Here is a 56,164-nt window from a genome sequence, read left to right on the forward strand (position 1 = left end):
GCGCGGCGTTGTTCTCGGCAATCATCTTGCCGGACGGACTGCTGACGACGAGTCGCTGAAGGTCGCCTGATTTCAAACCGATGACACGGACAAAAGCGACAATTGCTGCCGATGTCGCCGATGGCAATTCCGCATCCATTCTTCCATCCTCGATGAATTCCATCGTCACCGGGGCACTCGCAAAACCCGTGTTCAGGACGGCCCGTTCTTGATAGCGGAGCCGCGCCTGTAGTGCGGGATCCCAGAGCATCTCTCCTCCACCGCACGACTCCGCGCTCGAGCCGTAAGCGAAAGGATCTATGATCGAACCGTTGTGCCGGACCGTGAAGTGGAGGTGAGGATATTCGGTCAAACCCGATAGACCTACTCGACCGAGCGGCTGCCCTCGTGTGACGGAATCGCCGGGCTTCACCCGAAGACTGCCCGTTGCCAGATGACAATATTGCGTCTCCCAATGGTCTTCGTGTTCGATCAAAGCGCCATTGCCACATTCGACATCACGAACAGCCTCGCGCGCGGACTTGTGAAACGCACCGTCCGGCAGATTTTCCCGCGTTCGAACAACGCGTCCGCTTGCGGAGGCGAGAACGTCAACGCCAATCCGTTGGGCCTGCAGCGAGGGGAGCCGAAAGTCAGTTCCGTTGTGCCCATCGTATGTCAGCGTGCCACACTTGTAGTCCCTTGCTGCCGGAGATGAGTCCCGATCCGTATAATTCTGAATGTAGCACGTCCTGCCGGGCTCGCAGGCGATCGGCATCCCCAGTTGGATGCTTTCGGCAAGGGCATTTCCAGGGACTGCGAGCACAAGGACCACAATCACAGGCGAAAGAAGAAAAGAGATTGCTGCGAGCGGACAGGTTGGTTTCATCATGAACGCTTCGAACATCGATCTTGAAGTCGTCGATAAGGCCTCTCCAAGTATTGCACCTATCCGCTCAACCGAGAGGCGGACCCAAGACCGCGGACCGACTTCTCGCGCAGGCCCGAGCCGAACGGCGATTGCGTGAGATGATGAAGCACAAAGAACTCGGATTGCCGGTTGATTCCCAATTTGAGCATTATGCGCTTGGTGTAGGTTCTCACAGTTGCTTCGGTTAGCCGGAGGTCAGCACCGATCTTTCGCGGACACTTGCCTTGAAGGATCCGAGTGACAATCCGCTCTTCCGCGCAATTCAAACCAAAAGCTTCGGCAATCCGGCGCGCTCCCGATACCTCGTCGAATTGCGGCACGATGACAAGCGCTTTTCGGGGATCAAAAGGCGGCGGCGCAGCTCCGATTCTGGCAAAGGCAAACCGCTCGCGCTCGGTTGAAAGAGCCACGGTTGTATCCAGCCACTCCCGATCGGCGCGCGAACTCAATGATTCGCGTATCGCCTCCCTCAAAGCGGCCGTCACCGAACTGTTATGCCCGGCCAACTTGTCTCCATTCACCTTGAGGAGTTCGCCCTTGGCCATCAGCGATTGCGCGCTGCCGTTGATTTCGTGAACGCGAAGCCCTTCGTCAACGATGAGGGCAGGAAATGCCAAGACTCCAAGCCAGGCCGCCGCATCTTGTTGGCGTTGCTGCGATCGCGCAAGATCGTGCGCAGTCTCCCAGATCGCACGCACCGCGCGCACCAGGCATGGAACCTCAGCCCGGGTGAGTCCCGCTTGACGCCATCCCGCCACAAAGACGACGGTTACGCCGTCGCAAGCGGCGAACCTCCCTATCACAGAATGACCTTTCAAATCCGGCTCGGGTCCGATCAGCTTTCGCACGAAAGTCGTACGCATATGGACGGGTTCGAGCAGCGTACAACCTGTACTAGCGCCCTTGCGAGCAATTCGCGCTACCATGGCCGCACACGAATGATCGATGGTCGCTTGCCCGATCCGCGCCTGTAGCAGTTGTTGACCGGAAGCTCGATGCGTCGCCGCTGCAACATAGCAGCTGCGGCATTCGAGGAGCTTTGCAATCCCCCGACCAAAATACTCCATCGTAAGGTGGCCGACGCTCTGGTCGGCAGGCTTCGCAAATTGCTCGACCAGACCCTCGGCATCGATCGTCGAGCGTGTGCTGTCGATCCGGTAGAAACTAACTTTGTTCTGCCAATGGGGCAGTACCTTGCCATCCTCGTGCAAGCACTCCTCCCGCAATATCGATGCAGCCGGCTTTACGCCAGCAGCCTAACTCTCTCTGAAAGCGCGGTGGATGCGCAGCACCATAGGCTGCAGCAAATACTCCGCAAAGGTTCTTTCTCCCGTCTCGACGAACACCTCGACGGGCATTCCGGGCAATAACGACGAAAGGTAGTGTGCTGTCTGCGTTGTGGTACCTAGCTCGAGTTCCGCCATATAGGTGGCCGCGCCCGTCTTCGGGTCATTCAGAGCATCTGCGGCAACTGCAACGACCTTCGCATCCAGCATCGGTATTCGCCGGATGTTCAACGCGAGGACGCGCACACGTGCGCTCTGCCCCACGTAAACCTCTTGCCGATCCGTCGGCTTCAGCGTTGCCTCGATGACAAGCCGATCTTGGAGGGGGACGATTTCCAGAAGAGTTTCTCTAGGTGCAAGCACGGCACTGAGGTCCCTGCTGTTGAGGCCGACGACTTTTCCACTTTCGGGTGCACGCAACTCGGATCGAACAAGCTGATCGCGCAACGCGGCAATTCGATGTCGAAGATCGCCAATCTCTTCGCTGGTGGCATGCAACTGCTTGGCGACGTCCTGCTTCTGATTCAACTCCAACTGCCGACGCCTATCGTCCAATTCGGCGATCTTTGTTCGTGCCTGCGAGATTGATGCTGCATTGCGGGCCATTTGCCCTTCCGTTTCAGCCTGACTTCGTTGCAGAGCCAGTAAACGCGGCTTGCGCGCGAGGCCCTTCGCGAGCAAGGCGCTCGTGTCCGCGATTTCTTCCTTCAGAAGGGCAAGTTGCTGCTCTGCCCCATTCGTGTCGCCCTGCAGGCCACGAATAGTATCCTCCGATTGCAACATCTGCTGATCGATCTGCTTTCGCTCACCCTCGATCGCGGTCAACCGCGCCGCAAATTCCGCTTGCTGGGTTTGGACGGCAACGCCCGCGGCCGCAGCAGAGCTCGTTCGCAGTTCGTCCGGAAATCGTATTGCTTTTCTGCCGGCCTGTTCAGCGGTCAATCGCGCTTCCATCGCCAGGTCCGCGAATAATTTCGTTTCAAGCGAGCCGAGCATCGCCTCGATCTGCGTGGTGTCGAGCCGCGCAATAACTTGACCAGCCTGGACATGATCATTTTCTCTGACCAGGATGGACTTTATGATACCTCCCTCGAGATGCTGCACAGCTTTGCGCTTCGAGTGCACTTTGATGAAGCCGGACGCCACGACGGCGCTGCGGAGCGGAACGGTGGTCGCCCAGACGCCGATGCAGCAGAACTGCAGAATGAGCAACACACACCCCCACGTCACGATGCGCCGCATGTCGGAGCGTGGTTCGCTGAATGCTGCCCACCGATCGCCGGTCACCACTTGGCGGGGCATTACGATGTTGCGACCATGGTCTTGCGACGTCATCGGCCTGCTCCTCCGGTTCGAAGCACGCGGGACTCTGCTTCGCGGTGGAGGTCGTTCGGCTTTGGGATCGGTGTGACGTCAGATAGACGGAGCGGCAGAACCGTGCCGGGCGGACCAAACGCGAGCTGCATGCCATCTCTGAGCAGCAGTACGGCATCGGCGATCGTCAGGAGGCGGGGCCTGTGCGTCACGATGACCAGCGTTGCGCCTCGCGCCTTGACTTGCAAAGCCGCAGAGCAGAGCGCTTCCTCGCCCTCCGGGTCGAGGTTGGCATTCGGCTCGTCCAGCAGCATCAACTTGCGGTCGCCGTAGAAGGCTCGCGCAAGACCAATCCGCTGGCGCTGGCCACCTGAGAGCTTGCTGCCGTCGCGCCCGATCTCGGTCTGATAGCCAGATTGCAGGGACAGGATCATGTCATGCGCTTGCGCGAGCATCGCTGCCGCGGTGATGTCTTCGTCGCGCGCGCTTTCGTCGAATCCGGCGATCGCTTCTGCCACGGTGCCGCCAACGAGCTGCACGTCCTGGGGAAGATATCCGACGAACTTGCCGAGTTGATCGGAATCCCAATTGTGGAGTGCGGCGCGATCCAGTCGGATTGTGCCGCTACTCGGCGGCTCGAGAGCCGCCATCAGCCGCAGCAGGGTCGATTTTCCAGCACCCGTTGGACCTATGACAACCACAATTTGTGAGGGTCGGCACTCAAAGCTTATACCTGCGAGAATGGGGCGTTTGGCTCCAGCGGGCCGGTAAGCCACGCGATCGATGACCAGCCAGCCGGACGGCATCGGAAGCAAGGTCTTTCTGTTCCGCGCCAACACCGGCGCGGCGGCGGCCTGGACCTGCGTCCAAGCCTCCTGCGCGGATGCGAGCGCGCGCCATGCCGAGATCAGGCTTTCCATGGGCTGGAGAGTGCGTGCGACCAGGAGTGAACTGGCAATCAGGCTGCCCGACAGCACCTCATTTTGAAGCACCAGCCAAGCGCCCGCTCCGATCGCGGCAATCTGCAGGACCGTTCTGACCATGCGCGCGGCAGCGCCAATCGCATAGACACGTTCACTGGCTCGTACAACGGGCGACAGTGCGTGATCGTTGAGCCGCATGAATTCGCGAACTGCGCCGAGAGTCCACCCCATCGCGCGCACGAGACTGGCATTTCGGACGATCCCATCCAGGGTGGCCTGCGTCCGCAAGGCGGCGCCCGAGGCGTCGGCCATTTCAGTGCGCGCGATCCGCCAGCTGATGATGCCCATCACCAGCAGAATTGCCGTCCCGACCAGAGCGATGGCGCCGTACCAGGCGTGGAGGAAGAATAGAATGAGAATGAAAGCAGGGAGGAAAGGCGCATCGATGAGCGTTGTAACGGTGCCGCTTGACAGAAAGTTCCTTAGCTCGCGGACCTTGACAAGATCGTGCGTCTTCCCGTCGCCGCGACTTGCCGAGTCCACGATGGTGCCTTCGAGAACAATTGGTGCGACGCACCGCTCGAAGCCAACTGCGAACCGACTGAGGAGTCGGTTACGCAAGATATCGAAAGCGGCGCTAAAGACGAGAGCCACTGCAGCGATCATCGTAAGACCGACGAGCGTTTCAACGCTACCGCTGCTGATCACTCGATCGAACACCTCGATCGAATAGAACGGAACGACCAGAAGAAGCAGGTTCACCGAGATGCTGAAGGCCACGACCCACACGATTGCGGACCGCCCCGGAATCAATCCGAGCAGCGATCTCTTACCCGTCGCGGGGCTCTCAGGCGGACGCAAATACATGACCGGCAGGCAATGTTACCGACTGACTAATACAGATTGCAGAAATGCAACGGGCGGGGCGGACCGGTAGCCGCCCCGCCGAACGCGCCTCACACCACTTCGATGACCGTGGCTCCCGCAGCCACATTGATGTCGTCGATCGTCGTGAACGGCGTAGCGCCTCCCGTGACGCCGTCGAGTTGAATCGTTCCGAAGCCGAAGTCGAGCACGGTATTGGTGCCATCGTCGTCGACGACGATCGAGTTCGGATCGAATCCCGGTGCAGCATCAACTTGTATCAGGTCACCATCGGTGAGACTGAGATCCGTTATCTCGTCATTGCCGAAGTTGGTGGCGGTGTTGTCACCGAAATTATAGGTATCGGCGCCCGCACCACCTGTCAGCACGTCGTCTCCCGTACCCCCGTTGAGGACGTCGTTGCCGTTACCGCCATTCAGCTCGTCATCGCCTGCGCCGCCGGCGAGCGTATCGTTGCCATTTCCGCCCGCGAGCGTGTCGGCTCCGTCTCCGCCGTTTAGCGTATCGTTGTTGTCGCCGCCGGCAAGCGTATCGTCGCCCGCGTCGCCGTTCAGCGTATCATTGCCCGTGCCGCCGCTGAGCTCGTCCGCGCCGTCACCACCATTCACAGTGTCATCCCCGGCTCCGCCCGACATGGTGTCGTCTCCGGCGTCGCCGAACATCGTGTCGTTACCGGCACCGCCATCCATAAGGTCGGCTCCGGCGTTTCCATGCATGGTGTCGTTGCCAGCATCGCCGTTCAGCGTGTCATTGCCAGCGCCTCCATTCAAGACGTCGTCATCTGCGCCGCCGTTCAGCGTGTCGTTTCCGAGGCCGCCGTTCAGCGTGTCATTGCCCTCGTTGCCGTTGAGGACATCGTCGCCGATACCTCCGTTCAACGTGTCGTTTCCGAGACCGCCGTTCAGGGTGTCATTGCCGGCATCGCCACTCAGCGTGTCATTGCCCGCGTCTCCCGAAAGGGTGTCGGCTCCAGCGCCGCCGTGGATGGCATCATCGCCATCTCCGCCGCTTATGGAATCGTCGCCTGCGTCGCCAAAGAGCTGATCGTTGCCCAGGCCACCATCAATCGTGTCATTGCCTGCGTTGCCGTGGATCGTGTCGAGGCCAGCATTGCCCGAAAGATTGTCGTCTCCGGCACCGCCGCTGATGGTATCGTCACCGTCGCCACCGGTGATCGTATCCACACCAGCGTTGCCATTCAGAGTATCGTTGCCAGCGCCGCCATCGATGTTGTCGTCACCCGCGCCTCCGCTCACGAGGTCGTTGCCGTCCAACCCTGTGATCGTATCGTTGCCTGCCAGCCCGTTGATTTCGTCGTCAGCTGCTGTTCCAGGAATAATGTCGTCGCCTGCCGTTCCGTTGATGAGTGCCATGACTTCCGCTCCTTGATTCAAGGTTTTCGTGATGCGGGGTAGGCTGATCTCCGATGAGGGACGTGGTGCCTTGCTTGGGCTGACCTCCCATCGTCCCTGTTGTACAGTTCAAGCAAAGCAACCTTGAATGAAGATTGGGCAGCGTCGCAATCCCCATTTGGGGACAAAAGAATCGTTGCGAAGATGCTGAGTGATTGGCGCCACGGGGCAGGTGCAAGGCGAATCTCCCCTTCAGGCAAGGTCCTGGAACCGCTCGGCAGCACCCGGCGGGGATTTGCCCCGCCGCCGATCTCGCCACAATTTGGCGAGCCGGCGGCTCAGGCGAGGACGGTCGCTGATCAGGTGCCTACACTAACGAGTAGCAGATGACCGCGGCGTTCCCTTTTACGACGGCTGCGGGCCGTCATAGCCTTCGATGATGATGAGGTCGGCGACCGAGTGCGGCTGGCGCACCTTGATGTTCGCCTGGTACTCCGGCGAGTTGTAGCACGCGAGCGCGGTCTCGTAGTCCGGAAATTCGATCACGACGTTGCGGGTGCGGCTGGCGCCTTCGACGGTGGTGAACTTCCCGGCGCGAACGACGAAGCGGCCGCCCCATTTCTTGAAGATCGGACCGTTGGCGACGGCGTAGGGCTTGTAGCCCTCGTCACTGCTCACATCGACACGCCCGATCCAGTAGCCCTTTGCCATTGTTCTCTCCCTTGTTGATTAGCTGAGCGCTTGCACGATCTCGGCCTGGATTGCATCGGCCGCCGCCTTGGGATCGGACGCATCGAGTATCGGCCGTCCGACGACGAGATAGTCGGCGCCCGCAGCGATCGCACGCGCCGGCGTCATGACGCGCTTCTGGTCGCCGGTCGGTGCGCCCGCCGGACGGATCCCAGGCGTGACGATGCTCATCTGATGGCCGACGATCTTGCGCAAGGCACCCACCTCTTCCGGCGAGCAGACGAGTCCATCGATGCCGAGCACCTGGGCCTGCTGCGCGCGCGCTTCGACCAGCTCGGAAACGCCGAGCCGATACCCGGCCGCGTGCAGATCGTCGTCGTTGTACGAGGTCAGCACTGTGACCGCGAGAATCTTCAAGCTCGATCCGCCACGCCCTATGACCGCCGCCTTCATGGTCTGCGGATAAGCGTGGACGGTGAGGAAAGTCGCCCCGAGCTTGGCGACACTCTCGACACCGCGCATCACGGTGTTGCCGATGTCGTGCATCTTGAGATCAGCAAACACCTTCTTGCCCCTGTCGGCGAGCTTGCCGATCAGCGGCAGGCCGCCGGCATAGGCGAGCTGATAGCCGATCTTGTAGAACGTGACGCTGTCCCCGAGCCTTGCGACCATCGCCTCCGCAGCCTCCGGGCTCGAAACATCGAGCGGAACGATCAGGCGGTCCTTGGGGGCGATCTCGGCTGGCGTCATGTCACCTCACATCATGCGTTGGGAAACGTCGATCAACTGCGCTACCAGCTCCTTCAACGCGGCGGTATCGCCCTCATTCTTCAGTCTGTCCATATCGTCATAGGCCTGGTCGGCAAAGGCGAGCGTGAGCTGGCTGGCAATCACATTGGCGTGGCAGGAGGCGAGAATCAGCCGCAAGGCCTGGAGCGCCCGGGCCGCGCCAAGGCGGCTCTGCGAAGCGCCGGCGAGCGCGAAGACGCGATTGCGGAACACCTGCCCGCGCGCTTCGTGCAGCTCGTGCACGCGGCTGACCCAGTCGATCGCGTTCTTGAGCAGCGGCGGCACCGAGGCGTTGTATTCGGGCGAGACGATGAGCACGCCGTGATGGGCGCCGATCATGCGCTTGAGATTGATGGCGTGCTTGGGCACTCCGGATTTGGCCTGGAGATCGCCGTCGTAGATCGGCAGCGGAAAATCGCCGAGCGAGATGCGGGTGACGTCCACGCCGGCCCGGGCGAATTCATACGCGGCGACGGCTGCCAGCTTCGCATTGTGCGAGCCGGTGCGCAGCGAGCCGGGGATGATCAGGATTTTGGGCGCGGACATCCAATCCCATGCGTTCGGCGAAACGGGCCCGCCGCGCAAAAGGAAGAGCCGGCGGAATTAGTCCTTGCGATACACCCAGACGCGGGCCGGCGGAAGGTTCATCCAGATCCGTTCCGAAGCCTCTGTGGACACGCCGGGCAGCGATTTCGGGATCGGCGGCACAACCGCATAGGTGAACTGGATGAACGGCGCACCGGGCGCGAGCGCGTTGAAGGCGTCACGGATGAGCCGCAGCCGCGTCAGCATCGGTTTTGTGACGAGCGGCAGGCCCGAGACGACTGCGCTGGCCGGCGCGCTCAAGACATTCCAGAGCGTGTCGCGAAGGCGATAGGCATCGCCCTGCACCACCTTGGCTTGTGGGTAGCGGTCGCGCAGCAGCGCGCAGAATCCGGGATTGTATTCAACGAGGACGAGACGCTTCTGATCCACGCCGCGCTCGATCAAGGCCGAGGTGATGGCGCCGGTCCCGGGCCCGAGCTCGACCACTGGCGCGTCCGAATCGACATCGACGTAATGGGCCATGGTCCGGGCCAGCAGCTTGCCCGACGGCATCACAGCGCCCATGTGCAGCGGCTTTTCGATCCACGATCTGAGAAAGCGCACCTCGTCGTCAAGACGAGGCTTCTTCAACGCGCGCGCGGACGATGGCAATGGCATGTCGGGACCGGACGGGACCGCGGGAGCGGCGTGTCAGAAAATGGTCATAAAGACGTATAGGCCGAAGGCGGCACGGTCAAGCCGAGTCAACTCGCCCGATTACCGAAGAAATCCTTGACCTTGGCGAAGAAGCCATCGGATTCCGGCTGGGTGTTGCCGGAGGAAAGCTTTTCAAACTCGGCCAACAATTCCTGCTGCTTCTTGGTGAGATTCTGCGGCGTCTCGACCACGACCTGGACATACATGTCGCCGGTCTGGCGGGAGCGCAGCACCGGCATGCCTTTTGATGCAATGCGAAATCGGCGGCCCGACTGGGTTCCGGCCGGCACCTTCACCTTGGCCTTGCTCTTCTCGATCGTCGGCACCTCGAATTCGCCTCCGAGAGCGGCGGTGACCATCGAGATCGGCACACGGCAATGCAGATCGGCACCGTCGCGCTGGAAGAACTGATGCTGGGCCAGCGAGAGGAAGATGTAGAGGTCGCCGGGCGGGCCGCCGCGGACCCCGGCCTCTCCCTCGCCGGCGAGCCTGATCCGTGTGCCATCCTCGACGCCTTGCGGAATGTTGACTGACAGCGTGCGCTCGCGGGTGACCCGGCCCTGGCCAGCGCAGGCCGGGCAGGCGTCCTCGATCATCTGACCGCGCCCCTGGCAGCCGGGACAGGTCCGCTCCAGCGTGAAGAAGCCCTGCGACTGCCGCACGCGGCCGGCGCCGCCGCAGGTCGAGCAGGTCTTCGGCTTGGTGCCGGCCTTGGCACCGATGCCCGAACAGGCCTCGCAGGTGACCGAGACCGGAATCTCGATCTGCGCGGTCTTTCCGCCGAACGCTTCCTCGAGGGTGATTTCCATGTTGTAGCGCAGGTCGGCCCCACGCTCGCGGCCGCCGCGACCGCGCTGGCCGGCCATGCCGAACAGGTCTTCGAAAATGTCGGAGAACGAGGAGGCGAAGCCCGCGCCGAAACCGGCACCGCCGCCGAAACCGCCGCCCTGCTCGAAGGCGGCGTGGCCGTAACGGTCATAGGCGGCGCGCTTGTCCTTGTCCTTCAGGACCTCGTAGGCCTCGTTGATTTCCTTGAACTTGACTTCGCTGGTCTCATCCCCGGGATTGCGATCGGGATGGAATTTCATCGCCAGCTTGCGGAACGACGATTTCAGCTTGCCTTCGTCGGCGTCGCGTTCGACTTCCAGGGTCTCGTAGTAGCAGCGCTTGGTGGACGTGGACATGATGAGCTCGGTCTATCCAATCGCGATTCAAGTTGGCGCGAAACAACGCTGACACATGGCGATATAGGCGCCCCTCGACCTTGCGGCAGAGGACAGCATGGCAGCGCTGAGAATAACGGCTGGGAATTGATCGATCGTAGCGGGAGCGTGCCCCGGCGACCTCGACACGACAGCCTCCCCCGCGAAGGGGGAGGCCGAAGAAGCGTGTGGGGTCCAAGCCGCCCGCATCATCACCCTCTCGGGGTTCAGGCGGACTTCTTGTTGTTCTTGTCGTCGTCGACCTCGGTGAACTCCGCATCGACGACGTCGTCCTTGGCCGCATCCTTCTTGGCGTCGGCCTCGGCCTGCTGCTTGTACATGGCCTCGCCGAGCTTCATCGAAGCCTGCGCCAGCGTCTGCGTCTTGGCCTTGATCGCCTCGGCATCGTCGCCCTTCAGCGCTTCCTTGAGGTCGCTGACGGCATCCTCGATGGCGCGGCGCTCGCTCTCGGCGACCTTCGAACCGTGCTCCGCCAGCGCCTTCTCGGTCGAATGCACCAGGCCATCGGCCTCGTTCTTGGCGGTCACGGCCTCGCGGCGCTTCTTGTCCGCCTCGGCATTGGCCTCGGCGTCCTTGACCATCTTCTCGATGTCGGCTTCCGACAGACCACCCGAGGCCTGGATCCGGATCTGCTGCTCCTTGCCCGTGGCCTTGTCCTTGGCCGAGACGTTGACGATGCCGTTGGCGTCGATGTCGAAGGTCACCTCGATCTGCGGCATGCCGCGCGGAGCCGGCGGGATGCCCATCAGGTCGAACTGGCCGAGCATCTTGTTGTCGGCCGCCATTTCACGCTCGCCCTGGAAGACGCGGATGGTGACGGCATTCTGATTGTCTTCAGCCGTCGAGAACACCTGGCTCTTCTTGGTCGGGATCGTGGTGTTGCGGTCGATGATGCGGGTGAACACGCCGCCCAGCGTCTCGATGCCCAGCGACAGCGGGGTCACGTCGAGCAGCAGCACGTCCTTGACGTCGCCCTGGAGCACGCCGGCCTGGATCGCGGCGCCGATCGCCACGACTTCGTCCGGGTTGACGCCCTTGTGCGGCTCCTTGCCGAACAGCTGCTTCACGACTTCCTGGACCTTCGGCATGCGCGACATGCCGCCGACCAGAACGACTTCGCCGATTTCACCGGCGGTGACGCCGGCATCCTTCAGCGCCTTGCGGCAGGGCTCGACGGTCTTCTGGATGAGGTCGTCGACCAGCGCCTCGAACTTGGCGCGGGTGAGCTTCATCGTCAGATGCTTCGGACCGGTCTGGTCCGCGGTGATAAACGGCAGGTTGATCTCGGTCTGCGTCGTCGAGGACAGTTCGATCTTGGCCTTTTCAGCGGCTTCCTTCAGGCGCTGCAACGCGAGCTTGTCGTTGCGCAGGTTGATGCCCTGCTCCTTCTGGAACTCATCGGCCAGATAACCCACGAGGCGCATGTCGAAGTCTTCGCCGCCGAGGAAGGTGTCGCCGTTGGTCGACTTCACCTCGAACACGCCGTCGCCGATCTCGAGAATGGAGATATCGAAGGTGCCGCCGCCGAGGTCGTACACGGCGATGGTGCCGGCCTTGGTCTTGTCGAGGCCATAGGCGAGCGCGGCCGCGGTCGGCTCGTTGATGATGCGCAGCACTTCGAGGCCCGCAATCTTGCCGGCGTCCTTGGTCGCCTGGCGCTGAGCGTCGTTGAAGTAGGCGGGAACGGTGATGACGGCCTGATCGACCTTATGGCCGAGATGGGCTTCCGCGGTCTCCTTCATCTTCTGCAAGATGAACGCCGAGACCTGCGAGGGCGAATAGGTCTGGCCGTCGGCCTCGACCCAGGCGTCGCCGTTGGAGGCTTTCACGATCTTGTACGGGACGAGCTTCTTGTCCTTCTCGACCATCGGGTCGTCGTAGCGGCGGCCGATGAGGCGCTTCACTGCGAAGAAGGTGCGCTCGGGATTGGTGACGGCCTGGCGCTTGGCCGGCTGGCCGACGAGGCGCTCGCCGTCGTCAGTCACGGCGACGATCGAAGGCGTCGTGCGCATGCCTTCGGAATTCTCGATGACTTTGGCGTTCTTGCCATCCATTACGGCGACGCACGAATTCGTGGTGCCGAGATCGATCCCAATGACCTTTCCCATGGTCCTGATACCCTTCTTTTTGCGGCAGGTTGGCTGGGCCCAGAAGGCACCCGAACCGAAACCCCCTAAGATCAAACATCCGCGATATTGCGATGATTGAGGCTCATATAGGAGGGGGGGAGGGGCCCGCAAGGACCGAAGCTACGTTTCTGCCGTGAAAACATTGGTTTTGGAAGATGATGTCCGGGCCACACCGCCCTTGCGGGAGAGGAATTATTAACAGGTTCGGGCTTCGGCAAGCCCCCGTTACCGCAACGGGCCCGCCCTGTTGCGGCAAGGCCAAACCCGCTAAAAGGCGGACCGGCCGGACAGCCGGCGCCACTGCTTCACGCAACAAAGCGGCCCGGTGGCCGACCATCGAACGGCCTCAATGTGAACCAATCAGAGTGCCCATGAAGCTGATCCGCCCCCTCGCCGCGCTCGCCCTCCTCGCCGCCTCCGCGTGTCCGGCCTTCGCCGCCGACGCCGTCTTCCCCCCGGGCTTGCGTCTCGGCATGGTGCCGTTGATCGGCCTCAGCACGGCCAAGACCTTTCCGGGCTTCGAGAGCGAGGATGGCAGCGTCAAGGTGCTGGTCACCGAGCTGCCGCCGGCGGCCTATGGCGAGGTCGCGAGCGCCTTCAATTCCAATCCCGCCGGGACCAACGGCGTCACGCAGGACAAGATCGAGACCCCCGCGGGCCTCGCCTATTTCACCACCGAAAGCGGCAAGGCCGGCGATACCCCGGTGAAGCGCTATTCGATGATCGTGCCCGGCGCCGGCTTCTCCGGCTATGTCGCGGTGCAGATCCCGGAGAATGCGACCAAGATCTACACGGATGAAGCGGTGCGGCAGATGTTTGCGAGCACCGTCACCCGCAGGCAGGTCTCGGCTGAAGAGCAGATCGCGCTGATGCCGTTCAAGATCACCGATCTCGCCGACTTCAAGGACATCCGAACGCTCGCGCCGGGCAGCAGCATCATCCTCGCCGACGGCGATGAGAGCACGGGTTACGAGTCGAAGCCGTTCATGATTCTCGGCGTGATCGGCGCCACCCCGCAAGCCGCCGACGACCGCGCCCGCTTCGCCCAGGAGGCGGCGCTCCAGATTCCCGGCGTGCGCGAGTCGCGCATCACCATGTCCGAGCCGATTCGCATCAACGGCCAGCAGGGCTTCGAGACCCGGATCGACGGCGTCAGTGGCAAGGACAAGATCCCCGTGACCGTGGTGCAGTGGATCCGCTTCTCGACTGGCGGCGCATCATTGCGCATCATCGCCAGCGCCCCACGCGACCAGTGGCTGCCCGCCTTCACCCGCTTCCGCGCCGTCCGCGACGGCATCCAGCCGAAGGGCTAGCCTGCATCCGCAAGCGCAACGCGCGTCCTTCCTCGCTCGAGGAGTACGCTTGTTCGCGCACGCCTCGGAGGGTGAAGGTCGAGCCGCAACTGCGGGGGCCTACATGGTTCGAGACGGCGCTTGGCGCCTCCTCACCATCAGGTTCGATCAGTTCGGCGCGCTGTTCGATTCATTGTTGTTGGCGGCGGGGGCTGCCTTCGCACCGCCCTTGGCGACACCGACCAGCGCCGGGCGCAGCACGCGCTCGCCGATGGTGTAGCCGGCCTGCATGACCTGCACCACGGTGCCCGAGGGCACCGACGCGTCAGGCACTTCGTACATAGCCTGGTGGAAGTTCGGGTCGAACTTCTGACCCTGCGGATCGAGCTTCTTCACGCCATGCTTCTCGAGCGCGCTGTGCAGCGAGCGTTCGGTCAACTCGACACCCTCGATCAGCGCCGTAAGGCCGGGATCGGCCGCGGCACGCGCTTCCGCCGGAACGGCATCGAGCGCGCGCTGGAGATTGTCGGCGATGTCGAGCACATCGCGAGCAAAGCCGGTGATGCCATAGAGCCTCGCGTCGGCGACCTCCTTGCTGGTGCGCTTGCGCAGATTCTCCATCTCGGCCAGCGTCCGCAGCATGCGGTCGCGCGCCTCGGCGGCTTCCTTCTGCAACGTCTCGGCCGAGCCGGGCTCGGGATCGTCAGGCATGATGTAGGGCTTTGACACCACGGGCTCGCCGGTCGCTGCAGCCCGTGTCTTGAGGTTGCCGGTCTTGCTCGGTCATCGGCTCTAATCTCGAACTCGTTTCCAGGGATTGTTGGCCCGGATATCGTGCCTAAGCTCGCGAAAATCAAGCGCCCGTGATCGGCGGAAACGCCGGTCAGCCCCCCAGAAGGCGGCTGACGATACGGGCAGCGTAGTCCACGGTCGTGATCACGCGGGCATAATTCAGCCGCGTCGGGCCGATCACACCGAGAACGCCGACGATGTGGCCGGCGGCATCCCGATAGGGCGAGATGATGGTGGAGGACCCCGACAGCGAGAACAGCTTGTTCTCGCTGCCGATGAAGATGCGCACGCCCTCCGCCGTCTCGGCGCGGCCGAGCAGGTCGATCACGCCGCGCTTGGTCTCGAGATCGTCGAACAACAGGCGAACGCGCTCCAGATCCTCCAGCGCATGCAGATCTTCAAGCAGATTGGCATGGCCGCGGACGATCAGCTGGCGATCCTCGTTCTCGCCGCCGGACCAGCTGGCGATGCCGGCCGAGATCACCTTTTGCGTCAGCTGATCGAGCTCGGCACGGGCCTCTCCAAGTGCCGTCTCGAGCTCGAGCCGCGCCTCGGCCAGCGTGCGGCCGCGGATCCGCGCATTGAGGAAATTGCCGGCTTCGGTGAGCGCAGAGGAGGGAACTCCAGGCGGCAGCGTCAGCACGCGGTTTTCGACCTGGCCGTCCTCGCCGACGAGGATCACCAGAGCCTTCTCCGGTTCCAGCCGGACGAATTCGATGTGCTTTAGCCGCGCATTGGATTTTGGCGTCAACACCACAGCGGCGGCCCGGGTCAGGCCGGAAAGCCGCATCAGGGCCTGGTCCAGCGCCGCCTCGACCGACTGCGCCTCGCCCACCGAGGCGAGCTGGCTCTGGATCGACTGCCGCTCAGCCTCGTTGAGGTCACCGACCTGCATCAGGGCATCGACGAAGAAGCGCAGGCCGAGTTCCGTCGGCAACCGGCCGGCCGAGGTGTGCGGGGCATAGATCAGGCCGAGCTGCTCCAGATCGGCCATGACGTTACGGACCGACGCCGGCGACAGCGGCATGGCGATCAGGCGGGAAATGTTGCGCGAGCCGACAGGCTCGCCGGTCGTCAGATAGCTTTCGACAATTTGACGAAAAATGTCGCGGGAACGCTCGTTGAGCTGGGCAAGGCCTGCGCGCGGCGCGATCAGATGGATCGGATCGTGATGGGCCACAGACGGTAACTCCTCTCAGATACTCGTAATTTGTCTATCCCGGGCGCTTCTGACAAGCGTGGCGTTTGCGGCCGCGAAATCAGCGGGTGAAAAAACCTTGCCGCCCATCCCCGCCCCACCTACAAGCACCGCGAGCAGCCTTTTCCCGTGAGTTTTGGAGGATTTCCCATGCGGCCAAGCCGCCGTGCGCCTGACGAATTGCGCCCCGTGACGCTGGAGCGCGGCGTGGTGAAATATGCGGAAGGTTCCTGCCTGGTGAAATTCGGCGACACGCACGTGCTGGTCACCGCCACGCTGGAGGACCGCCTGCCGCCGTGGCTGAAGGGCCAGGGCCGCGGCTGGGTCACCGCCGAATACGGCATGCTGCCGCGCGCCACGTCGGAACGGACCCGCCGCGAGGCCTCCGCCGGCAAGCAGAGCGGCCGCACCGTCGAGATCCAGCGCCTGATCGGGCGCTCGCTTCGCACCATCATCAATCTCGAGGCGCTCGGCGAGCGCCAGATCACGGTCGATTGCGACGTGCTCCAGGCCGACGGCGGCACGCGCACGGCATCGATCACGGGCGCCTGGGTCGCCCTCGCCGACTGCGTCAACTGGATGAAGGCGCGGAACATGGTCAAGGCCAACGTGCTGCGCGACAACGTCGCCGCGATCTCCTGCGGCATCTACAACGGTACGCCGGTGCTCGATCTCGACTATGCCGAGGATTCCGAGGCCGAGACCGACGCCAATTTCGTCATGACCGGCGATGGCCGCATCATCGAGGTGCAGGGCACCGCGGAACGCGAGCCGTTCACGGAAGCCGAGCTCCTGGCGCTGATGGCGCTGGCCCGCAAGGGTGTCGCGCGCCTGGTGGACTTGCAGAAACTGGCTGTGGCGTAGTCAATAGGCCATGCACCGCCGAATCACGGACAAGCTGGTCATCGCGACCCACAATCCCGGCAAGCTCGCCGAGATGCGGGAGCTGCTTGCGCCGTACGGCATCGAAGCGGTGTCGGCGGGAGCGCTCGGCCTGTCCGAGCCGGAGGAAACCGGCAGCGATTTCCGCAGCAACGCCGCCATCAAGGCGATCGCGGCGGCGCAGGCGACCGGGCTTGCCGCCTTCGCCGATGATTCCGGCATCGTCGTCGATGCGCTCGACGGCGCGCCCGGCATCTACAGCGCGCGCTGGGCCGGCCCCTCCAAGGATTTCAACGCGGCGATGGCGCAGATCGAGCGCCTGTTGCAGGAGCGTGGCGCCAGCACGCCGGACAAGCGCAAGGCGCACTTCGTCTCCGCGCTGTGCGTCGCCTGGCCCGACGATCATCTCGAAGAGGTCGAGGCGCGCGTCGACGGCACGCTGGTCTGGCCGCCGCGCGGGACTGCCGGCTTCGGCTACGACCCGATGTTCCTGCCCGATGGCCACACCCGCACCTTCGGCGAGATGGAGAGCATCGAGAAGCACGGCCTGCCGCCGCTTGGCCTCGGCCTGTCGCACCGCGCCCGCGCCTTCGTGAAACTGGCGGAGATCTGCCTTGAGCCGCGCTAGAGCGTTTTCGAGCGAAGTGGACACCGGTTCGCGCCGGGAAAACGCGTCAAAACAAGAATCCGAAGCCTTCGGCGTCTACGTGCACTGGCCGTTCTGCCTGTCGAAGTGCCCCTATTGCGACTTCAACAGCCACGTTCGACACGCCGCGATCGACGAGGCGCGCTTCGCTTCGGCCTTTGCGCGCGAGATCGCTGCGACCGCCGCGCGCGTCCCCGGACGTGAGGTCACCTCGATCTTCCTCGGTGGCGGCACGCCGTCCCTGATGCAGCCCGCAACCGTCGGCGCCGTGCTCGATGCGATCGGCAAGCACTGGTCCGTCGCGGGCGACGTCGAAGTCACGCTGGAAGCGAACCCGACCAGCGTCGAAGCCACGCGCTTCGCCGGCTATCGCACCGCCGGCGTCAACCGCGTCTCGCTCGGCGTGCAGGCGCTCGACGATGCCTCGCTGAAGGCGCTCGGCCGCATGCACAGCGCGCGCGAGGCACTCGATGCCGTCGCCATCGCCCGCCGCTCGTTCGACCGCTATTCGTTCGACCTGATCTACGCCCGTCCCGACCAGACGCCGGCGATGTGGGCCGACGAGCTGCGTCTTGCGATCGATGAAGCGGCCGAGCATCTGTCACTCTATCAATTGACGATCGAGGAAGGCACGCCGTTCTTCGGCCTGCACCAGGCCGGCAAATTGAAGACGCCGGATGAAGCGGTTGCGCGCGCTCTTTATGATGTCACGCAGGAGACCTGCGACAGGCTGGGTCTGCCCGCCTACGAGATCTCCAATCACGCCCGGCGCGGCGCCGAGTGCCGGCACAATCTGGTGTACTGGCGCGGCGAGGAATATGCCGGCATCGGCCCCGGCGCGCACGGCCGCCTCGATATCGATGGCGCGCGCCACGCCACCGCCACCGAGAAGCGTCCCGAGGCCTGGCTGCTGCGCGTCGAGACCAACGGCCACGGCGTCGTCACCGACGAGCTCCTCAACAGCGAAGAGCGCGCCGACGAATTCCTGCTGATGGGATTGCGCCTTGCCGAGGGCATCGACCCCGAGCGCTACAAAGCCCTCGCGGGCCGCCCGCTCGACCCCCGCCGCATCGCGCTCTTGCGCGAGGAAGGCGCGATCACGGTGGACCCGACGGGCCGCCTGCGCGTGACCAACAGCGGCTTCCCGGTGCTGGATGCGGTGGTCGCGGATCTGGCGGCCTGAGTCGGAACCAAAACCGCGCTGCGGTCCCTCGCCCGCTTGCAAGCGGGAGATGAACCGTCACGCCCCAAAACTCTTCGGCGAGCCCGCGACCGCGACGCCGCCACCCTGCGTCACCTTCATCACCGCGAGACCCCGTTCATTCGTGCCGTCGGCGCGGAATCGGAACAGGCCGTCGATACCGGCAAAGCCGGAAGGGTTCGTGAGCACGTCGGACGAGAAGCGCGTGGGACCTTGTGTACGCGCGAGCGCGGCGACGAGAGCGACCGCGTCATAGGCGAGCGTGGCGGTCCGCACCGGCTCGCCGCCATATTTGGTGCGATAGCGGCCGGAGAAGGCGCGGAAGCCGGCCGGATCGGGCGCGGCGTAAAGGCCGCCTTGCAGGTTGGGACTGGCATAGACGCGCGGATTGTCCCACAGGCCGGTGCCGAGCAGCTGGATGTTGCGCAGATTCGCGCCCGCGGCTGTCATCGCATCCGCCACCGAGACCACCGCATCGCCGTCATCAGCAATGAACAGCGCATCCGCGCCGCCGAGCTGCTGCGCCACGGTGCGTGCCGGCGTGGCGCGATCGGCGCCGTATTTCTCGAAGGCGACGATGCGCCCGCCGCGCCGCGGCACCGCCGCTTTCACCGCCGCCTCGACGACATTGCCATAGGCATTGTCGGGCACCAGCACGGCCACGGAGCGCTTTCCGATGCTGGCGGAATATTCGACGATGCGGTTGACGTCGGACTCCGGCAGGAACGAGAGCAGATAGACGCCGCGGCCGGCGATGCTGGAATCGGTCGAGAAGGCGATGACGGAAATGCCGCGCGTGCGCGCGACCTGCGCCACCGCCGGCACCGATTGGGCGAACAGCGGCCCGAGGATGATCTCGGCGCCTTCGTCGACCGCCTGCTGGGCGCCGGTTTGCGCGCCTTGCGGGCTGCCATTGTCGTCCTTGATCAGGAGCTGGATATTCGGATTCTGGAACTCGGCCAGCGCCATCTCGGCGGCGTTGCGCATGGATTGCGCGGCAAGGCCCGCATTGCCGGCGGCCGAGAGCGGCAGGATCAGCCCGACCTTCACGCCGCCGGTGCCGGCGGTCGTGGCCTGTTGCTGGGGACCTGCCGGCTGAGCCGGCGGCGCGGAGCTCGAGAACGGGTTGGAGAACTGGCTGAGACTTTGCTGCACGCCGGCGCAGGCCGACAGCACGGGCGCACCGAGCAGCAGGCCGAGCGCACTCCGGCGGGTCGCCCCCGACGATCGGAACACCGGAACCGGAGAGTTTGGATGACGCGGGCCCACCATGGCAGCTTCTCTTCTGACTGGCCGTCGCCGGCCCGTCACGACATTCCTTCCGCGACACAGGCCGCGGATTCAGGCATATAGTCGGCAAACAGTTAACCAAAACAAAAGGATAACAGCCGCTTAACGCGACCGCCTTCCCGTTCCGGCAGCCGTTCGCCGTCGCTCTTCCAGCATCAAGGCGGCGTTTCCGTCGTGAATATGGCGCGAAGGCCCCTCATTCCCTCTCGAGGTGATCCCGGCCGATCACATTCCCGTCCGTTCCTCGCCCCCCATCTGGGCACGATCTTGGGCACGATCTTTTTCGACCAGAAGGTTCCCAGCCCTGCGGATCGTGCCTAAGTTGACTTCATTATGCGCGCAAAGCCGGCCCCGATAAATACGCCTGAAGCTCAAGACACCGCCTCGCGCGGTTTCTCCATCGATGCCCATCGGCTCGCGGCGCCGAAGGCTGCGCCGGGTCTCTATCTGGTCGCGACACCCATTGGCAATCTCGGCGACATCACCCTGCGGGCGCTTCAGACGCTCGCCGGCGTCGATATCATCGCCTGCGAGGACACCCGCATCACGCGCCGCTTGACCGAGCGCTATGCGATCGCAGCAGCGCTCAAGCAATATCACGAGCACAATGCGGAAGCGGCGCGCCCGAAGCTTCTGGAGGCGCTGGCGCAAGGCGGCTCGGTCGCGCTGGTGTCGGACGCCGGTACGCCGCTGATCTCCGATCCCGGCTTCAAGCTGGTGCGCGAGGTCTGCGCCGCCGGCCATCCGGTGTATGCGCTGCCGGGCCCGTCCTCGGTGCTGGCAGCGCTGTCGGTCGCCGCGCTGCCGACCGACCGCTTCTTCTTCGAGGGTTTCCTGCCGGCGAAATCCGCGGCGCGCCGCGCGCGCCTCGCCGAGCTTGCGCGCATCGACGCGACGCTGGTGATGTTCGAATCGGGCAACCGGATGCAGGCCACCTTGGACGATCTCGCGGAGATCATGGGCGCACGCGAGGCCGCGGTCTGCCGCGAGCTGACGAAGCTGCACGAGGAGGTCAGGCGTGCGCCGCTCGCCGAGCTCGCGCGGCAGGCCGATGCGCCGGAGACGCGCGGCGAGTTCGTTCTGGTGATCGGCCCGCCCGCAGCGGACGCCGACGTGCTGGCATCGGACGCGCTCGACGGACTCTTGCGCGAGCAGCTTGCCGCAAGCAGCGTCAAGGATGCCGTGGCGCATGCGGTCGCACTGTCGGGCCGGCCGCGCCGCGAGGTCTATGCCCGCGCGCTGGAGCTCGCAAAGGATCTGCGGGGCGGGGATGGCGAAGACTGAGATCCCTAGGGAACCGAAGGTCGCCTCGCCCGAGCGCGTCGCCGCGTTCCGCACCGGCATTTCCGCGGAGAGCCGCGCCGCGGCCTATCTGATGGCCAAGGGCTATCGCATCCTCGCCAAGCGCTACCGCACCCCGCATGGCGAGATCGACATCGTGGCGCGCCGCCGCAACCTGATCGCTTTCGTCGAGGTCAAGGCGCGGGCGAGCCTGGATGACGCCGCTTTCGCCGTGACGCCGCGCCAGCAGCAGCGCATCATCGACGCCGCACAAGGCTGGCTCGTAGCGCATCCCGAGCATGCCGAATTCGAATTGCGATTCGACGCCATGCTGATTGCGCCGCGCTCGCTTCCGCGCCATGTGTTGGCGGCATTCGACGCCTCGACCTGAAAGGCAGACCATGAAACTCAATGTCGCCGTCCAGATGGATCCCATCGCCCGCATCAACATCAAGGGCGATTCCACCTTTGCGCTGCTTCTGGAAGCGCAGAAGCGTGGCCATGGCCTGTCCTATTACACGCCCGACAAGCTCTCGATGGTCGGCGAAGAGCTGGTCGCGCCGGTTCAGCTCCTGACCGTGCGCGACGAGCCCGGCGACCACTTCACCTTGGGCGAGCCCAGGCGCGAAGCGCTGAACGGCTTTGACGTGGTGCTGCTCCGCCAGGACCCGCCGTTCGACCTCGCCTACATCACCTCGACGCATTTCCTGGAGCGCATCCATCCGAAGACGCTGGTGGTCAACGATCCCGCCTCGGTGCGCAACGCGCCGGAAAAGCTGTTCGTGATGAACTTTCCGCAGCTGATGCCGCCGACGCTGATCTCGCGCGACCTGGACGAGATCAACGCGTTTCGCGACAGGCACGGCGCCGTCGTCATGAAGCCGCTGCACGGCCATGGCGGCGCGGCGGTGTTCCGCGTGATGCCGCAGGACATGAATTTCGGCTCGCTGTTCGACATGTTCTCCGGTGACGTTCAGGGAGCCCTGGGTGATCCAGCAATTCATCCCCGAGGTGAAGCACGGCGACAAGCGCATCATCCTGGTCGACGGCGAGTTCGCCGGCGCGGTGAACCGCGTGCCGGCCGCCGACGACCTCCGCTCCAACATGGTGCGCGGTGGCGCGGCCCAGGAGACGGAGCTCACGCCGCGCGAGCGCGAGATCTGCGCCACCGTCGGCCCGGCGTTGCGCGCGCGCGGCCTCCTGTTCGTCGGCATCGACGTCATCAACGGCAACCTCACCGAGATCAACGTCACCTCGCCGACCGGCATCCGCGCCATCGCGCGGCTCGGCGGCCCTGACGTCGCAGCGAGGATCTGGGACGTGATCGAGCAGAAGCGGAAGAAGTAACGCTTTGCAACGATTGCGTTGGGGAGCGCACGAACTCTCCTCAACGTCGTCCCGGCGAACGCCGGGACGACACCGATGTTGCGGGGAGCGTGGCTGCGATCCGTTGGCACCCATCACGCGCGCATCGCTAACCGCGCGTTCACCATGAAGCCGCCCGCGTTCGTTCGAGCGCAGGGGTGCGCTTACGTGAAACTACGGAGCCGCTGGCGGATCGAATAACGCCACGTTCACCATCTGCCGAAAACCAGCGTCGCGGGCGGTCATCGCATTCGGCCTCGCAACACCCCTTATACTTTTGCTCCCTACTCATCGACGCGGGGGAACACGCAAGGTGCGGTTCGAGTGCCCCGCGTAAGAGTAGAGGCGCATGAACACCGCACGCATCGTCGTTCTCGTCATCGCGCTGGGCGCCGGCGGCGTCGCTGCGTATCTGGCGAGCGGCTTCGACAACAAGCCCGCGCCTGCCCTTCCCGTCGCCGAGAAGCTGCCGACGGTCGAGGTGCTCGTCGCGAAGAACGATATCCAGCTCGGCCAGGCCGTAAAGCCCGACGACCTGCAATGGCAGGCCTGGCCGGCCGCCACTGCCAGCAGCGCCTTCATCCGCCGCGACGGCAGGCCCGACGCGCAGACCCAGATCGCCGGCTCGATCGCACGCGTGCCGTTGATGCAGGGCGAGCCGATCCGCGAGCAGAAGCTGGTCAAGGCCGAAGGCTCCGGCTTCATGGCCGCGATCCTGCCGTCCGGGATGCGCGCCGTCTCCACCGAGATTTCAGCCGAAACGGGAGCCGGCGGCTTCATCCTTCCGAATGACCGCGTCGACATCGTCCTGACCCGCCGCCTGAAGAATCCCGACGGCAACAACGACGGCCCGACCGGCGGCAACGACCTCGTCCTGTCCGAGGTCATTCTCATGAACATCCGCGTGCTCGCGATCGACCAGGCGCCGAAGGAAAAGGACGGCCAGAACGCCGTGATCGGCAAGACCGTCACGCTCGAGCTCAGGCCCGACCAGGTCGCAGTACTTTCGGCCGCACGCCAGGGCGGCACGCTGACGCTCGCGCTGCGCAGCATCGTCGATGCCAATGCCATCGACGGCACGCCCGAGGACCAGGCGATCAAGCGCCCGGGCGGCGTGAACGTGATTCGTTACGGCGTGCAGGCACGACAACTGACGTCACAGAAGTGATGGGGATAGCATGAGCTACGGGGGCGATCGGACGGGCCTGCGCATTCGGGGGAAGCGCGCGCGCTCGTTCCTGGCGGGGACGATGTTGATGCTGGGGCTGCTCGCAGCCTCCGAGGCCGTCAGCGCCGCGGATGCGCCGGTCGGCGACCAGACGCCGATGCAAGCGCCTGACCTCGGCGTGTCGCCGGTCTCGACCGTCGCGCCCGCGAGAACGCGATTCCTGTCGCTCGGCGTCGGCAAGTCGGTCGTCATCGACCTGCCGCGCGAGGTCAAGGACGTACTCGTGGCCGACCCCAAGATCGCCAACGCGGTGATCCGCTCGGCGCAGCGCGCCTATATCATCGGCGGCCAGGTCGGCCAGACCAACGTCGTGTTCTTCACCGCCGACGGCCAGCAGGTCGCCTCCTACGACATCGCCGTGAAGCGCGATCTCAACGGCATGCGCGCGGCGCTGCGCCAGTCCTTGCCGGGCGTGCAGATCGAAGGCGTCGGCGACAGCGTGATGCTGACCGGCTCGGTGTCGAGCCCGGTCGAGGCCCAGCAGGCCGGCGACGTCGCCGCCAAGCTCGTCGGCGGCTCGGACAAGATCGTCAACAACATCGTCGTGCGCGGCCGCGACCAGGTGATGCTCAAGGTCGTGGTCGGCGAAGTGCGCCGCGACATCGTCAAGCAGCTCGGCGTCGATCTCAGCGCCAGCCTGAATGCCGGCACCGCGGTGGTGAATTTCAACAACTCCAACCCGTTCTCGGTCTCCGGCGGCCCGCTCGTCAGCAGCAACGGACTCGGTGTCACCGGACTCGCGAAAGGCGTGGCCACGGTCAACGCCACGATGCGCGCGATGGAAAGCGCCGGCGTGATGCGGACCCTGGCCGAGCCCAGCCTGACGGCGATCTCCGGCGAGTCCGCCACTTTCATTGCCGGCGGCGAATTCCCGATCCCTGCCGGCTATTCCTGCGATCCGGTCACCCATGTCTGCACCACCCAGATCACCTACAAGAAGTTCGGCATCTCCCTGAACTTCACGCCGGTCGTGCTCAGCGAGGGACGTATCAGCCTGCGCGTGATGACCGAAGTCTCGGAGCTGTCGAGTCAGAACGCCATCTCCGTGACGCAAGCGGTGTCCGCGGGCCAGACCAGCTCGATCACCATCCCGTCGATCCAGACCCGCCGCGCCGAGACCACGCTGGAGATTCCCTCGGGCGGCTCGATGGCGATGGCCGGCCTGATCCAGCAGCAGACCAAGCAGGCGATCAACGGCCTGCCCGGCGTCGACCAGCTGCCGATCATCGGCGCGCTGTTCCGCAGCCAGGACTTCGTCAACAACGAGACCGAGCTGATGGTGATCGTGACGCCCTATGTGGTGCGCGCGGTCGCCCAGAAGGAATTGTCGCGGCCCGACGACGGCTTTGCGCCGGCCTCGGATGCGCAGACGGCGCTGCTCGGCCGCATGAACCGCCTCTACGGCATCGCGCGCCGCGTCGATCCGATCGGCGGCACGCCGGGTGATTTCGGCTTCATCATCGACTGAGACGAACGCGCGGCGTGGGGACCGGTGCAGGAATTGGGGCAGCAGGGGATGAGGCGATGACGAAGACGACAGCCAATCGACGTCGCAATCTGCGCGTGGTGCTGGCACTGGCGGGGATCTCCGTCATGCTGGGCGCCTGCAACACCACCGGCGAGATCGTCACCCAGACGGTGCCGACCGATTATCGCCAGCGTCACCCGATCGCAGTGCAGGAGGGCAAGCGCTCGATCGTGATCTTCGTCGGCAAGGCGAGAGGCGGCCTCTCGCCGGCGCAGCATTCGGACGTCGCGGGCATCGCGCGGGACTGGACGCGCGAAGGCACCGGCTCCGTCATCGTGGACGTGCCTGTCGACACCGCCAATTCGCGCGCGGCAGCCGCGACCTACCAGGAGATCCGGTCCGTGCTCGCGTCCGGCGGCGTGCCGTCGCGTGCCATCGTCCAGCATCCCTATCGCCCTGAGGATCCCGGGCTGCTGCCCACCATCCGCCTGAGTTACTCGAAAATCGCGGCGGTCGCCGGCCCCTGCGGACTGTGGCCGGAAGACATCGGCCCCTCGATCCTCGATCCCGGCTACAACGAGAACCGGCCCTATTTCAATCTGGGCTGCGCCAGCCAGCGCAATCTCGCGGCCATGATCGACAACCCGGCCGATCTCGAGCAGCCGCGCGCCGAAACGCCGGCCTATACCGCACGGCGCAACATCGCGTTCGAACGCTATCGCAAGGGCACGACGACCGCGACTCCCTACCCCGAATCCGACAAGGCCAAACTCAGCGACACCGGCAAATGACAAGCTTCGACCACGAAGAAGCGGACGATCCGCGGCACCCCGAGGAACACATTGCACCGGTTCCTCGCATTTCCGTGCAAGCCTTTTGCGAGACCGAGCAGACGCTCAAGGCGGTGTCCGCGGCGGGCGAGGATCGCCGGCTCGCCAAGGCCCACCTCACCGTCAAGGACGGTGGCCTCGCCGCGGCCATCGAGGTCTATGAATCGATGCCGACGCCGAACGTCATCGTCATCGAGTCCGACGGCACGCGCGACATCCTCGAGGGCCTGGACGACCTCGCCGGCGTCTGCGATCCCGGCACCCGCGTGGTCGTGATCGGCAGCCCCAGCGACACCGCGCCCTATCGCGAGCTGGTGCGCCGCGGCGTCAACGACTACGTGGTCGGCCCGGTCGAAACCCTCGACGTGGTCCGCTCAATCTGCAGCCTGTTCTCGGCCTCCGAGGCCATCATCACCGGGCGCGTCATCGCCGTGGTCGGCGCCAAGGGCGGCGTCGGTGCGTCCACCGTCGCGCACAATGTGGCCTGGACCATCGCCCGAGACCTCGCGCTCGATTCCGTCGTGATCGATCTCGACCTCGCCTTCGGCACGGCGGGCCTCGACTACAACCAGGATCCGATACAGGGCATCGCCAATGCGGTGCTGTCGCAGGACCGGCCGGACACGGCACTGATGGAGCGCCTGCTCGCCAAATGCACCGATCGCCTCAGCCTGCTGGCGGCGCCGGCTACGCTCGACCGCGTCTACGATTTCGGTGCCGAAGCTTTCGATGCGGTGTTCGACACGCTGCGCATGACCACGCCCTGCATCGTGCTCGACGTTCCCCATCAATGGTCCGGCTGGACGCGGCGCGCGCTGGTGAACGCCGACGACATCGTGATCGTGGCCGAGCCCGATCTCGCCAACTTGCGCAACACCAAGAACATGCTGACCGTGCTGAAAGCGGCACGCCCCAACGATCGCCCGCCGCTGTACTGCCTCAACCAGGTCGGCATGCACAAGCGCGCGGAGATCGAGGTCAAGGCGTTCGCCAAGACCATGGAGAGCCAGCCGATCGCGGTGATCCCGTTCGATTCGAAACTGTTCTCGACCGCAGCCAATAACGGCCAGATGATCGCCGAGGTCTCCAGGACCCACCGCACCACCCTTCTGTTCCAGAACATGGCGAACCGCCTCGCCGGCCGCGGCGAGGTGAAGAAGCCGAAGCGCTCGCTGCTCGAGCCGCTGTTGAAGAAGCTCAAGGGCAGGCCGGGGCGCGGGTCAGCCCCGCATCGCAAGGCGTCGTAGCGGCAGGCGCCTTTTCGCGCGAAGCGGATCCCGGTTCGCGTCACGACGCGTCGAAACAGGAACCTGGAAAGGGCGGCTACTTGTCCGCCCGCTGCTGCTTCTTCGCCAGCAGCTGCCGCAGCGCCGCGACCTTTTCCGCCGCCTGATCGGGCGGCAAATCGGCCTTCACGAGTATTTCGGCTTCGGACTCGCGGCCCTGCAATCCCAGCACGAGCGCGAGATTGGCGCGGACCCGCGCATCGTTCTGATTGCCCTGGTAAGCGCGGCCGAGCACCTGTTCGGCCTTCGGCAGATTGTTTTGCAGCATATAGGACAGACCGAGATTGGACAGCACGGTCGGCTCGTTCGGCACGATCTTCAACGCCGCGGCGTAATATTGCTGCGCCTCCTCGTTGCGGCCGAGCTGATCGAGCGCGGCGCCCTGCGCCGACAGGATGCGCCAGTCCGGATCCTCAGGCGAATGCGCGCGGCCGAGGACGTCGAAGGCTTGCTGGAAATTGCCGTTGTCGGCGAGCGCTCGGCCATAGCCGGCGAGCAGCGCCTTGTTGCTGGGATGGCCGAGCACGGCCTGCTCCAGCACTGCGACGGCCTGTGCGCGCTGACCGGTCTCGCGCAGCGCCTTGCCGTAGGCGAGCGCAACGCCGGGATCGCCGGGCCTGGCGCGATAGCGCTCGCGCAAGGCGGCCATATCCGGCTTGGCGTCAGCTTTGCTGGCCGGTTCCGATCTGACGCCGAGCGCGCCGGTCACGTCTTCGATGCCGGCGGTCTGGCAGCCGCCGAGGCCGAGCACCAGGAACGCGGGAAGCAGGAATCTCGCCGGTGAGGCGAGCAACGAACGCTTGGACATACTCTGATCACTCGGCAACTGATCAGAGATGCTGACCCATTAACGCTAAAGTCCCGTTAAAGAGCGCGGCCCTTGCGGCCTAGTCGACGAACTCGGCGCCGAACTCGCAGCCGATGCGCCAGCGCAGGCGACATTGGCGGGAATAGTCGGGCGCGAAGATGATGGTGAATTCCGGCGGCACTTCCAAGAATTCCGCCACCACTTTCACACCGCCGTCCGAAATATCCGTGATCGTGCAGTCCCGCGGCAGCGAGCCCGCGCCAAGATGAATCTTGGCGAGCCGGCTGCATACCCGACGTTCGCTTCTCCGGCGATTTGCAAGCATCTTGCTTCTTCACTTGTTAGATCACGGCCCATCCCGCAGCCTCAGAAGTAATGGACATTCGTTGGAATGTGCTGAGGACAGAAGGGAGCTTTTGAGACGTAGTCTCCGTGTCGCGTTTACGACTGGTTAGGACTGGCGCGGGCGCCGGGGAATGTTCCCGTATTGTTCTTGCGCAGGCGGCCGCGCTCTGCTACCCCTAATTGCGCGAAAGGGGCAGGCTGGTTCGAGCATGGTTCAGCGGGTTTCTACCGTCGCCTTTGAGGGGATCGAGGCCCGCGCGGTCGACGTGCAGGTGCAGGTCGCCCCCGGCCTGCCGGCCTTCGCCATTGTCGGCCTGCCGGACAAGGCGGTGTCCGAGGCGCGCGAACGGGTGCGCTCGGCGCTGATCGCCTCGGGACTGGCGCTGCCGGCGCGGCGGATCATCGTCAATCTGGCGCCGGCCGACGTCCCGAAGGAAGGCAGCCATTACGACCTGCCGATCGCGCTCGGGCTGATGGCGGCGATCGGCGCGATCCCGCCGGATGCGCTGACCGGCTTCACCGTTCTCGGCGAGCTCGGCCTCGACGGCTCGATCGCCCCAGTGGCCGGCGTTCTTCCCGCCGCGATCGGCGCCAATATGCGCGAGGAAGGGCTGATCTGCCCGGCGGCCTGCGGCTCCGAAGCGGCCTGGGCGAGCCCCGACATCCAGATCATCGCAGCGAGTTCGCTGATCCAGATCGCCAATCACTTCAAGGGCACGCAGGTGCTGTCGCGGCCCTCGCCGAAGGTGCACGAGGCCGCCGCCTCCACGCTCGACCTGCGCGACATCAAGGGCCAGGAAAGCGCCAAGCGCGCGCTGGAGATCGCGGCCGCTGGCGGGCATCATTTGCTCATGGTCGGTGCGCCCGGCGCCGGCAAATCGATGCTGGCCGCGCGCCTGCCCTCGATCCTGCCGCCGTTGTCGCCGGGCGAGCTGCTCGAGGTCTCGATGATCGCGTCCGTCGCCGGCGAGATCGAGGGCGGTGCGCTGACGGCGCGGCGCCCGTTCCGCTCGCCGCATCATTCCGCCAGCATGGCCGCGCTCACCGGCGGCGGCATGCGCGCCAGGCCCGGCGAGATCTCGCTGGCGCATCAGGGCGTGCTGTTCCTCGACGAGCTGCCGGAGTTCGATCCGCGCGTGCTGGATTCGCTGCGCCAGCCGCTGGAGAACGGCGAGGTCGCGGTGTCGCGCGCCAATCACCGCGTCACCTACCCTGCCCGCTTCATGCTGGTCGCGGCGATGAATCCCTGCCGCTGCGGCAATGCGTTCGAGCCCGGCTATGCCTGCAAGCGCGGCCGCATCGACCGCTGCACCGGCGACTACCAGGCGCGCATCTCCGGTCCCCTCATGGACCGCATCGATCTGCGCATCGAGGTGCCGGCCGTGACCGCGGCGGACCTGATCCTGCCGCCGCCGGCGGAGGGATCGGCCGAGGTCGCCGCACGCGTGGCGGCGGCGCGCGACATCCAGCTCGCGCGCTATGCGGATGCCGGCCTGCCAAAGGTCCGCACCAATGCCGAGGCGCCCGCCTCCGTGCTGGAGGAAATCGCAAAGCCGGATGCGCAAGGCGCCAAGCTGCTGCGGGATGCCGCCGAGACCATGCGGCTGTCGGCGCGCGGCTATCACCGCGTGCTGGCGGGTGGCGCGCACGCTCGCCGACCTCGACCACGCCGACAAGATCGGCCGGCTGCATCTGGCCGAAGCGCTGTCCTACCGCGCACTCGCGGAGGATGTGCGGCAGATGGCGTGATCGCGCCCTCGCATCAACCCGGCGGTAACGACTTTCCTTTACGCTCTGCAAACCATAAGGCCCGCGCGTTTCGGTTGTGAGTTCCAGAAGGGCCCGGCGAGTAGAGTGTCATGTTGCGTTTCAAGATCCTGGCCTCGGTTGTTCCCCTGCTGGCGGCTGCGGTGTTCGCCCGTGCCGAGATCGGATCGGTCTCGCATCCCTGCATCGCGCTCAGTGACACCTCGGTCGAGCTCACATCCCTGTTCTGGACCGCCAACGTGCATGTCGCCTTCACCGACGATCCCGCGCGGGCCACGGTGCGGGTCCAGATCACCGATGACGCGGACGCCGCCGACTTCACCGTGGTGGACGACGGCCTCGGCTCCGAGCCGGACTCCTGCCAGGCCAGCCCGGCGACACGGCTGATCTCGATCGCCGCGCAGCCGGTCGACGGCGGGCCGGTGGTCTATCTCTCCAGCGATGGACCGGCGGATTACCGCATCTATGTGCGCTCGAAGACGTTCTCGCAGCGCGAGGCGGCGGCCCTGATCGTGGGTGCCCGCGGCGGCCACCGCCAGCTCCAGGCCGCCTCGCTCTGAGCCGTTAACACCTCGTCAACCCTGTTTGGAGGCAGAACCAGGGCCTCAAGCTGTTCGCAAGGTCGGCGGGCCATGGTCGCACGCGGCGGCGGGGCCTCGAGCAAGAGAGTCGGGTCGGTGGTGATGGGTCGGACGTTCCGGATCAAAGTACGCATGCGCCGCTTCAAGCGGCAGCACCCCCGCATTGCCTTCGCGGTCCGCTCCTTCATGATCTTCTCGGCGACCTTCGGCGGCGCCTATGGTTTCGTGTCCGGCAGCCGGTCCGAGAATTCCGGCTACGATCCCCACGCCTTTGCGATCGGCGCGAGCTTCCTGTTCGCGCTCGCCTGCCTCGGCCTTGCGACGCTGAGCATGCGCCTGCGCTTCGTGGGCAAGCGGCTGCGCACGCTCGCCGTCCACAATGAGGCGTTGATCGACCGCAATTGGGAGCTGAAGGAAGCGGAAGAGCGCGCCCGCAGCCTGTTCGAACAGCAGGGTGACCTCATCGTGCTGCGCGATACCGAGGGCCGCATCACCTTTGCCAACGACGCCTATTGCGCACTCGCAGGACAGGCGCGCAGCGCGCTGATCGGCACGCGCTTCGATTTCGACGTGCTGGAGCAGGGCGACAATGCCCGCGAGAGCAACGGCACGCGCATCCACGACCAGAAGATCGCAACCCCGCTCGGGCCGCGCTGGATCGCCTGGCGCGAAGGCTATGTCCGGCTCGATGCCGGACAGCCCGCCGAGCTGCAGAGCGTCGGACGCGACGTCACCGACCGCACCGAGACCGAACGCGCCTTGTCCGACGCGCGCGACCAGGCCGATGCCGCCAACCGCGCCAAGTCGCGCTTCCTCGCGATGGCCTCGCACGAGATCCGAACGCCGCTCAACGGCATCATCGGCATGGGCGGCCTCCTGCTCGACACCAATCTGACGCCGGAGCAGGCGACCTATGCCAGGGCGGTGAAGACCTCGGGCGAAGCCTTGATGGCGCTGATCGAGGAATTGCTGGACTATTCCAAGATCGAAGCCGGCAAGCTCGACCTCGATCAGCGTCCTTTCGCGCTCTCGACCCTGGTCGAGGAGATCACCGAGCTGCTCGCGCCGCGCGCGCAGGCGAAGACGCTCGAGATCGCCGCCTATGTCGACGAGCGCCTGCCGCTCGAGGTGCTCGGCGACGCCGCGCGGCTGCGGCAGGTGCTGCTCAACCTCGCCGGCAACGCCATCAAGTTCACGAGCAACGGCGGCGTTGCACTGATCGTCGAGCCCGGCATCTGGCCGAACGAGATCAGCTTCCTGGTCCGCGATACCGGCATCGGCATCGCAGCCGAAGCCCAGCAGCGCATCTTCCGCGAGTTCGAGCAGGCCGACGAGCGCGTTGCCCGCACCTATGGCGGCACCGGACTCGGCCTTGCCATCAGCGAACGCATCGTCAAGCGCATGGGCGGCCGGATCACGCTCACGAGCGAGCCGGGCAGGGGCTCGACCTTCGAGGTCGCAGTGCCGCTTCCGCCGTCGCAGGCCGGCGCCGGACAGACGGCATTTCCGAGCCCCGATCTCACCGGCAAGTCGATGCTCCTCGTCGCCGACGGCCTCGAGGCCTCGTTGATCGCGCGGCGCCTCGAGCGCTGGGGCGGTCAGACCTGCCTGGTTGCGGATGCGGCGGTCGCCGAAGCGCTGCTGCCGGAACGCTCATGGCACGCGGTGCTGATCGATCGCGCGATCGGCCCTGCCATTGCCGACCATCTGGGTGAAGCGGCCCGCGCGCATGCCTTGCAGCGCCTCGTGCTGCTGACGTCGAGCTCGCGCCACGAGAAGCTGTCGCCGGCCTTCACCGGCTTCCTGATGAAGCCGCTGCGGGCGGCCTCGCTCGCCGCACGCCTCGCCCTGACGCCGGAGGTCGCCTCGCCCGATCTCGCGCCGGAGCCGCCGGCTGCATCCGCCGGCCCAGCGCCGGCGAAGGGCCTGTCGATCCTCGTCGCCGAAGACAACGAGATCAACGCATTGTTGATGCGCTCGCTGCTGACCAAGCTCGGCCACCGCGTCGTCATCGCCGTCCACGGCGAGGCCGCGCTGGAATCCTGGCTCGCCGCCTCATCCGCCGGCACGCCCTACGATCTCGTGCTGATGGACATTCAGATGCCGCAGCTCGACGGCATCGAGGCGACGAAACGCATCCGCGCCCAAGAGGCCGCCACGGGTGGTCCCCACACGCCGATCCTGGCGCTCACCGCCAACACGCTGGTGGAGGATCGCTATGCCTGCTTCGAGGCGGGCATGAACGGATTTCTGATCAAGCCGCTCGACCGGGAGAAGCTCGACGAGGCGCTGGCCGGGCTGGCCGCATCCCGGCATCTGGCCGTGGCGAATCCTGCGGGAACCTGATCCCGCCCGGCAATCGCGAATTGAAATCGAGCGCGTTGCGCGTCACCATCCTCCGGGGGCCTTTGCAAGAGAGGGTTTTGCGCATGAACGTGCTTTGCCGCCTCGCACTTATTGCTCTCCTCGCTGGAATCTCCCGACCCGCCGCAGCCGATACGCCGGAACTCATCTCCTCGCTCAAGCGAGGCGGCTACGTCCTGATCTTCCGGCACACCGCGACCGACGACAGCCAGAAGGACGTCTACCCGTTCAAGTTCGACGACATGAGCGCCCAGCGTCAGCTCAGTGACAAGGGCAGGGACATGGCGCGTCAGATCGGGGCAGCGATCAGGGAGCATGCGATCCCGATCGGCGATGTCTACACCAGCAGGCTGAACCGCGCGGTCGAGGCCGGCAAGCTCATCTCCAGCCATGAGGTCAAGCCGGTCGATGCGCTCACGGACAGCAGCAATGCCAGCGCATCGGGAATGGCAAACCCGACCGGCGCCAATGCAAAGGCCGGACAGGCCGTGCGTCAGCTCGTCGATGCGCCGCCGAAGGCAGGCACCAACACGTTCCTGGTCACCCACAAGACGAACATCGCCGATGCCTTCGGCAAGGAGGCCGGCGACGTCCAGGAAGGCGAGGCCTTCGTCTACAAGGCCAATGGCTCCGGCCCCGCCACCTTCGCGGGGCGCATCAAGCTTGCGGACTGGAACGCGAAAGCAGGCAGGTGAGGGGCCCGGCATCCAGCCGTGACTTGCCGCTCCGCCACGATGTTGTGATACGGAGGACTCGTGACGAGCGACTGAAAGGCTGGCGAATACGTGAGAACATCAGAAGACCGTTCATTCCTCATCTTGCTTGCCGCGATCTCCGTTGTGTTCGGGTGGGTGCTTTGGCCATTCTCCGGCGCATTGTTGTGGGCCATCCTGCTGGCCATCATCTTCGCACCGCTCTATCGGCGCGCCCTGGAAACCGTCCCGGGAAAGCCCAACCTCGCCGCATTGTTCACTGTCGTCGTCGTGATCGTCATGGTCCTGATCCCGGTGGCGGTCGTCATCGCTTCGCTCGTCGACCAGGGCGGGGAGCTGTATCAGCGCGTTCAGAGCGGAGAGATCAGTTTCGCTCATCCCCTGGAGAAATTGAGATCCGCACTGCCTGGCTGGGCTGCTTCGCTGTCAGATCGCCTGGCCCGCATGGATCTTTCGGCCCTGAAGGAACGCCTGTCGGGCCTGGTCGTCCCAGCCGGCCAACAGCTGGCCGGGCATGCGATCAACATCGGCCAGCTGACGCTGGAGTTCGTCGCAAGCCTGCTCGTGATGCTGTACCTGCTGTTCTTCCTCCTGCGCGACGGTGAGGAGCTCAGCGCACGCATTCGCGACGCACTCCCGCTGCGCCCGAGCCAGACCGCCGAGCTTCTCGATGCGTTCACCCTGGCGGTTCGCGGAACCATCAAAGGGATCGTTCTCGTCGCGCTGATACAGGGGGCGCTTGGCGGGCTCATCTTCTGGCTGCTCGGCCTGACTGCGCCGCTGCTGGCGGGCGCGCTGATGGCGCTGGTTTCGCTGCTGCCCGTGCTGGGCTCCGCCCTGATTTGGGTCCCGGCCGCGATTTATTTGCTCGTGGCGGGCGCAGTCACGAAGGGCCTCATTCTGCTCGCTTTCGGCACCTTCGTGATTGGCCTCGCGGACAATTTTCTCCGCCCGATCCTGGTCGGCCAGTCGATCCAGATGCCGAGCTATGTTGTGCTGCTTGCCACCCTGGGCGGCCTTGCGACCTTCGGAGCGAACGGCTTCGTCATCGGCCCGCTCGTCGCCGCGATGTTTCTGACGACCTGGCACATCTTCGTCGTCTCGAAGACGCAACAGGGGGTCCGAAAATGATCGTCATTCCGGGCCTCGAGCGGGCGATGGGCGCCAGCGGGGCTTGGAATCCGGCCGACCCGGAATGTTATGCAGCATAAGAGATAAACCGCGGCGCAGACAGCTTTTCGGGCGGCGCCTGGCTTCCCCGGAAGATGGTGTCTGCCTTGGCCGCGCGCTTGCAATGCGGGCACACGAAGAGATGTGCGATGACCGGCGTCGGCTCGTCCGCGAGCAGCTCGGAGCGGAACCACTTCATCTCGACATGGCAGTCGGGACAGATCGGAGCTTCGAGCTGCTCCGCAGCGCTTCTGAGACGATCAACCATGGTGCCTTTCCGCCGCTTCCAAATGAATAGCGGAATACCCCTTGTTGGTCTGCAACAAAAGATACCTATCGCGCGAACCGGCCAGCGCCTCGTTCAAGGCGCCATCATAGCCGCCTCAGCGCCACGCTCTCCACCGTGTGGTCGGCGCCCTTCTTCAGGATCAGCGTCGCCCGGGGGCGGGTCGGCAGGATGTTGTCCTCGAGATTGGCGAGGTTGGTGCGTTCCCAGATCGCGATCGCGGTGGCGGTGGCTTCCTCGTCCGACAGCAGCGCATAGCGGTTGAAGTAGGATCTTGGATTGGTGAATGCGGTATCGCGTAGCGCCAGGAAGCGCTTGATGTACCATTGCCGCAGCGCCGCTTCGTCGGCGTCGATGTAGACCGAGAAGTCGAAGAAGTCGGACACGACAGGCACCGCCTTGCCGTCACGCGGCAGCTTGCCGGTCTGCAGCACGTTGACGCCCTCGACGATCAGGATGTCGGGCTGGTCGATCTCGGCCCACTGGTTCGGCACGATGTCGTAGGTCAGATGCGAATAGACCGGCGCGCGCACGTGGCGGCGGCCGGCCTTGATGTCGGAGAGAAAGCTGAGCAAAAGCGGCAGATCGTAGCTCTCCGGAAAACCCTTCTTCTGCATCATGCCGTGCCGCTCGAGCACCGCGTTGGGATAGAGAAATCCGTCAGTGGTGATCAGTTCGACCTTCGGCCGCGGCGACCAGCGCGCCAGCAGCGCCTGAAGAACGCGTGCCGTGGTGGATTTCCCGACCGCAACCGAGCCGGCGACGCCGATGATGTAGGGGACCTTGCGATCCCTGATGTTGAGGAACTGGCGCTCTGCGTAATACAGGCGCTGCATGGCGTCGACATAGATCGACAAAAGGCGCGACAGCGGCAGATAAATGTCCTCGACTTCCTGGAGATCGAGGCGGTCGTGCAGCGAGCGCAGCCGGTCGAATTCACCCGGCTCGAGCGTCATCGGCGTATCGTCGCGGAGGCGCGCCCACTGCTCGCGCGTATAGACGCGATACGGATTATACTGCTGCTCGGGTGCGCGGATATCCATAACGCCGCCTTTCCGTTGCCCTAGAGCATGATCCGGAAAAGCGTGAGCGGTTTTCCGAAACGATCATGCTCAAACAATAACCTCAATCGCTTTTGCGCGACGCCTTTTCTTCCAACCCTGACATCGAGGTCCGCTTGCCCAGAGCGGCCTCGACCTCTTCCAGCTTTATGCCGCGAGCCTTCAAGAGCACAAGGAAATGATAGAGCAGATCGGCACTTTCAGCGATCAGATGCGCGCGATCGTTTTCGACTGCAGCGATTACGGTTTCGACTGCTTCCTCGCCGAACTTCTTGGCGCAATGCTCGGCGCCCTTGTCGAGGAGCTTGCGGGTATAGGATGCTTCGCCACCGGAGGCCGCGCGGGCGTCGATGGTCTCGGCCAGATCGTGGATCGTGAAACGCGGCATCGGACTTTACTCAGAAACACACAGGACCATGAACGGCCATCCGGTCCGCCAATCTAGCATTCTTATGGACCGGAGTCGTCAGGCATCGAGGCGCATCGGCAATCCGCGCCGCGCCATGTGCTCCTTGGCTTCGCGGATGGTGAATTCCCCGAAATGGAAGATCGAGGCGGCCAGCACGGCCGTGGCGTGGCCGTCGCGGATACCGTCGACGAGATGGTCGAGATTGCCGACGCCGCCCGAGGCGATCACGGGAACGGGAATACTGTCGGCGATCGCACGGGTCAGCGGAATGTCGAAACCCTGCCGCGTGCCGTCGCGATCCATCGAGGTGAGCAGGATTTCGCCGGCCCCGAGCGAGACCACTTCCTGAGCATATTCGATCGCATCGATGCCGGTGGAGTTGCGCCCGCCATGGGTGAAAATCTCCCAGCGGTCGCCGCCCGGGCGCTTGACGCGCTTGGCGTCGATCGCGACCACCACGCACTGCTCCCCGAATTTTTCGGCAGCTTCCTTGACGAACTCGCGCCGCGCCACCGCGGCGCTGTTGATCGAGACCTTGTCGGCACCGGCGCGCAGCAGCGTCTTGATGTCGTTGACCTCGCGCACGCCGCCGCCGACGGTTACCGGCATGAAGCAGGCTTCCGCCGTGCGCCGGACCACGTCCAGCATGATGCCACGGTTCTCATGGGTCGCGGTGATATCGAGGAAAGTGAGCTCGTCGGCGCCGGCGGCGTCATAGGCGATCGCGGCCTCGACGGGATCGCCGGCATCCCTGAGATCGACGAAGTTGACGCCCTTGACGACTCGGCCGTCCTTGACGTCGAGGCAGGGGATCACGCGCACCTTGAACATGTGTCAGCTCCTGCGCGCGTCGCGGATCAAAGTGAGGGCGGCGGCGGGATCGAGCCGGCCGTCGTAGAGCGCACGGCCGGCGATCGCACCGGCGAGCTTTTCTGCCCGCGGCGCCAGCATCGCCTTGACGTCCTCGATCGAGGCGAGGCCGCCGGAAGCGATCACGGGAATGGAGATGGCGTCGGCCAGCGCAATGGTCGCCTCGAGGTTCAGACCCTTGAGCAGGCCGTCGCGCGCGATGTCGGTGAAGATGATGGCGGCGACGCCGGCATCCTCGAAACGCTTTGCGATCTCGAGCACCGTAACTTGCGAGGTCTCTGCCCAGCCTTCGACCGCGACCTTGCCATCACGCGCGTCGAGCCCGACTGCGACGCGGCCGGGGAATGTTTTCGCGGCCGACTTCACCAGCTCGGGATCGCGCACCGCGGCGGTGCCGATGATGACGCGGGTGATGCCCTTGTCGAGCCAGGCTTCGACGGTGGCGAGATCGCGGATGCCGCCGCCGAGCTGCACCGGGATCTTGATCGTCTTCAGCATCGCCTCGACGGCCTGCGCGTTGACAGGCTTGCCGGCAAAGGCGCCGTCGAGATCGACGACGTGGAGATACTCGAAGCCCTGCTCCGCAAAGCTCTGCGCCTGCGCGGCCGGATTGAGGTTGAACACGGTCGCGCGCGCCATGTCGCCTTGCTCGAGACGAACGCACTGGCCGTTCTTGAGGTCGATCGCGGGAAAGAGGATCACGGCTTCCATCGCAAAAAGTTCGAGATCAGGGCCAAACCAAAGCGCTGGCTCTTCTCGGGGTGGAATTGGGTCCCGATCGCGGTGTCCTTCGCGACGATCGCCGTGACGGGCCCACCGTAATCGGCGCGTGCGAGCACGTCCGCCTCGTTGGCGGCATTGAGGTGATAGGAGTGCACGAAATAGGCATGCTGGCCCTTTGGGCCGAGCGGCAGCTTGTTCAGCACCGGATGTTCCTGCAGCACGTCGAGCGTATTCCAGCCCATGTGCGGGATCTTGAGGTTTTCGTCGCGCGGCGTGATCTTCTCGACGTCGCCGCCGATCCAGTTCAGGCCTTCGGTGATGACGTGTTCCTTGCCGCGGCTCGCCATCAGCTGCATGCCGACGCAGATGCCGAAGAACGGCCGCGCCTTGACGCGCACCGCTTCGGTGATCGCCTCGACCATGCCGTTGACCGCATCGAGCCCGCGACGGCAATCGGCGAAGGCGCCGACGCCCGGCAGCACCAGGCGGTCAGCCTCGTAGGCCTGGTCCGGATCACTGGTGACGAAGACCTTTTGCGGGCTCTCCAGGCTGCGCGCAGCGCGCTCGAACGCCTTGGCGGCGGAATGCAGATTGCCGGAACCGTAATCGATGATGGCGACGCTCATCTTGACCCTCCCGGTTCTGGAAACAATCCAATGATGCCGCCGGCCGGAATCGGCGGCGGGTTCGAGAACTGCTGGCCCGGCACGCCGCGGGTGGGCGGCGGACCGCCGCGATCGACGGCCCATTGATCGTTGACGATGCCGTGCTGCTTCTGGCTCCAGCGCTCGAAGAAGCGGCGCTCGGCGGTGTCACCGTTGTCGGCAACCACCACGTCGAGCTGCCGCCATTTGCCGCGCGACAACGTCCAGCGGCGCAGGCTCGAGGCCTCGAAACCCATCAGCAGCGCGACGACGAGATTGGCAAAGACGATCGAGCTGCGGCCGACACCGAGGCTGGACAGCCCCGCGCTGAACGCGGCCGTGAACAGCACCCAGCCGATCAGCGCCAGCCACAGCCGATTCCACAGCAGCCAGAACGGGCCGAAGATCATTGCCCAGAAATGGAAGCCGTCGCGCACGAAGACGAACTTGTCGGTCGCGCGCAGATCGGCTCCTGCGGGTGAGGGAGCGTGAACTGTGTAGACAGGCATGGTGATGCCCCGTTCTTCGAATTCAGTGATGCCGCCGGCAGCGTTTTGCCACCGAGACGAAGATGTCAGCCGCCGAGCGAGCCCTTGGTGGACGGGATTTCGCCCGCCGCCTTCGGATCGATCGCGACCGCCGCCCGCAGCGCCCGCGCCAGACCCTTGAAGCAGGACTCGGCGATATGGTGGCTGTTATCGCCATATAGGGTCTCGACGTGGAGAGTCACGCCGGCGTTGATGGCGAAGGCCTGGAACCACTCGCGCACCAGCTCGGTGTCGAACTCGCCGATCTTGTCGCGGGGAAACTCGACCTTGAACACCAGGAACGGGCGGCCCGAGATGTCGATGACCACGCGCGAGAGCGTCTCGTCCATGGGCATGTGCACGCCGGCATAGCGGGTGATGCCCGCCATGTTGCCGAGCGCCTGCCTGACCCCCTGGCCTAGCGCGATGCCGGTGTCTTCGGTGGTATGGTGATGATCAATGTGCAGGTCGCCCACCGCCTTGACCGTGAGGTCGATGCGGGAATGGCGGGCGAGGAGATCGAGCATATGGTCGAAAAAGCCGATGCCGGTCGCGATATTGGACACGCCGGTGCCATCGAGGTTCACGGAGACCTCGATGTCGGTTTCCTTGGTCTTGCGCTTGATCGTCGCGGTGCGCATTGAAAGCTGGCTTTCATCCTAGCTAGGAGCCGAAAACGGCGGTCTTTTAACAGCCAAATGACGCCTTCGCTACTGCGGGAACGCTCCGGCAGGCCAGCACTTCCGCCTATGGTGAGCGGAATCTAGGGCCGGAACGGCCCGTTGTGCCCTTAGCTCCGACCGCCTAAATCAAGCCGGACAACGAGGATCATCCATGCAGGCTTCCCAGAATAGCTCGCCGGTCTGGCACGGCACCACGATCTTGACGGTCCGCAAGGGCGGCAAGGTGGTGGTCGGCGGCGACGGCCAGGTCTCGATCGGCCAGACCGTGATCAAGTCCAACGCCAAGAAGGTCCGCAAGCTCGGCAAGGGCGACGTCATCGGTGGCTTTGCCGGCGCGACGGCCGACGCCTTCACACTGTTCGAGCGGCTGGAAGCCAAACTCGAGCAATATCCGGGACAGCTGACCCGGGCCGCGGTCGAGCTCGCCAAGGACTGGCGCACCGACCGCTACCTAAGGCGGCTGGAGGCCATGATGATCGTCGCCGACAGGGACGTCTCCCTGGTGCTGACAGGCACCGGCGACGTGCTCGAGCCGGAGGCCGGCGTGATGGCGATCGGCTCCGGCGGCAACTATGCCCTTGCGGCGGCACGGGCCCTGCTCGACACCGACAAGGACGCCGAGACCATCGTCCGCCGCTCCCTCGACATCGCTGCCGACATCTGCGTCTACACCAACCGGAATCTGACGATCGAGAGCCTGGCCACGGGGTAGGTAATGGCGCCTGCCTACGACTTCCGCCCGATGACCATGGCCGACATGCCGCTGATCCGGCGCTGGCTGGACGCCCCGCATGTCGCCGAGTGGTGGCATGATCCCGAGACGCTGGAATTCGTCGGCGGCGACCTCGACCATCCCGACCTGGCTCAGTTCATTGTCAGCCTTGACGGCCGGTCTTTCGCCTATCTGCAGTGCTACCAGCTCGGCGATTGGCATGTCAGCTTCGGCCCGCAGCCCGTGGGCACTCGCGGCCTCGATCAGTTCATCGGCGAGGCTGACATGCTCGGATGCGGCCACGGCTCCGCTTTCATCCGCGCCTTCATCGACCAGCTCTTCGCGCGCGGTGTGCCGCGCATCGTGATAGACCCGAGTCCTTCCAATGCGCGCGCGATTCGTGCCTATGAGAAAGCTGGTTTCGTGCCGCAGCGCGAGATCGTCACGCCCGACGGTCCCGCACTCCTGATGATCCGAGAGCCATGACGCTTGCCGCAACTCCCACCGTCAAGACCGCGTTTCCGGCACTCGGCTGGGTCGGCATCGCGCTGCTGCTGCTCGCGCTGCAAGCCGCGATCCTGCTTGCGATGGGACGCGTGCCGGTCTGCGCCTGCGGCACGATCAAGCTGTGGCACGGCGTGGTGAACAGCTCGGAGAATTCTCAGCAGATCGCGGACTGGTACACGTTCTCACACGTCCTGCACGGCTTCCTGTTCTACGGCCTGACCTGGCTGCTGTTCGCGCGGTTACCCTTCCTGCCTCTCTCCTGGCCGGCACGGCTGATCATCGCGATGCTGATCGAGGGCGCCTGGGAAATCGTCGAGAACTCGCCGTTCATCATCGAGCGCTATCGCGCCGGCACGATCTCGCTGGATTATTACGGCGACAGCATCGTCAATTCGGTTTCGGACACGCTGTTCATGGTGCTCGGGTTCCTCGCCTCGCGCGTGCTGCCCGTCCCGGTCACTGTCCTGCTCGGCCTCGCCTTCGAGATCGTGCTGGCGCTCCATATTCGCGACAATCTGACGCTCAACATCCTGATGCTGATCCATCCGATCGAGAGCGTGAAACAATGGCAATCGGGCCCGCCGATCATCTGACGGCCAAAAAAGCGGCTTGTCCCGGCGTGCATCTGACCCTAGCTAAGCACACATGACAGACTTCTCTCCCCGCGAAATCGTTTCCGAACTCGACCGTTTCATCGTCGGCCAAGGCGACGCCAAGCGCGCCGTCTCGATCGCGCTGCGCAACCGCTGGCGCCGGCAGCAGCTCTCCGGCTCCTTGCGGGAGGAGGTTCTGCCGAAGAACATCCTGATGATCGGCCCCACCGGGGTCGGCAAGACGGAAATCGCGCGACGGCTCGCCAAGCTCGCGAACGCGCCGTTCTTGAAGGTGGAAGCCACGAAGTTCACCGAGGTCGGCTATGTCGGCCGCGACGTCGAGCAGATCGTGCGCGACCTCGTCGAGGTCGCGATCGCCCAGGTGCGCGAGAAGAAGCGCAAGGACGTGCAGGCGCGCGCCCAGCTCGCCGCCGAGGAGCGCGTGCTCGATGCGCTGGTCGGCGCCAATGCGAGCTCGGCGACGCGCGAATCCTTCCGCAAGAAGCTGCGCGCCGGCGAGCTCAACGACAAGGAGATCGAGATCGAGACGCAATCGTCCGGCGGCGGCATGCCGATGTTCGAGATCCCGGGCATGCCGGGTGCGCAGATGGGTGCGATCTCGCTCGGCGACATCTTCGGCAAGCTGGGGGGCCGCAGCAAGACACGGCGGCTGACGGTGGAGGGCTCGCATGAGATCCTCGTCAACGAGGAATCCGACAAGCTGCTGGACACCGAGCAGCTGACGCTGGAGGCGATCAGCGCGGTCGAGAACAACGGCATCGTGTTCCTCGACGAGATCGACAAGATCTGCGCCCGCGACGGCCGCGTCGGCGGCGACGTCTCGCGCGAGGGCGTGCAGCGCGATCTGCTGCCGCTGATCGAGGGCACCACGGTCTCGACCAAGCACGGCGCGGTGAAGACCGATCACATCCTGTTCATCGCCTCGGGCGCATTCCACGTCGCAAAGCCGTCCGACCTGCTGCCGGAATTGCAGGGCCGCCTGCCGATCCGCGTCGAATTGCAGGCGCTGACCCGCGACGACATGCGCCGCATCCTGACCGAGCCAGAGGCCTCGCTGATCAAGCAATATGTCGCGCTGATGCAGACCGAGGGCGTGACCCTCGATATCACCGACGGGGCGATCGACGCACTCGCCGACGTCGCGGTTGCCGTCAACTCCACGGTCGAGAACATCGGCGCGCGGCGGCTCCAGACCGTGATGGAGCGTGTGCTGGACGAGATCTCCTTCACCGCCCCCGACCGCAGCGGCGAGACGATCAAGGTGGATGCGGATTTCGTGCAGAAGCACGTCGGGGATCTCGCCAAGAACGCGGATCTGAGCCGGTTCATTTTGTAATTTTGATTCAGTCCGCTATCTATCCGCGGTCGTCCCTGCGAAGCAGGGACCCATAACCACCAGCGGTCCTTGTTGAAACAGATGGCGGCTCCGATCCCGGCACAAACGACCGCCTATGGTTATGGGTCCCGGGTCGCGCTTCGCTTGCCCGGGGCGACAGCGGAGGTCGCTCTCACCAGTTCGGGTGGGGCGTGACCGGGCGCATCCTGCAAAATCCCTGGCGTCTGCTGCTCGCGATCAACGCGGCCGTCATCATTGGCGTCTTCGTCCACAAGATCCAGCTGCCGCCTTACGTCCCCTACATCCACCTCCTGGTCGACTATCATTTCGGCTTCATCAAGCGCGCGCTGATCGGAGCGGTCGTCGCCCTCTTCACCGACAAGGTGCCGGTCTGGCTGGTGTTCGCGCTCGGCGGGACGACCTGGCTGGCGACATCAGCGCTTTACGCAAAACTGTTCCAGAAGACCTTCGGCTTCACCGCGAGGACGCTGCCGCTGTTCGTCTTCACCGCGGGCTCGCCGTCCTTCCTGAAGAACTTCATGCACACGCTCGGCCATTTCGACATCTATGGCTGCGCGCTGGCGATCATCCTGCTGCTGATGCCCGCGGGCTCGCTGCTGTTCGTTGCCACGGCCGCGCTGTTCTCGATCGTCCTCGTGCTGATCCATCACATTCATCTCTTGATGTATGTGCCGACGATCATCACCATCGTCGCGATCCGGCACTACCTGACCTACGGCAGCAACCGCAGCAACGTCGCTTTCGGCGCCGTTGCCGTGCTCATCATCTCCGCACTGTTCTTCGCGGCGCAATTCCTGGGAACGATGCCGATCCCCGAAGCGGATTTCGTGGCCTATCTGAAGAGCCGGATGGCCGATCCTGCGCGGATCGACCTGCTGCAATTTGCCTATATCTGGTACCAGCCGCTGGCGAAGGAGGTTGCCGACACCTGGGGCCGCCTGCCGCACAACATTCTCGGCGTGCCCGTGTTCGTCCTGCTGATCTGGCTGCACACGCCGTTGTGGCGCTATCTTGCGCGCCTGATCGGCGCACTCGCCAGCGAAACGCATCGCCGCCTCGTCGTCGCGGCGCTGATTGGAATCAGCCTCGCCTATGTCGTGATGTTCGCGATGGTGTTCGACTATTCGCGCTGGATCTCGAACTGGGCGGTCTGCATGTTCCTGATCCTGCATGCGGTGAAGATGCTACCGGCCAAGCAGGAGGCTGCGCTGATTCCGGCGGAGGATCAGAAGACAAACGTCTGCGGCTTGATCCTGACGCTGATCCCGCGCGTCGGAATCGTGCGGCCGTTCTAAGACCTCGCCCGCCTGATCCGTACATACAGCGCGCCCTCGCCGCCATGACCGATGGCGGCCTCTTCGAAGCCGACGACGAAGGCGCGGAATTCGGGCAGGCTGAGCCATTCCGGCACCTGGCGGCGGAGCACGCCGCTTTCGCCGCCGCTGCGGCCCTTGCCGGTGATGACGAGCACGAAGGTCAGGCCGTCCTGATGGGCGCGGTGCAGGAAGCCGGCCAGCGCGCGATGGGCGCGCATCTGGGTCATGCCGTGCAGGTCGAGCCGCGCCTCGATCTCGCTGCGGCCGCGCGACAGTTTTGTCCGCTCGCGCTTGCCAAGCGGCGCAAGGGGCGGAATGGACGGCTTCGCCACGCGCGGCGTCGGCGCGGCGGCGACGGGCCGCGGCGATGACGCCGGTCGCATGGCAGTCACGGCCGGTGACGATTCAGCGCGCGGCGCGGCATGCGCCTTCGGCACGCGGTACTTCCTCAGCGGCTTGACCTGCTTAGAAACGAGGTCCCACAGCTCGCGCTCCTCCTCGCTCAGCGCACGGCGGCGCGGCGAGGGGCGAGGCTCCAGCACGGGCGGACGGGACGATCGTTTCATTGCTGCCGATGAGGACGATTCTTCACCGGTCGACGCGGCTCAGCGGCAGGGTCGATCGCGGGACGCGGCACCGGTAGCGGAACGGGGCCGGCGATGGCAACCGTTTCGTTCTTGCCTTGCGCCGCTGCGGCAACAGGCGTGCCCGTCTTTGCCGGGTCGGTTTGCGTAAACAGCTTTGCGATCTTCTCCGAGGGCCTGGGGTCCGGTATCGGCAACTTCGCGGCGCGCGGGCCGGGATCGAGGCTCTTTGGCACCAGCATCACGAAACGCATGGGATGTCGCAGCCGCCCGGAAATACGGCCGGCCTCCTGGCCGGCGCCGAAAAACAGATCGGCGCGTGCGGGGCCGATGATGGCCGAACCGGTGTCCTGCGCGATCATCAGCCGGTGAAACGGCGTCTTGGCGCGTTCGGACTCGATCGGCAGCTCGCCCTCGATGAAGAACGGCGTGCCGTAGACATGCAGCGATTTGTCGACCGCGATCGAGCGGCCGGCGGTCAGCGGAATGCCTTGCGCGCCCACCGCCTCGTCCTTATCGGAGAGGTTGACCTCGCGGAAGAAGATGTAGGCACGGTTCGCGCGGCGCAGCTCCTTGGCGCCATCGGGATTCTGCGCCATCCACTCCCTGATCTTCTGCATCGACATCTCCTCTTTCGGGATGATGCCGCGCTCGATCAGGATACGGCCGACGGCCGTATAGGGGTAGCCGTTATAGGCGTCGTAATTGAGCCGAACCGAGCTGCCGTCCTCGAACTTGATGCGTGCCGATCCCTGGATCTGGGCGAACAGAAGATCGGTCGGATCCTTGAGCCAGGCGATCTCCAGTCCGCGGCCGGCGATCTTGCCGTCCTCGATCTCGCCGCGGTCGTAATAGGGCACGAGCTTGCGGCGGCCGATCTTGCGATAGACCGGGCCCTTGTTGGGCAGGCTGAGCGAATCCTGCTTGTAGCCGCGCACGAACAGATTCGACGGACGGCGATAGACCGGCACGTTGTAGACATCGGTTTGTGTGCGCGATCCCTCCAGCACCGGCTCGTAATAGCCGGTGACGAAACCGTCGGGCTCGCCGAGGCGCGAGATCCGCAGCGGCGTGAAATTCTCCTCGAAGAAGGTCTTCGCCTTGGCGTCGTCGGCGAGATCGAGCGTCTTGGCAGCCCGGCAAGGCTCGCTCAGCGATGTGCCCAAGGCCTTGGGTTCGAAGGCCTTGGGTTCGAAGGCCTTGGGCTCGGCCGCGCCGTTCTGCGCATTGACCGGCCGGCAGCTGGCGCGGAACGTCTTGTAGGCGGCAAGATGATTGTCGTCGTCCCAGCCCTTCACGTCGGCCCAGGCCAGCGGCAGATATTGCGCGCCGGGAATTTCGAACGGCAGGGAGAGCTGCGGATAGGGCAAGGCCCGCGGCGGGGCGGCCGGCAATTGCCGGGCGTGATGATGATGGCTGCGATGGTGGCGCCGCGCCGCCTCGGCACCGAGCGAAAACGACGAGAGCACGACGGCGCACGCGCAAAGCGCCGTCGCGCTGTTCTTCAGAAAGACCTTAGTTCGCGCTTCCGGTGCCAACCAGCTTCCAGTTCGGATCGCGAGAGGAGATGTCGCGGGCGAAAGTCCAGATGTCGGTGATGTCGGCGACCGTATCGGCGCTGCCGTCGACGATGTTGCCGGCCTTGTCGCGGGTGGCCGAGATCATCTGCGAAACGAAGCGCACGGTGAGCTGGGCGGTGCGGTCGCGCAGCTCGGCGCCGACGAGTTCGGCCTTGTCGATCGAGACGAAGCGCGTCTCGGTCTTCTGCTCGTTCTTCTCGCGTTCCTTGATCGCGGCATCGAAACTGTCATAGACGTCCGACGATAACAGATCGCGCAGCGCGCGGCGGTCGCCATTGGCGAAGGCCAGCACGATCATCTCGTAGGCGCCGCGGGCGCCCGAGATGAAATGGCGCGGATCGAAAGTGGAATCCTTCTCGAGGATGGCATCGAGGCCCTGCGCCAGCGCAGTGCCGGGTTCGGTCAACCCCTTCCAGCGATCGGAGGGCGGGGTCGGTTCGGCCGTCGGCGCCAGCGGGGCCTGGTCGATCACCTTGCCCGGCACGGTCACGACGTTGTTGTCCTGGGCACCTCCCAGCGCATTGCGGGCGGCGGTGCGGTCGAACGGCGGCCGCTCGTTGCCCGTGCGCTGCCCCAGCACGCTACGCAGTCTCAGAAAGATGAAGACTGCCAGCGCCAGGAATATGATGGTGTAGATGTCCACGTCGTATTCGCTTTCTGGTCTTTTCAGGGGTCGTTGCCGGGAAAATCAATCCGGCCAGTAGACCGTTCCCTACGGAAACGGCAAGTCTACATCACCATTTTGGATCCGCGTCCGGTCCGTGGGATGTAGGCACGAAATCTTGCCCGGCCAATGGCGCCTTTTGGCACAGTGCCAAGTGTAGCGCGTTTTATGCTTAAGGGGAAACCCGATCCTGCCCGGAAATGGCGCAGCTTCAATCGTTTAGGGCCCGATTTCGCGAAAAGGGCAGGATCAGGCGCCAAAGCGCGGGCGCGGCCCGAATCCCCGATCCGGGACCGTTCGTCCTTGTGGAACGAGGTGGCCCTATGTTAGCCAACCGCCGCGAAATTCAGCCCCAATCGGGTAAGGAGAGACTTTCATGACCAACGGTAACGGCACCCCTCCCGAGGCGGCCCAGGCTCCCCAGCTCAACGTGCTGGCGCAATATACCAAGGACCTCTCGTTCGAAAATCCCAACGCGCCGAGCTCGCTCCAGCAGCAGGGCCAGCCGCCGCAGATCAATATCCAGATCAATGTCAACGCCAACAATCTCAGCGAACAGGAGTTCGAGGTGACGTTGTCGGTCGAGGGCAAGGCCGAGACTGCAGGCAAGGTGATGTTCTCGTTCGAGCTCGCCTATGCCGGCGTGTTCCGGATCGTCAATGTGCCGAAGGAGAACCTGCACCCGCTGGTCATGATCGAGTGCCCGCGCCTGTTGTTCCCGTTTGCCCGCGAGATCATCGCAACTGCGGTGCGCGACGGCGGGTTCCCGCCCCTGATGCTGGATCCGGTCGACTTCGTCGGTCTGTATCGCCAGAACATGGAGCGGCAAATGGCCGCCCAGGGTCAAGCCGGTCAGGCCTGACCGACTGCCACGGGGGCTGGAGCGGGCAGGTACTCGTTCCAGATCGCCTTGTCGCCGAGTGTCGCGATGAAGGCCCGATGGGCCTCTCGCTCGGCCTCCGAAATCCGCGGCGCGAGCGGCACCAGGCGCTGCCGCCGCGGCGCATCGCCGGCCGCATTGACCCGGATTTCCTGGGTGTCAGAAGCCAGCAACAGCTGCGACTGTCGCGCCCCGACCAGATCGACATAGACCTCAGCCAGCAGCTCGGCGTCCAGCAGCGCGCCGTGCTTGGTGCGGCGTGAATTGTCGATCGCATAGCGCGAGCAGAGATCGTCGAGCCGGTTCGACACGCCGGGATGCTTGCGGCGCGCCAGCAGCAGCGTGTCCACCAGCCGCTCGCGCGGGATCGCGGCGCGCTTGATGCGGTCAAGCTCGGCATTGATGAAGCCGATGTCGAACGAGGCGTTGTGGATCACCAGCGGGGCGTCGCCAATGAACGCCAGAAATTCATCGGCGACCTCGTGGAACAATGGCTTCGTCGCCAGGAATTCGGACGACAATCCGTGCACCGCGAACGCTTCCGCCGGCATGTCCCGTTCAGGGTTGATGTAGACGTGAAAGGTCTGTCCCGTCGGCATGCGGTTCAGGATCTCGACGCAGCCGATTTCGACGAGTCTGTCGCCACGGAGCGGATCGAGGCCGGTCGTTTCGGTGTCGAGGACGATTTCGCGCATGTCTTGAGAGCCGTGTGAGACGGCGAATCAGGCTCGCCGCTGCGGCATCTTAACGACCTCGGCCAGGATGTGCGCGATTTGCGCCCGCACCGGCTCAAGTCCGTGTGACGTATCCACTACGAAATCGGCGCGTTTGCGCTTCTCGGCGTCGGGCATCTGCTTGGCAATGATGGCGTCGAGTTTTGCCTCGTCCATCGTGCCCCGCGCCAGCACCCGCTCGCGCTGCAGTTCCGGGGAGGTCGAGACCACGACCACGGCATCGACCCGCTTCTCGCCACCGGTCTCGAACAGCAACGGGATGTCGAGCACGACGACTGGCGCCTTGGCGGCCTCGGCATCGGCGAAGAATTTCTGCCGGGAGGCGCCCAGCATCGGATGAACGATCTGCTCGAGCTGCTTGATCGCGGCAGGATCGTGCACCACGCGCGCCGACAGTTTTGTGCGGTCGACCTTGCCGTCGATGGTGGTGCCAGGGAAGGCAGCCTCGATCGCGGGGGCTGCCTCGCCTTCATAGAGCTGATGCACGGCGGCATCGGCGTCGTAAACGGGAACGCCAGCCTCCGCGAACAATTTGGCGGTGGTGGATTTGCCCATTCCGATCGAGCCGGTCAGTCCGAGGATCCGCATCAGCACCCAGCCTTTCGCATCTATACCGCAATTAGCTGCTCGCTCCGCAGGTACGCAAGCAGCGGCAGCAGCGGCAGGCCGAGAATCGTGAAATGATCGCCCTCGATGCGCTCGAACAGATGGACGCCGAGGCCCTCGAGCTGATAGGCGCCGACGCTGGTCGTGACGGCATCGCCGGCGGCGTCGAGATAAGCCGAAAGCTCGGCCTCGGTCATCTCTCGCATGGTCATGCGGGCGACCGAGACGTCCTCGAAAACGATCTTGCCGTCACGCGCCACGACCACCGCGGAATTCAGCTCATGGCTCTTGCCGGCGAGATCGCGCAACTGCGCCAACGCCTGCGCGCGACCGGCAGGCTTGTTGAAGAGACGCATCCCGAGAGCCAGTGTCTGATCGGCGCCGATCACGTAGCTTCCTGGACGAGCGGCCGAAACCGCCCTGGCCTTTTCTCGGGCCAACAACAGGGCGATCTCGCGCGGGTTTGATAGTCTTGAGGCGGCTTGAATGCCGCGCTCGTCGATATCAGCCGTCACGGCTTCGAATTCGAGCCCGGCACTGGCCAGCAGCATTTTGCGCGCGCTGCTTTGTGAGGCCAGGACCAGCGGGGATGTGCCGCACCACAGAGCCATGGCGAAAGACTATTCCGACGGCCGGTTGCGTTGGCGATCGCTATACAGCTTCATGATCGCCGCCGCGGTTTCCTCGATCGAGCGGCGCGTGACGTCCAGCAGCGGCCAGTCGTGCTTGGCACTGAGCTTGCGCGCGAACGCGACCTCCTCGGTGACCGACTGCTTGTCGGTATAGGTGTCGCTGCCGCTGCCGGATTCAGCGCCCATGGAGAGCAGGCGATTCTGGCGGATCTGGATCAGGCGTTCGGGCGTCGCGTGCAGGCTGACGACCAGCGGCCGCGTCAGCGTCTCCAGTTGCGAGGGCACCGGAATGCCCGGAACCAGCGGCACGTTGGCGGTGCGGATGCCGCGATTGGCGAGATAGATCGAGGTCGGCGTCTTCGACGTCCGGGATACGCCGACCAGGACCACGTCGGCCTCGTTGAGACCTTCGACGTGCTGACCATCGTCATGAATCATCGTGTAGTTCAACGCGTCGATGCGCTTGAAATATTCCGCATTGAGGACGTGCTGGGCGCCGACGCGGCCGGTGGTCGCTGCTCCCAGATAGGCTTCGAACAGCTGCATCACCGGCCCGATGATCGACAGGCTGGGAACATTGATCTGCTTGCACTTGCCCTCGAGCCTGGTGACCAGATCCTTTTCGAGCAGCGTGAACAGCACGATCCCCGGCGCTTCCTCGATCTCATCGAGCACGCGGTCGAGCTGCTTCTGGCTGCGCACCAGCGGATAGACGTGCTCGACCGGCGTCACGTTGGCGTATTGGGCCGCGACCGCGCGCGCCACGGTGATGAGCGTCTCACCGGTGGAGTCGGAGACCAGATGCAGATGGAAATAATTGTTCGAGGTCGGCACAAAAACTCTTTGTATGAGGGCGGGGCGGTTTGTGGATTTCTGTGGAGCTTAACCCCTTGGAAAGGGATGTGCGACACCAGGGGCGGGACAACGGCCAATTTTCTTCACACCGCTGCCCGTCAGGACAACTCCGCAGCCCTGCGATGGGGCGAGCGGGATTGCGCGGACAATCCTCTTGATAAGCTGCCGACGGACAAGCGCAAGCCTTTGAGTCCGGGCGGCTTATCCGAACGGCTCGCGGTCGCGCAGGATATGTTGATGGATGTGAACAAGCGCGCGTGAAGTGGCGGACGGAATTGTGTGAGTCCAATCCACGGTCACTAAGACTCAAACCTTAAGATTCTAAAAGTTTTAGGTTTAGAAGAGCCGAGCACGCGGATATGTGTGTGCACCCAAATCTATGAATGAATTCTTACCGAACTCGTTCCATCCACTGTTCGGTGAGACAGGGCGCATTCGAGCGATATGGATGCCGGCTCGCGTCTGGAAACACGCAAAGCAAGACAGGGAAGGCTGCCGGCATGTATGAGTGGATCAAGGCGCTGCACGTGATCGCCGTCATCTCCTGGATGGCCGGCATGCTCTATCTGCCGCGGCTGTTCGTTTATCATTGCGAAGCCGAGGTCGGCTCGAAGCAATCGGAAACGTTCAAGATCATGGAACGCCGGCTGCTCAAGGCGATCATCAACCCGGCCATGATCGTGACCTGGCTGGCCGGTCTCTATCTCGCGTGGTCCGGCCATTGGTTCGCGTCGCCCTGGTTGCACGTAAAACTGGCATTGGTCCTGACGATGTCCGCGGTCCACGGCTTTTTTTCCCGTTGGCTGAAGGATTTCGCCGCCGACCGGCGCCCGCGGAGCCAGAAATTCTATCGAATAATCAATGAGGTGCCGACCGTTCTGATGATTTTGATCGTCATCATGGTGATCGTGAAGCCGTTCTAGGCACCGCGCGCCGACGATTAGCTCAGCGCTTCGGCTTGCGGAGCTGGAAGCGATTTTCTATATTGGTGACATCCCACCCAACGCAGGCGGATGTGGTCGTGTCCGGGCTTTCCAGAAGCCGGACACCGCATCAGGTTTGAAGCCTCCCGGCACTCACCTTGCCAGTCCTGCGGACCTTGCCTTCTCACGTCCGCATTTCAGAGCCTCCTCGCACCCCCCTCTTCTCAGGTTACTCCACAGGACCACCCCAATGCGGGAAATTAAACTCCAGGACCTCAAGTCGAAGACCCCGGCTGAGCTCGTCTCGTTCGCGGAAGAGAACGGGGTCGAGAACGCCAGCACGATGCGCAAGCAGGAGCTGCTGTTCGCCATCCTCAAGCAACTCTCGCTCGCCGAGACCGATATCGTCGGTGAGGGCGTCGTCGAAGTGCTCTCCGACGGCTTCGGCTTCCTCCGCTCGCCCGATGCGAATTATCTGCCGGGCCCCGACGACATCTACGTTTCGCCCTCGCAGATCCGCCGCTTTGGCCTGCGCACCGGCGACACCATCGAAGGCCATATCCGCAGCCCGAAAGAGGGCGAGCGCTATTTCGCGTTGCTGAAGGTCAACACGCTCAATTTCGAGGACCCGGAAAAGTCCAAGCACAAGGTCAATTTCGACAACCTGACGCCGCTGTTTCCGAATCAGCGCTTCCGGATGGAAATCGACGATCCGACGCGAAAAGACCTGTCTGCACGTGTGATCGACATCGTTGCGCCGATCGGCAAGGGCCAGCGCGCATTGATCGTCGCGCCGCCGCGCACCGGTAAGACCGTGCTGATGCAGAACATCGCGCATTCGATCACGCACAATCATCCCGAATGCTATCTGATCGTGCTGCTGATCGACGAGCGTCCGGAAGAAGTCACGGACATGCAGCGCTCGGTGAAGGGCGAGGTCGTATCCTCGACCTTCGACGAGCCGGCGGTGCGTCACGTGCAGGTCGCCGAGATGGTGATCGAGAAGGCCAAGCGCCTGGTCGAGCATGGCCGTGACGTCGTGATCCTGCTCGATTCGATCACGCGGCTTGGCCGCGCCTACAACACGGTCGTGCCGTCATCCGGCAAGGTGCTGACCGGCGGTGTCGATGCCAACGCGCTCCAGCGCCCGAAGCGGTTCTTCGGCGCCGCCCGCAACATCGAGGAGGGCGGCTCGCTCACCATCATCGCGACCGCACTGGTCGATACCGGCAGCCGCATGGACGAAGTCATCTTCGAAGAGTTCAAGGGCACCGGTAACTCGGAACTGATCCTGGACCGCAAGGTCTCGGACAAGCGTACCTTCCCCGCAATCGACATCTCGCGCTCCGGCACCCGCAAGGAGGAGCTCATCACCGATCCGCAGGTGCTCAAGAAGATGTACGTGCTCCGCCGGATCCTCAATCCGATGGGCACGATGGACGCGATCGACTTCCTGCTCGACAAGCTGCGCTCGACCAAGAGCAATTCGGAATTCTTCGACTCCATGAACACCTGAGTGCGGTGCAGCAAAGAACCAGAGGGCGCCTTCGGGCGCCCTTTTTTGTGCGGGTTTGCTGCAGCAGAGGTGCAGCATGGGAGGGGCGGCTCGCCACCTCGCGCGCTTTCATCTAGCCTGTTGATATTTCGAAATGATCCTTGAGTTTTGCTCGACCTAGTCTCCGTACGAGGAGGCATTCTTGCAGCAGAAATGCTGTAATTATATTGCACTGCAATATATTCGTCGTTGCGAGATCTGGTGCAGCAAATTCTGCCGCACGCCGGCTGAAACGGATGTTTGCGTTTTCAGTGGGAGCCGGACAAATAGGCCATGCATCCGCAAGACCAGACCATTTTTGCGTTGTCATCCGGCCGGACGCCGAGTGCGATCGCCGTGGTGCGCGTCTCTGGATCGCAAGCCGGACTGGTGCTGACAACGCTTGGAGGCCGGCAGCCGGCGCCGCGACAGGCCAGCCGCCGACTGCTCCGGGACCGCGCGGGCCAGCCGATCGACGACGCGGTGGTACTCTGGTTTCCAGGACCGGCCAGCGCAACCGGCGAGGACATCGCCGAATTTCACGTCCATGGTGGTCGAGCAGTACTGGCGGCGCTCCTCGCCGCTATTTCAGATATTCCGAATACACGCGCGGCTGAGCCCGGCGAGTTCACCCGGCGCGCCTTCGAGAATGGCAAGCTCGACCTCACCGAGGCCGAGGGTCTCGACGACCTCATCCACGCCGACACCGACCGGCAACGACGCCAGGCGTTGCGCCAGTTGCAAGGCCTGCTCGGCGATCGCGCGCGCGACTGGCGCGACCGCATCATCGAGGCGTCCGCGCTGATCGAGGCCGGAATCGACTTCTCCGACGAGGGCGACGTGCCGGCCGAATTGATGGCGCCGGCAGTCAAGGCAATCCAGGCGCTGCATGATGAAATCTCAAAAGTCCTTGCGGCACAGGGACAAGCTGAACGTCTGCGCGACGGCTTGGTGGTTGCGATTGCGGGCGAGCCGAACGTCGGCAAGTCGACGCTGATCAATCAGCTCGCGCGGCGCGAGGTCGCGATCGTCTCGCCTCATGCCGGCACCACGCGCGACGTCATCGAGGTGCAGCTCGATCTCGATGGCTATCCCGTCACTGTCATCGACACTGCGGGCATTCGCGAGACCGATGATCCTGTGGAGCAGGAGGGCGTGCGTCGGGCGCGGGCGCGAGCCGAGGACGCCGATCTGGTTCTGTGGCTGGTGGAGGGCGGGCAGGCTGTCGACCCGGAAGCCGTGCGCTCGCTTCGGAGGTCTGGTAACGGTGCTGCTTCGTCGGGCGGCTCGGTCTGGATCGTTCGCAACAAGATCGATCTTGGCGGGGGCGAGAACGGCATGACGCCGGGCGAGTTCGCGATCTCCGCCAGCCGGGGCGATGGCATTCCGGAACTGGTCGAGGCGCTCGTGACATTCGCGGCCAAGTTCTTCGGAACGACCGAGGGCGCATTGGTAACCCGGGCGCGACATCGCGATTTGCTGCGTCAGGCGTCAGGCAGCTTGCGCCGCAGTCTGGAGCTTGTAGAAGAGGGCGAAGAGCTGGCGGCCGAAGAGCTGCGTGCCGCCGCTTACGCCCTGGGTCGACTGTTGGGGCGAGTGGACGTCGAGGACGTCCTCGGGGCGATCTTTCAGAGATTCTGCATCGGAAAGTAGCGCTAGTTCTTCATTGTAGAACTAGGACTTGTTCCAATCTTTCCTGCGACAGAAGCAACGGATCTCCGCTTGTTTCACGTGAAACACCGATGCTGCTTCTGTGGCTCACCGCGGAATTGATGCCGCTTCGTAAGGTGTGGAAGCTGGGGCTGGAGGTCGATCGTGCTCTCCGTTGGTGCGTCCTACGATCGTTGCTGCACGGGCCCCGCCATTGCTCGTCCCCGGACCCCCATACAGTTTCACGTGAAACAGAAACGCCTACAACGCTCTTTCTACTGTGTATGGGGTTTTTTTCGCAAAAGTAGGATCAGCCTCCGCCTTGTTGTTTCACGTGAAACACTGCCGCCCCGAGTTTCCACTTCCGGCTTTTTTCGCTCTGGGATAGAAGTCCGACTATGCGAACAGAGCGAGAGAGTTTCGACGTCATTGTGATTGGCGGCGGTCACGCCGGCTGTGAGGCCGCGGCCGCTGCTGCGCGGATGGGGGCGTCGACCGTTCTGGTGACGCACCGTTTCGCGACGGTCGGCGCGATGTCCTGCAATCCGGCCATTGGTGGTCTC

The 56,164-nt window shown here is 64.4% G+C and carries 54 protein-coding genes and 4 pseudogenes (2 of these 58 running past the window's edge); 27 read left to right on the forward strand and 31 right to left on the reverse strand.

All coding sequences use genetic code 11. The features are described 5' to 3' along the window. From ABIG06_RS12190 to dnaK, 11 genes are all read right to left on the reverse strand, one after another. On the reverse strand, positions 1–886 hold the 5' portion of the coding sequence (locus ABIG06_RS12190; protein WP_424578285.1) for a M23 family metallopeptidase. Its footprint begins 158 nt before the window's first position; only the first 886 of its 1,044 coding nucleotides appear in the window; the start codon lies at positions 884–886; its stop codon lies off the left edge, out of view. Between the two features lie 41 nt (positions 887–927). Then, complete coding sequence (locus tag ABIG06_RS12195) at positions 928–2,121, reverse strand: helix-turn-helix transcriptional regulator (RefSeq protein ID WP_370136769.1); 1,194 nt, start codon at positions 2,119–2,121, stop codon at positions 928–930. Between the two features lie 45 nt (positions 2,122–2,166). Beyond that, positions 2,167–3,531, reverse strand: coding sequence for an HlyD family type I secretion periplasmic adaptor subunit (locus ABIG06_RS12200; RefSeq protein ID WP_370136770.1), 1,365 nt, complete (start codon positions 3,529–3,531; stop codon positions 2,167–2,169). Continuing rightward, positions 3,528–5,213: a type I secretion system permease/ATPase gene (locus ABIG06_RS12205; RefSeq protein ID WP_245454574.1), complete on the reverse strand. Its 1,686-nt coding sequence runs from the start codon at positions 5,211–5,213 to the stop codon at positions 3,528–3,530. Before ABIG06_RS12205 ends, ABIG06_RS12200 begins: the two co-directional genes overlap by 4 nt. 176 nt (positions 5,214–5,389) lie before the next feature. Continuing rightward, on the reverse strand, positions 5,390–6,691 hold the full coding sequence (locus ABIG06_RS12210; RefSeq protein WP_199751952.1) for a calcium-binding protein: 1,302 nt from the start codon (positions 6,689–6,691) through the stop codon (positions 5,390–5,392). A 384-nt stretch (positions 6,692–7,075) separates the two neighbouring features. After that, entirely contained in the window at positions 7,076–7,381 is a 306-nt protein-coding gene (locus ABIG06_RS12215; RefSeq protein ID WP_124162040.1) for a DUF1330 domain-containing protein, read from the reverse strand. An 18-nt stretch (positions 7,382–7,399) separates the two neighbouring features. After that, positions 7,400–8,110: an orotidine-5'-phosphate decarboxylase gene (gene pyrF / locus ABIG06_RS12220; protein WP_124162039.1), complete on the reverse strand. Its 711-nt coding sequence runs from the start codon at positions 8,108–8,110 to the stop codon at positions 7,400–7,402. A 6-nt stretch (positions 8,111–8,116) separates the two neighbouring features. Beyond that, entirely contained in the window at positions 8,117–8,695 is a 579-nt protein-coding gene (locus ABIG06_RS12225) for an NADPH-dependent FMN reductase (RefSeq protein ID WP_370136772.1), read from the reverse strand. 57 nt (positions 8,696–8,752) lie between these two features. Beyond that, positions 8,753–9,352, reverse strand: coding sequence for a class I SAM-dependent methyltransferase (locus ABIG06_RS12230; RefSeq protein WP_124162037.1), 600 nt, complete (start codon positions 9,350–9,352; stop codon positions 8,753–8,755). An 86-nt stretch (positions 9,353–9,438) separates the two neighbouring features. Next, positions 9,439–10,575 (reverse strand): molecular chaperone DnaJ, encoded by a 1,137-nt coding sequence (gene dnaJ / locus ABIG06_RS12235; RefSeq protein WP_124162036.1) that lies wholly within the window; start codon positions 10,573–10,575, stop codon positions 9,439–9,441. Between the two features lie 245 nt (positions 10,576–10,820). Next, on the reverse strand, positions 10,821–12,722 hold the full coding sequence (dnaK, locus tag ABIG06_RS12240; RefSeq protein WP_370136773.1) for a molecular chaperone DnaK: 1,902 nt from the start codon (positions 12,720–12,722) through the stop codon (positions 10,821–10,823). A 392-nt stretch (positions 12,723–13,114) separates the two neighbouring features. Here dnaK and ABIG06_RS12245 point away from each other — a divergent pair, with 392 nt between their 5' ends. After that, positions 13,115–14,056 carry a hypothetical protein gene (locus ABIG06_RS12245; RefSeq protein ID WP_199751949.1) on the forward strand — a complete coding sequence of 314 codons (942 nt, stop codon included), beginning with the start codon at positions 13,115–13,117 and terminating at the stop codon, positions 14,054–14,056. Between the two features lie 147 nt (positions 14,057–14,203). Here the strand turns inward: ABIG06_RS12245 and grpE are convergent. Then, positions 14,204–14,822: pseudogene (gene grpE / locus ABIG06_RS12250) on the reverse strand (nucleotide exchange factor GrpE). Between the two features lie 96 nt (positions 14,823–14,918). Next, positions 14,919–16,007 (reverse strand): heat-inducible transcriptional repressor HrcA, encoded by a 1,089-nt coding sequence (hrcA, locus tag ABIG06_RS12255; protein WP_124162033.1) that lies wholly within the window; start codon positions 16,005–16,007, stop codon positions 14,919–14,921. A 168-nt stretch (positions 16,008–16,175) separates the two neighbouring features. Here hrcA and rph point away from each other — a divergent pair, with 168 nt between their 5' ends. From rph to hemW, 3 genes are read left to right on the forward strand one after another with little or no spacing between them, the layout of a single operon-like run. After that, positions 16,176–16,889, forward strand: coding sequence for a ribonuclease PH (gene rph, locus ABIG06_RS12260; protein WP_028178946.1), 714 nt, complete (start codon positions 16,176–16,178; stop codon positions 16,887–16,889). A gap of 10 nt (positions 16,890–16,899) precedes the next feature. Then, on the forward strand, positions 16,900–17,535 hold the full coding sequence (gene rdgB, locus ABIG06_RS12265) for an RdgB/HAM1 family non-canonical purine NTP pyrophosphatase (RefSeq protein WP_124162032.1): 636 nt from the start codon (positions 16,900–16,902) through the stop codon (positions 17,533–17,535). Positions 17,536–17,551: 16 nt separating this feature from the next. Then, positions 17,552–18,736: a radical SAM family heme chaperone HemW gene (gene hemW / locus ABIG06_RS12270; protein WP_370140829.1), complete on the forward strand. Its 1,185-nt coding sequence runs from the start codon at positions 17,552–17,554 to the stop codon at positions 18,734–18,736. A 57-nt stretch (positions 18,737–18,793) separates the two neighbouring features. Here hemW and ABIG06_RS12275 read toward each other — a convergent pair whose 3' ends face one another. Further along, positions 18,794–20,026 carry a penicillin-binding protein activator gene (locus ABIG06_RS12275; protein ID WP_370136775.1) on the reverse strand — a complete coding sequence of 411 codons (1,233 nt, stop codon included), beginning with the start codon at positions 20,024–20,026 and terminating at the stop codon, positions 18,794–18,796. Positions 20,027–20,377: 351 nt separating this feature from the next. On the opposite strand from ABIG06_RS12275, the gene rsmI reads away from it, so the two are divergent. The 7 genes and pseudogenes from rsmI (at position 20,378) to ABIG06_RS12310 (ending at position 27,463) form a co-directional block, all read left to right on the forward strand. Beyond that, positions 20,378–21,328 (forward strand): 16S rRNA (cytidine(1402)-2'-O)-methyltransferase, encoded by a 951-nt coding sequence (gene rsmI, locus ABIG06_RS12280; RefSeq protein WP_370136777.1) that lies wholly within the window; start codon positions 20,378–20,380, stop codon positions 21,326–21,328. Continuing rightward, on the forward strand, positions 21,315–21,716 hold the full coding sequence (locus ABIG06_RS12285; RefSeq protein WP_028178952.1) for a YraN family protein: 402 nt from the start codon (positions 21,315–21,317) through the stop codon (positions 21,714–21,716). Before rsmI ends, ABIG06_RS12285 begins: the two co-directional genes overlap by 14 nt. A gap of 10 nt (positions 21,717–21,726) precedes the next feature. After that, positions 21,727–22,672: pseudogene (gshB, locus tag ABIG06_RS12290) on the forward strand (glutathione synthase). 367 nt (positions 22,673–23,039) lie between these two features. After that, positions 23,040–23,858 carry a Flp pilus assembly protein CpaB gene (gene cpaB, locus ABIG06_RS12295; RefSeq protein WP_370136781.1) on the forward strand — a complete coding sequence of 273 codons (819 nt, stop codon included), beginning with the start codon at positions 23,040–23,042 and terminating at the stop codon, positions 23,856–23,858. Positions 23,859–23,868: 10 nt separating this feature from the next. Further along, a complete protein-coding gene (locus ABIG06_RS12300; protein ID WP_370136784.1) occupies positions 23,869–25,386 on the forward strand; it encodes a type II and III secretion system protein family protein in 1,518 nt (505 codons plus the stop codon). Positions 25,387–25,442: 56 nt separating this feature from the next. Next, positions 25,443–26,177: a CpaD family pilus assembly protein gene (locus tag ABIG06_RS12305; protein WP_370136786.1), complete on the forward strand. Its 735-nt coding sequence runs from the start codon at positions 25,443–25,445 to the stop codon at positions 26,175–26,177. Next, positions 26,174–27,463, forward strand: coding sequence for an AAA family ATPase (locus tag ABIG06_RS12310; RefSeq protein WP_370136787.1), 1,290 nt, complete (start codon positions 26,174–26,176; stop codon positions 27,461–27,463). Before ABIG06_RS12305 ends, ABIG06_RS12310 begins: the two co-directional genes overlap by 4 nt. A gap of 76 nt (positions 27,464–27,539) precedes the next feature. Here the strand turns inward: ABIG06_RS12310 and ABIG06_RS12315 are convergent, their stop codons facing one another. Both ABIG06_RS12315 and ABIG06_RS12320 read right to left on the reverse strand, forming a co-directional pair. Further along, complete coding sequence (locus tag ABIG06_RS12315) at positions 27,540–28,310, reverse strand: tetratricopeptide repeat protein (protein ID WP_124162024.1); 771 nt, start codon at positions 28,308–28,310, stop codon at positions 27,540–27,542. Positions 28,311–28,389: 79 nt separating this feature from the next. Next, the gene (locus ABIG06_RS12320; protein ID WP_124162023.1) at positions 28,390–28,635 is read right to left on the reverse strand and encodes a PilZ domain-containing protein; all 246 of its coding nucleotides are present in this window, start codon (positions 28,633–28,635) and stop codon (positions 28,390–28,392) included. Between the two features lie 229 nt (positions 28,636–28,864). Here ABIG06_RS12320 and ABIG06_RS12325 point away from each other — a divergent pair. The 5 genes and pseudogenes from ABIG06_RS12325 to ABIG06_RS12345 all read left to right on the forward strand — a co-directional run bounded on the left by ABIG06_RS12325 (position 28,865) and on the right by ABIG06_RS12345 (position 35,211). Then, a pseudogene (locus ABIG06_RS12325) lies at positions 28,865–30,404 on the forward strand (YifB family Mg chelatase-like AAA ATPase). A gap of 110 nt (positions 30,405–30,514) precedes the next feature. Then, positions 30,515–30,982: a hypothetical protein gene (locus ABIG06_RS12330; protein ID WP_370136790.1), complete on the forward strand. Its 468-nt coding sequence runs from the start codon at positions 30,515–30,517 to the stop codon at positions 30,980–30,982. Positions 30,983–31,105: 123 nt separating this feature from the next. Continuing rightward, complete coding sequence (locus tag ABIG06_RS12335) at positions 31,106–33,349, forward strand: PAS domain-containing hybrid sensor histidine kinase/response regulator (RefSeq protein WP_370136792.1); 2,244 nt, start codon at positions 31,106–31,108, stop codon at positions 33,347–33,349. 83 nt (positions 33,350–33,432) lie between these two features. Continuing rightward, positions 33,433–34,062 carry a histidine phosphatase family protein gene (locus ABIG06_RS12340; protein WP_370136793.1) on the forward strand — a complete coding sequence of 210 codons (630 nt, stop codon included), beginning with the start codon at positions 33,433–33,435 and terminating at the stop codon, positions 34,060–34,062. A gap of 123 nt (positions 34,063–34,185) precedes the next feature. Next, positions 34,186–35,211, forward strand: coding sequence for an AI-2E family transporter (locus ABIG06_RS12345; RefSeq protein ID WP_370136795.1), 1,026 nt, complete (start codon positions 34,186–34,188; stop codon positions 35,209–35,211). A 67-nt stretch (positions 35,212–35,278) separates the two neighbouring features. On the opposite strand, the gene ABIG06_RS12350 is transcribed toward ABIG06_RS12345, so the two are convergent. The 8 genes from ABIG06_RS12350 to hisB form a co-directional block, all read right to left on the reverse strand. Continuing rightward, a complete protein-coding gene (locus tag ABIG06_RS12350; RefSeq protein ID WP_124162018.1) occupies positions 35,279–35,518 on the reverse strand; it encodes a hypothetical protein in 240 nt (79 codons plus the stop codon). A 104-nt stretch (positions 35,519–35,622) separates the two neighbouring features. Then, a complete protein-coding gene (gene coaA / locus ABIG06_RS12355; protein WP_061880030.1) occupies positions 35,623–36,579 on the reverse strand; it encodes a type I pantothenate kinase in 957 nt (318 codons plus the stop codon). A gap of 82 nt (positions 36,580–36,661) precedes the next feature. Continuing rightward, positions 36,662–36,985: a phosphoribosyl-ATP diphosphatase gene (locus tag ABIG06_RS12360; protein WP_124162017.1), complete on the reverse strand. Its 324-nt coding sequence runs from the start codon at positions 36,983–36,985 to the stop codon at positions 36,662–36,664. A 78-nt stretch (positions 36,986–37,063) separates the two neighbouring features. Next, on the reverse strand, positions 37,064–37,837 hold the full coding sequence (gene hisF, locus ABIG06_RS12365) for an imidazole glycerol phosphate synthase subunit HisF (RefSeq protein ID WP_061023640.1): 774 nt from the start codon (positions 37,835–37,837) through the stop codon (positions 37,064–37,066). A 3-nt stretch (positions 37,838–37,840) separates the two neighbouring features. Continuing rightward, positions 37,841–38,578, reverse strand: a complete 738-nt coding sequence (gene hisA, locus ABIG06_RS12370; protein ID WP_370136797.1) for a 1-(5-phosphoribosyl)-5-[(5-phosphoribosylamino)methylideneamino]imidazole-4-carboxamide isomerase — start codon at positions 38,576–38,578, stop codon at positions 37,841–37,843. Further along, positions 38,575–39,225, reverse strand: a complete 651-nt coding sequence (gene hisH, locus ABIG06_RS12375; RefSeq protein ID WP_370136798.1) for an imidazole glycerol phosphate synthase subunit HisH — start codon at positions 39,223–39,225, stop codon at positions 38,575–38,577. Before hisH ends, hisA begins: the two co-directional genes overlap by 4 nt. Next, the gene (locus ABIG06_RS12380; protein WP_370136800.1) at positions 39,222–39,752 is read right to left on the reverse strand and encodes a DUF2628 domain-containing protein; all 531 of its coding nucleotides are present in this window, start codon (positions 39,750–39,752) and stop codon (positions 39,222–39,224) included. Before ABIG06_RS12380 ends, hisH begins: the two co-directional genes overlap by 4 nt. Before the next feature lie 65 nt (positions 39,753–39,817). Further along, positions 39,818–40,411 carry an imidazoleglycerol-phosphate dehydratase HisB gene (gene hisB / locus ABIG06_RS12385; protein WP_370136802.1) on the reverse strand — a complete coding sequence of 198 codons (594 nt, stop codon included), beginning with the start codon at positions 40,409–40,411 and terminating at the stop codon, positions 39,818–39,820. 193 nt (positions 40,412–40,604) lie between these two features. Here hisB and hslV point away from each other — a divergent pair, with 193 nt between their 5' ends. From hslV to ABIG06_RS12410, 5 genes are all read left to right on the forward strand, one after another. Beyond that, a complete protein-coding gene (gene hslV / locus ABIG06_RS12390) occupies positions 40,605–41,165 on the forward strand; it encodes an ATP-dependent protease subunit HslV (protein WP_370136804.1) in 561 nt (186 codons plus the stop codon). Positions 41,166–41,168: 3 nt separating this feature from the next. Further along, on the forward strand, positions 41,169–41,651 hold the full coding sequence (locus ABIG06_RS12395) for a GNAT family N-acetyltransferase (RefSeq protein ID WP_370136806.1): 483 nt from the start codon (positions 41,169–41,171) through the stop codon (positions 41,649–41,651). Further along, positions 41,648–42,265: a DUF2585 domain-containing protein gene (locus tag ABIG06_RS12400; protein WP_370136807.1), complete on the forward strand. Its 618-nt coding sequence runs from the start codon at positions 41,648–41,650 to the stop codon at positions 42,263–42,265. Before ABIG06_RS12395 ends, ABIG06_RS12400 begins: the two co-directional genes overlap by 4 nt. 52 nt (positions 42,266–42,317) lie before the next feature. Beyond that, the gene (gene hslU, locus ABIG06_RS12405) at positions 42,318–43,622 is read left to right on the forward strand and encodes an ATP-dependent protease ATPase subunit HslU (RefSeq protein ID WP_370136809.1); all 1,305 of its coding nucleotides are present in this window, start codon (positions 42,318–42,320) and stop codon (positions 43,620–43,622) included. Between the two features lie 191 nt (positions 43,623–43,813). Beyond that, the gene (locus tag ABIG06_RS12410) at positions 43,814–44,938 is read left to right on the forward strand and encodes a hypothetical protein (RefSeq protein ID WP_370136811.1); all 1,125 of its coding nucleotides are present in this window, start codon (positions 43,814–43,816) and stop codon (positions 44,936–44,938) included. Here ABIG06_RS12410 and ABIG06_RS12415 read toward each other — a convergent pair. Genes ABIG06_RS12415 through ABIG06_RS12425 form a run of 3 tightly spaced genes read right to left on the reverse strand, consistent with a single transcriptional unit; the run spans position 44,935 to position 47,766 of the window. Further along, positions 44,935–45,525, reverse strand: a complete 591-nt coding sequence (locus ABIG06_RS12415) for a Smr/MutS family protein (RefSeq protein WP_370136813.1) — start codon at positions 45,523–45,525, stop codon at positions 44,935–44,937. The genes ABIG06_RS12410 and ABIG06_RS12415 overlap by 4 nt on opposite strands. Then, positions 45,522–47,081 (reverse strand): murein transglycosylase A, encoded by a 1,560-nt coding sequence (locus tag ABIG06_RS12420; RefSeq protein ID WP_370136815.1) that lies wholly within the window; start codon positions 47,079–47,081, stop codon positions 45,522–45,524. The genes ABIG06_RS12415 and ABIG06_RS12420 overlap by 4 nt, the downstream gene beginning before the upstream one ends. Then, complete coding sequence (locus ABIG06_RS12425) at positions 47,059–47,766, reverse strand: Tim44/TimA family putative adaptor protein (RefSeq protein ID WP_124162006.1); 708 nt, start codon at positions 47,764–47,766, stop codon at positions 47,059–47,061. Before ABIG06_RS12425 ends, ABIG06_RS12420 begins: the two co-directional genes overlap by 23 nt. Positions 47,767–48,163: 397 nt before the next feature. Between ABIG06_RS12425 and secB the strand changes: the two genes are divergently transcribed. Then, positions 48,164–48,649: a protein-export chaperone SecB gene (gene secB / locus ABIG06_RS12430; RefSeq protein WP_319338502.1), complete on the forward strand. Its 486-nt coding sequence runs from the start codon at positions 48,164–48,166 to the stop codon at positions 48,647–48,649. On the opposite strand, the gene dnaQ is transcribed toward secB, so the two are convergent. The 4 genes from dnaQ to ABIG06_RS12450 are packed head-to-tail and all read right to left on the reverse strand — an operon-like array spanning position 48,640 to position 51,473. Beyond that, positions 48,640–49,362 carry a DNA polymerase III subunit epsilon gene (gene dnaQ / locus ABIG06_RS12435; protein WP_124162004.1) on the reverse strand — a complete coding sequence of 241 codons (723 nt, stop codon included), beginning with the start codon at positions 49,360–49,362 and terminating at the stop codon, positions 48,640–48,642. The two genes, secB and dnaQ, sit on opposite strands and share 10 nt — an antisense overlap. Before the next feature lie 27 nt (positions 49,363–49,389). Beyond that, positions 49,390–49,989, reverse strand: coding sequence for a dephospho-CoA kinase (gene coaE / locus ABIG06_RS12440; protein ID WP_370140830.1), 600 nt, complete (start codon positions 49,987–49,989; stop codon positions 49,390–49,392). 20 nt (positions 49,990–50,009) lie between these two features. Continuing rightward, entirely contained in the window at positions 50,010–50,618 is a 609-nt protein-coding gene (locus tag ABIG06_RS12445) for a Maf family protein (protein WP_370136817.1), read from the reverse strand. Between the two features lie 9 nt (positions 50,619–50,627). Next, positions 50,628–51,473 (reverse strand): pyruvate, water dikinase regulatory protein, encoded by an 846-nt coding sequence (locus tag ABIG06_RS12450; RefSeq protein ID WP_370136818.1) that lies wholly within the window; start codon positions 51,471–51,473, stop codon positions 50,628–50,630. Between the two features lie 66 nt (positions 51,474–51,539). Between ABIG06_RS12450 and ABIG06_RS12455 the strand changes: the two genes are divergently transcribed. The 5 genes and pseudogenes from ABIG06_RS12455 to mnmG form a co-directional block, all read left to right on the forward strand. Beyond that, positions 51,540–51,755, forward strand: coding sequence for a hypothetical protein (locus ABIG06_RS12455; RefSeq protein WP_370136820.1), 216 nt, complete (start codon positions 51,540–51,542; stop codon positions 51,753–51,755). 239 nt (positions 51,756–51,994) lie between these two features. Then, a complete protein-coding gene (gene hemJ, locus ABIG06_RS12460; protein WP_124162000.1) occupies positions 51,995–52,417 on the forward strand; it encodes a protoporphyrinogen oxidase HemJ in 423 nt (140 codons plus the stop codon). Positions 52,418–52,667: 250 nt separating this feature from the next. Next, complete coding sequence (gene rho / locus ABIG06_RS12465) at positions 52,668–53,933, forward strand: transcription termination factor Rho (protein WP_061880048.1); 1,266 nt, start codon at positions 52,668–52,670, stop codon at positions 53,931–53,933. 312 nt (positions 53,934–54,245) lie between these two features. Beyond that, entirely contained in the window at positions 54,246–55,604 is a 1,359-nt protein-coding gene (gene mnmE, locus ABIG06_RS12470; protein ID WP_370136821.1) for a tRNA uridine-5-carboxymethylaminomethyl(34) synthesis GTPase MnmE, read from the forward strand. A 395-nt stretch (positions 55,605–55,999) separates the two neighbouring features. Further along, positions 56,000–56,164 (forward strand): annotated as a pseudogene (gene mnmG / locus ABIG06_RS12475) (tRNA uridine-5-carboxymethylaminomethyl(34) synthesis enzyme MnmG) (it continues 1,717 nt past the right edge of the window).

Source organism: Bradyrhizobium sp. USDA 326 (genome assembly GCF_049739485.1).
Taxonomy (GTDB): Bacteria; Pseudomonadota; Alphaproteobacteria; order Rhizobiales; family Xanthobacteraceae; genus Bradyrhizobium.

What these genes read in the sequence shown, in the direction of transcription:
- ABIG06_RS12200 (WP_370136770.1), bottom strand. Translation starts at nt 3,531, where the DNA reads ATGACGTCGCAAGACCATGGTCGCAACATCGTAATGCCCCGCCAAGTG.
- ABIG06_RS12210 (WP_199751952.1), bottom strand. Translation starts at nt 6,691, where the DNA reads ATGGCACTCATCAACGGAACGGCAGGCGACGACATTATTCCTGGAACA.
- ABIG06_RS12215 (WP_124162040.1), bottom strand. Translation starts at nt 7,381, where the DNA reads ATGGCAAAGGGCTACTGGATCGGGCGTGTCGATGTGAGCAGTGACGAG.
- pyrF (WP_124162039.1), bottom strand. Translation starts at nt 8,110, where the DNA reads ATGACGCCAGCCGAGATCGCCCCCAAGGACCGCCTGATCGTTCCGCTC.
- ABIG06_RS12225 (WP_370136772.1), bottom strand. Translation starts at nt 8,695, where the DNA reads ATGTCCGCGCCCAAAATCCTGATCATCCCCGGCTCGCTGCGCACCGGC.
- ABIG06_RS12230 (WP_124162037.1), bottom strand. Translation starts at nt 9,352, where the DNA reads ATGCCATTGCCATCGTCCGCGCGCGCGTTGAAGAAGCCTCGTCTTGAC.
- dnaJ (WP_124162036.1), bottom strand. Translation starts at nt 10,575, where the DNA reads ATGTCCACGTCCACCAAGCGCTGCTACTACGAGACCCTGGAAGTCGAA.
- dnaK (WP_370136773.1), bottom strand. Translation starts at nt 12,722, where the DNA reads ATGGGAAAGGTCATTGGGATCGATCTCGGCACCACGAATTCGTGCGTC.
- ABIG06_RS12245 (WP_199751949.1), top strand. Translation starts at nt 13,115, where the DNA reads ATGAAGCTGATCCGCCCCCTCGCCGCGCTCGCCCTCCTCGCCGCCTCC.
- rph (WP_028178946.1), top strand. Translation starts at nt 16,176, where the DNA reads ATGCGGCCAAGCCGCCGTGCGCCTGACGAATTGCGCCCCGTGACGCTG.
- rdgB (WP_124162032.1), top strand. Translation starts at nt 16,900, where the DNA reads ATGCACCGCCGAATCACGGACAAGCTGGTCATCGCGACCCACAATCCC.
- ABIG06_RS12275 (WP_370136775.1), bottom strand. Translation starts at nt 20,026, where the DNA reads ATGGTGGGCCCGCGTCATCCAAACTCTCCGGTTCCGGTGTTCCGATCG.
- rsmI (WP_370136777.1), top strand. Translation starts at nt 20,378, where the DNA reads ATGCGCGCAAAGCCGGCCCCGATAAATACGCCTGAAGCTCAAGACACC.
- ABIG06_RS12285 (WP_028178952.1), top strand. Translation starts at nt 21,315, where the DNA reads ATGGCGAAGACTGAGATCCCTAGGGAACCGAAGGTCGCCTCGCCCGAG.
- cpaB (WP_370136781.1), top strand. Translation starts at nt 23,040, where the DNA reads ATGAACACCGCACGCATCGTCGTTCTCGTCATCGCGCTGGGCGCCGGC.
- ABIG06_RS12300 (WP_370136784.1), top strand. Translation starts at nt 23,869, where the DNA reads ATGAGCTACGGGGGCGATCGGACGGGCCTGCGCATTCGGGGGAAGCGC.
- ABIG06_RS12305 (WP_370136786.1), top strand. Translation starts at nt 25,443, where the DNA reads ATGACGAAGACGACAGCCAATCGACGTCGCAATCTGCGCGTGGTGCTG.
- ABIG06_RS12310 (WP_370136787.1), top strand. Translation starts at nt 26,174, where the DNA reads ATGACAAGCTTCGACCACGAAGAAGCGGACGATCCGCGGCACCCCGAG.
- ABIG06_RS12315 (WP_124162024.1), bottom strand. Translation starts at nt 28,310, where the DNA reads ATGTCCAAGCGTTCGTTGCTCGCCTCACCGGCGAGATTCCTGCTTCCC.
- ABIG06_RS12320 (WP_124162023.1), bottom strand. Translation starts at nt 28,635, where the DNA reads ATGCTTGCAAATCGCCGGAGAAGCGAACGTCGGGTATGCAGCCGGCTC.
- ABIG06_RS12330 (WP_370136790.1), top strand. Translation starts at nt 30,515, where the DNA reads ATGTTGCGTTTCAAGATCCTGGCCTCGGTTGTTCCCCTGCTGGCGGCT.
- ABIG06_RS12335 (WP_370136792.1), top strand. Translation starts at nt 31,106, where the DNA reads ATGGGTCGGACGTTCCGGATCAAAGTACGCATGCGCCGCTTCAAGCGG.
- ABIG06_RS12340 (WP_370136793.1), top strand. Translation starts at nt 33,433, where the DNA reads ATGAACGTGCTTTGCCGCCTCGCACTTATTGCTCTCCTCGCTGGAATC.
- ABIG06_RS12350 (WP_124162018.1), bottom strand. Translation starts at nt 35,518, where the DNA reads ATGGTTGATCGTCTCAGAAGCGCTGCGGAGCAGCTCGAAGCTCCGATC.
- coaA (WP_061880030.1), bottom strand. Translation starts at nt 36,579, where the DNA reads ATGGATATCCGCGCACCCGAGCAGCAGTATAATCCGTATCGCGTCTAT.
- ABIG06_RS12360 (WP_124162017.1), bottom strand. Translation starts at nt 36,985, where the DNA reads ATGCCGCGTTTCACGATCCACGATCTGGCCGAGACCATCGACGCCCGC.
- hisF (WP_061023640.1), bottom strand. Translation starts at nt 37,837, where the DNA reads ATGTTCAAGGTGCGCGTGATCCCCTGCCTCGACGTCAAGGACGGCCGA.
- hisH (WP_370136798.1), bottom strand. Translation starts at nt 39,225, where the DNA reads ATGAGCGTCGCCATCATCGATTACGGTTCCGGCAATCTGCATTCCGCC.
- ABIG06_RS12380 (WP_370136800.1), bottom strand. Translation starts at nt 39,752, where the DNA reads ATGCCTGTCTACACAGTTCACGCTCCCTCACCCGCAGGAGCCGATCTG.
- hisB (WP_370136802.1), bottom strand. Translation starts at nt 40,411, where the DNA reads ATGCGCACCGCGACGATCAAGCGCAAGACCAAGGAAACCGACATCGAG.
- hslV (WP_370136804.1), top strand. Translation starts at nt 40,605, where the DNA reads ATGCAGGCTTCCCAGAATAGCTCGCCGGTCTGGCACGGCACCACGATC.
- ABIG06_RS12395 (WP_370136806.1), top strand. Translation starts at nt 41,169, where the DNA reads ATGGCGCCTGCCTACGACTTCCGCCCGATGACCATGGCCGACATGCCG.
- ABIG06_RS12400 (WP_370136807.1), top strand. Translation starts at nt 41,648, where the DNA reads ATGACGCTTGCCGCAACTCCCACCGTCAAGACCGCGTTTCCGGCACTC.
- hslU (WP_370136809.1), top strand. Translation starts at nt 42,318, where the DNA reads ATGACAGACTTCTCTCCCCGCGAAATCGTTTCCGAACTCGACCGTTTC.
- ABIG06_RS12415 (WP_370136813.1), bottom strand. Translation starts at nt 45,525, where the DNA reads ATGAAACGATCGTCCCGTCCGCCCGTGCTGGAGCCTCGCCCCTCGCCG.
- secB (WP_319338502.1), top strand. Translation starts at nt 48,164, where the DNA reads ATGACCAACGGTAACGGCACCCCTCCCGAGGCGGCCCAGGCTCCCCAG.
- dnaQ (WP_124162004.1), bottom strand. Translation starts at nt 49,362, where the DNA reads ATGCGCGAAATCGTCCTCGACACCGAAACGACCGGCCTCGATCCGCTC.
- coaE (WP_370140830.1), bottom strand. Translation starts at nt 49,989, where the DNA reads ATGCGGATCCTCGGACTGACCGGCTCGATCGGAATGGGCAAATCCACC.
- ABIG06_RS12445 (WP_370136817.1), bottom strand. Translation starts at nt 50,618, where the DNA reads ATGGCTCTGTGGTGCGGCACATCCCCGCTGGTCCTGGCCTCACAAAGC.
- ABIG06_RS12455 (WP_370136820.1), top strand. Translation starts at nt 51,540, where the DNA reads ATGTGCGACACCAGGGGCGGGACAACGGCCAATTTTCTTCACACCGCT.
- hemJ (WP_124162000.1), top strand. Translation starts at nt 51,995, where the DNA reads ATGTATGAGTGGATCAAGGCGCTGCACGTGATCGCCGTCATCTCCTGG.
- rho (WP_061880048.1), top strand. Translation starts at nt 52,668, where the DNA reads ATGCGGGAAATTAAACTCCAGGACCTCAAGTCGAAGACCCCGGCTGAG.
- mnmE (WP_370136821.1), top strand. Translation starts at nt 54,246, where the DNA reads ATGCATCCGCAAGACCAGACCATTTTTGCGTTGTCATCCGGCCGGACG.